Genomic DNA, 55,805 nt, shown 5'->3' with positions numbered 1-55,805 from the left:
CATCAGCTTCCTCGATAGGTCGTGTAGGAGAACGGGCTGAGCAGGAGGGCGACGTGGTGGTGCTCGCCGGCGGTGACGGTGAACGCGATGCTCACCTCGGGGAAGAAGGTCTCGCGGTCCTGCTCGGCGAACCAGGGTCCGGTCGTGAACGTCAGCGTGTGCGGCCCGGGTGGCACCTCGCCCTCGAACCGGACCCGGCCGTCGGCGTCGGTGGTCGCGGTGCGCGCGCTGTCGTCGGGGAGGATGAGGATCACGGCGAGCCCGGCGGCGGGCCGGCCGAGAGCGGCGTCGAGGACGTGCGTGGAGACGGTGGTCATGCGATCAAGCCTCGCAGCCGGAGCAACGCGATCTCGGCGAGCTGAGCCCTGGTCACCGCGATTTCGGTAGCCGCGTCGTTCTCCAGCCGCTCCTCGAGCAGCGCGAGCATCTCCTCGGCGCTCCGACCCGCGGCCCGGACCAGGTAGATCCGTCCGAACCGCTCCTCGTAGGCCGCGTTGCCCGCTCTCAGCCGGGCCTGCACCTCGACGTCGGCCGGGTCGACCCCGGCCTGCTCGCGAGCGGAGAACGCCGCGCTCTCGCCGTCGCCGGCGTGCCGCTCACCGATCCGGGGGTGGTCGGCCAGCGCCCCTTCGACCTCCTCGTCGGTCCAGGCCGCGGCCAGCCGTTCCGCGGTCGCGAGCAGGTCGCGGACGTCCGCGTACGGACGTCCCGCGGTCAGTCCGGTTGCCCACGAGGGGATCGCGACACACGGCGCGACCAACCTCTCCGCCTCGTCAGCGGGCAGGGCATGGAAGTCGGCGAGCGTCGTCACCAGGACAGCCTATGAAACAAGCGTTTCGGCGCCCGAAACGCAGGTTGCCTCCGTGTAACGCCCGGGCGGCTACTCGGCCAGCCGCTGGGCCAGCGCGAGAAGGTCGCGGTCGCGGCAGGGGGCCGCGACCAGGCAGAGACCGGCGGGCAGGTTCGTCGGGGTGCGCACCGGGATCGAGACGGCGGGGAGACCGGCGATACCGGCGATGCAGGTGAGCCGCAGGGTGTCGTCGCGGACGCCGGCGGCATCGGCCGCGGTCGGTGCAACCGTCGAGGCGCTGGGGTAGGCGAGGACCCGGTCGCCGACGACGTCGAGGATCTCGGCGCGGGCCTGGGAGAGGACGGCGCGCGCCTCGTCGGCCTGCTTCCGGGTCACCGTCCGGGCCATCTCGAAGCGCCCGCGCACCGCTTCGCCCAGCGTGTCCAGCCTGGTCTCGAGCCAGGCGCCGTGCGCCTGCCAGGCCTGGTAGGCCTGCCCGATGACGAACGCCTGGCGCCACTCGTCCAGCCTGGCGGGCTCCCAGGCCAGCGGCTTGGCCTCGGGCAGGGCCTCGCTCACCGCGGTGGCGACGTCCTCCGCGGCGAGCGCGACCAGCGACGGCACCAGGTGGATCTCGTCCACTGAGGTCGGCGTCGACGGCGGAGCCTCGGGCAGCAGTACGTCGCCCACCGCCTGCAGCAGGAACGCCGATCGCGTCATCCACCCGACGCTGTCGAAGGCCTTGGCGAGCGGGATCACGCCCTCGCGTGAGACGGCCCCGTGGGACGTACGGATGCCGTAGAGGCCCTGGTAGGCGGCCGGCACCCGGATCGAGCCGCCGGTGTCGGTCCCGAGTCCGATCGAGGCCTGGCCTAGCGCGACCGCGGTGGCCGATCCGGACGAGGAGCCGCCGGGGATCCGGTCGGGCGCCTTCGGGTTCGGCGGCGCTCCGTAGTGGGCGTTGAGCCCGGAGAGCGAGTAGGCGAACTCCTCGGTGCGCGCGATCCCGCGGATCGATGCCCCCGCGTCCAGCAGCGAGGCCACCGCGGCGGCATGGGACGAGGCGACGGGCGCCTGCTCCAGCCACGCCGGGCTTCCGGCGCCGACCGCGAAGCCGGCGACCGCGAAGAGGTCCTTGACCGCCACGGTCTCGCCCGAGAGCGCGCCGTCGGCGGTGTGCGAGGAGACCAGCGGGTCGCCGACGATGCGCCAGATCCGGCTGTCGAAGGCGGGCGCGGGCACGGAAACGTGGGCGGCGGTGACCTGCCAGCCGCCGTACTCGATCCGCACCGGATCCCGTGCCCACAGCTGCGTCTGCAGCCCGCGTCCGCCGCGGTCCAGCTCGGTCACCGCGACGATCAGCGCGTGGTCCTCGTCGATCACCTGCACGTGGGTCTGCACGATGCGCCGCTTCGGTGCGCCGCCACGCGACCCGCGGAAGGCCGCGATCTGCTCGTGGCCGACGAGGAGTCCGGCGGCGTCGGCGTGCAGCGTCGTGGGGGAGTCGGCGAAGAGTGCGTCCAGAGCGGCGACGTCGTCGGACATCAGCGCGCTCTCGTACGCTCGGAAGGCCTGCAGCAGCCCGTGCGGGACAGGCTTGAGCTCAGTCATAGGTGAAGTCTGCCCTGATCCGGTCAGAGCACCAGGGAGAACCCCAGCAACACTCCGATCACCAGCAGGGCCCCGGCGAGGATGAACCCCGCGGAGAACGCCGGCAGCGGTCGTCGCTCCCGCATCGCGCGCTCGACCCGTGCCCAACGGACCATCGCGAAGACCGTGCACAGGATCGCGGTGAGGACCAGCACGGCGATCACCCCGACGCGTACGCCCTCCGTGGTGGGCACCTGGAACGATTGCAGAGCGACCGCACCGGCCAGCAGGCCGAGCACGGTGCGGGCCCACGCCAGGAACGTACGCTCGTTGGCCAGCGTGAACCGGGGATCCGGCTCGGAGCCGTGGTCGTAGACCCAGTGCGGGTGTCGGGGGTCGGTCATGCCCCCATCGTCCACCACATCGGGTACCGATCTAGATTATTACCCATGGGTAATAGGGAACAGGCCGAGTTCGATCGCGACATCGCGGTCCGCAGGACCGACGACACGACGTACGCAGCCGAGCTCGCCCCCGGGTGGGTGGTCGGCGGCGGGGTCAACGGCGGCTACCTGCTCGCGGTCATCGCCAACGCGCTGCGGGCGCACCTGCCGAGCCATCCGGACCCGATCGTGCTGAGCGCGTTCTACGCCAGCGCGAGCACCCCGGGACCGGCCGAGGTCCGGATCGAGACCAAGCGCGACAAGGGCTCGCTGGCCATCGCGACCGCCGAGCTGTGGCAGGGCGAGGACCTGCGGATCACCACCACGGCGACGTACGCGGACCTCGACGGTCTCCACGCCAAGAGCAGCGGCTTCGAGCGGGTCACCGCGACCGAGCCGGAGCTGCCGCCGTTGGAGGAGTGCCTCTCCTCGACCACGGCGCCCGAGGAGGTCAAGGAGTTCGTGCCGATGCTGGACCGCTACGAGCTCTGCGTGCCGAAGGAGCAGTTCGTCTGGGGCGGTGCGGCGCCGACCGGCGAGGCCGTCTTCACGGGCTGGTTCCGGCACCACGACCGCGAGCCCGACCCGCTCTCGCTGCTGCAGGTGCTCGATGCGCTCCCGCCGGTGACCTTCGGGCTCGAGCTGCCGGGCTGGGCACCGACCCTGGAGCTCACCTGCCACATCCGGCACAAGCCTGCTCCGGGCTGGCTCAAGGTCACCCACTTCTCGCGCAACCTCTCCGGCGGCATGTTCGAGGAGGACTGCGAGATCTGGGACTCGGCGGGCAGGCTGGTCGCGCAGGCGCGTCAGCTGGCCCGGCTGCCGCGCGCCTGAGGTCTCAGCGCGGGGCGGTCACATCGGGGCGCAGCGGTCCTTGCCGCCGTACGCGTCCCAGTGCCACGCCTCGGCGGAGTACTGCTTCAGCCCGACGCTCAGCGCCGTCTTGTTGAGGAACCTCCACACCGCGCTGGACGGCTCGGAGGCCCGCGTCGCGCAGGTCTTGCCGCCGGTCACGCTCGGCTGCTCGAAGTCGATGGCGATGCCGAGCTGGTGGGAGGAGTAGCCGGGCTGTGCGGTCAGCGTGTAGTCGCCGGCCGGACAGCCGCCGGTGGCGTCCTCCTGGCACAGCGCCTTCTGCTTCTTCATCGTCCGGAACGAGCTGCTCGCCACGAGGTCGACGCCCTGCTTCGCGGCCTTCTTGACCAGCGCCGCCGCGGCGCCGGAGATGCGCGCGTTGACCACGGTCAAGCCGTCGGCGCCGTCGATGTAGTAGGCGTCGCCCTTGGTGCTCTCGGTGCCGGTGTTGGGCAGCCCCTCCACCGCGCACAGCCGCACCGGGATCAGCTTGCCCGCGTCGTAGCCCTCGCCCTCACCGAGATCCTTCGTGCCCGGCGCGCAGACGAGCCCGGTCGAGTCGGTGCGTACGTCGCCCACCGGCCTCGTCGGCGCCGCGACCTCGAGCAGCTTGCCCTCGGTGGCACCCGAGGCGCGCTGCTCGTGAGCCTTCACGGCCAGGTCGGCGAGATGGCCGGTGACGCCGCCCGCCTCGGTGTCGGTCTGGGGGGATCCCGGTGCCGACTTCGGGACGTCGTCGGGGCAGGTCGTGACCGACTCGCTGAGCGGCTTCTGGGTGCCGGCCGCCAGGGTGATGGTCGCGCACACGACGGTGGTGTGGTCGCGCTTGGCGTAGGTGTCCTGCCAGGTCCGGTAGCCCGCGACCGTGAACGTGTTGCCGGCAGGGTCGGCCTGCAGCGTACGCAGCCTCAGGCCCTCGCCGTAGGCGCCCGGCTGCTCGAGCCAGGTGCCGATGTCGTCCGCGGTCACCTCCCAGCCGACGCTGCGCAGCGACGCCACCGCCACCGAAAGGTCGCTGCCGACGCCGGCGAGGTCGTCGGTCGTGGTCTGCTCCCACTTCTGCAGTTGCTCGTAGAAGTCGTACGCCCCGTAGCCGCCGACCCCGACCAGCGCGAGCACCAGCAACCCGACGAGCACCTTCGGCCAGCGGCGCTTCTTCGGCGGTTCGGGCCCGAACCGGCCGGGTCCGAAGCCGCGGGGGTAGCCCGGCGGCTGCTGGCCCGCGTAGGGCTGCTCGGGATAGGGCTGCTCGGGATAGGGCTGCTCGGGATAGGGCTGCTCGGGATAGGGCTGCTCGGGATAGGGCTGCTCGGGGTAGGGGTTCTCTGGATAGTGCTGTTCCGGGTACGGCTGCTGGCCGTAGGGCTGCTGCTCCGGCGGATAGGGCCTCTGCTGGGCCGGCGGGAAGCGCCGCTCCTGCTCCGGGTAGGGCCGCTGCCCCGGAAAACGCTGCTCGCCCGGGTAGGGCTGCCCCGGACGAGGCTGGTGCTGCCCCGGATGAGGCCGCTGCTGACCGGGATGCGGCTGCTGGTGCGGCTGCTGGTGCTGACCGGGATGCGGCTGCTGCTGTCGTCCGGGCTGTGTCTGTGGCCGTTGGGGCTGCCGCGGACCCGGGTAGGGCTGCTGTCCCGGGGAGGGCGGGCGAGGCTCGCCGGGCCGGCGCGGCGGCCACTGCTGATCGCTCATGACGGGGCCCCGGACGGGGGCAGGCAGGCGATGAGCGGACGACGGCGGGGCACGGCGTTGCAGCGTACCCAAGAGAACCCACTTTCCGGGTGTCTAGGGAACAATCTCACACGTGAACAGCCCCAAGACCGTAGTGGCCGCGGCGATCCTCAGCGCCGACGGCAAGCAGGTGCTGGCCGCGAGGCGTACGTCTCCGCCCACGGCCGCCGGACGCTGGGAGCTCCCCGGCGGGAAGATCGAGGAGGGGGAGACCCCCGAGGCGGCCCTCGTCCGGGAGATCGGCGAGGAGCTCGGCTGTCTGATCGAGGTGCTCGACTGGATGCAGGGCGAAGCGCCCATCGGCGAGAGCCACCGGTTGATCGCCGCCACGGCCCGGGTGGTCGCGGGGGAGCCGCGACCGCGTGAGCACGACCAGGTCCTCTGGCTGGCGGCCGAGGACCTCGACTCGGTCGACTGGCTGGAGCCCGACCGCCCGTTCCTCGATGCGCTCCGCCACGTGCTCGGAGTGCCCGAGGAATCCACCCTGCGCGGCATCTTCTTCGAGGAGGAGGACGCCCGGACCGCCGCGGCGACCCTCGAGCGCGAGGGCTGGACGGCCCGGGTCGGCCGCGAGCGCTACCAGGGCGAGGACGACGACGAGGACCACCCGTGGTCGGTGGAGACCGATGCCCCGGAGATGGTCCTGGAGCTGCTGGTCGACGAGTACGACGGCTGGCTCGACATCCCCGAGGAGGCGCCGGACGACTCGATCGCCCCCGAACCCGTCGAGCTCCCTGACAACCCGAAGCGGATCAAGCGGCCCGACCTGGGGCTTTGAGCGGCCCGACCTAGGATCGGATGCGTGACTTCTGAGAAGAGCCTGCTGCTCGTCCACGCCCACCCCGACGACGAGACGATCGCGACGGGGGCGACGATGGCGAAGTATCTCGCCGAGGGTGCTCGCGTCACCCTGGTGACCTGCACCGCCGGTGAGATGGGCGAGATCCTGGTGCCCGACCTGGCACACCTCGCCGCCGACCGGGACGACGCCCTGGGCGAGCACCGCCGCGGTGAGATCGAGAACGCGATGGCGGCCCTCAGGGCGCCCGACGGCGGCGAGGTCGACCACCGCTGGCTGGGTGGCTTCGGCAACTACCGCGACTCGGGGATGACCTGGAGCGAGGACCGCACCCACGCGCTGCCCGATCCCGACGCCCGCGAGAACGCCTTCTGGTACGCCGACCTCACCGAGGCCGCCGACCACCTCGTCACGATCATCCGCGAGGTGCGTCCGCAGGTGCTGGTCACCTACGACGAGTTCGGCAACTACGGCCACCCCGACCACATCCAGGCCCACCGGGTCGCGACGTACGCCGCCCATCTCGCCGCCGTCCCGACCTACAAGAAGGAGCTCGGCGAGGCCCACGAGATCGACCGGATCTTCTGGACCGCGCTCGCGGAGAGCTGGCTGCGGGAGGGTCTGCGGGCGGCCCGGGCATCGGGGGACGCGGAAGCCCTCGGCGGGATGGATCCCGAGGGCCCGCTGCCGATGGCCACCCCCGACGTCGACATCGCCGCCGCGATCGACGGCACCGCCTACGCCGACCAGAAGGTCGCCGCGATGCGCGCCTACCCCACCCAGATGGACATGGAGCAGGGCATGTTCGCGATGACCAACAGCCTCGGCACGACCGCCTGGTCCCACGAGCACTTCCGGATCGCCAAGGGGCGGGTCGAAGGGGACAGCCTGACCGACCTCTTCGCCGGGTTGTGAGACTGCTCGGCGGCGGGCTGGCCGGACTGCTCCTCGGTGTCGTCATCGGGGTGGCGGCGGTCGCCGTCCATCCGTGGTGGTGGGGCCTGCTGCTCGCGGTGGCGGCGTCCTCGGCCGCCCTGCTGGCTCTCCCGCGCGGCGCCTGGCGGATCGCGTACGCAGCGGCCTGGGCGATCGTCGTCGCCCTGGCCGCTACCCCGAGGCCGGCGGGCGGGTACGCCGTCGCGGGCGACCTCGCGGGATACCTGATGATCCTCTGGGCCGTACTGATGATCGTGGTGGCGACCGCGACCGTCTCGACGGCCGCCTCACAGGCCGAACGGGCCCATCCCGGAAAGTGACGAACGTCCCAAGATGGGCTACGGGTTCGGCCTAGGGGGGTATAGGTCCTAGGCTCTCCCGCATGTCCCATGAGCCCGAGGCCTTCAAGGCCCCCGAGCCCGCGAAGCGAACTGACGCGGCCGGGTCCACCGCCAGCCAGACTGGCGCGGACGATGCTGCCATCGAGACGATCATGATCCCGCAGATCGAGATCGACGCCCGGGTTGCCGAGTCCACCGGTGCCAAGCCGGTGGCCAACGTGCCCGATGACGAGCCCGACGGCGCGACCAGGATCGTCGCCCCCGGGATGGACTTCGACGACGACGTCGCCGAGGAGACCCTGCTGCGGAGCACGATGCTGCGCTCGGAGCTGCCGAAGCGAGCGGAGCTGCCGAAGGAGGACAACTTCCTGTTCGTCTCGAAGAACCGGAAGTTCGCCCCCGAACCGGACGCCGCCGACGCCGCTCCCGACCTGGCTGACGATGCGGCCACCGAGGTCGCGTTCGACAGGCAGGACCGCGACGTCCCCGACTATGACGACGAGCCGCTCGAGGCGACCGTCATGGGCGTCGGGCCGTTCGTCGTGAACGAGCCGGCCCCCGCCGACCACTTCGAGCCCGCGTTCGAGCAGCCCGCCTTCGAGCAGCCCGCCTTCGAGCAGCCCGACTACGCCCAGCCGATCCCGGCCGAGGGCAAGCACCTCGGCACCGGTGCCAAGGTCGCCGTCGCGGTCGCGGGCGGCTTCGCCATCCTGGCCTTCGCCGGCTGGGCCGCTGCGTACGCCGTGGCCGGGGACAAGATCTCCGAGGGCACCACGGTCGCCGGTGTGGACATCGGTGGCATGACGGCAGCTGACGCGACGCCGCTGCTCAACGAGAAGTTCGCCGCGGCCCACAGCCAGCCGATCATGGTGACCGCGGGCGAGAGCACCACCGAGGTCAACCCGGCCGAGGCGGGCCTGAGCTTCGACGCCGAGGCGACGATCGAGAAGGCCAACGCCGGACACAGCTGGAGCCCGGTGAAGCTGTGGAAGCACTTCACCGGCGGCGGCGAGATCGAGCCCGTCATCAAGTCCGACGACAAGCTGATCGCCAAGGTCGCCGCGAAGGTGAACAAGCGCGCCGGCACCCCCTTCAAGGACGGCGACGTCGTCATCAAGAAGGGCAAGATCAAGACCACCCAGCCGGTGGCCGGCGAGGGCGTCGGCGACGACGCGCTCCGCACCGCGCTCGCCGGCCAGCTGCTGGTCGAGGGTGACCGCAAGGCCGACGTAGCTCTCGAGGAGCTCACCCCGGACGTCGACGAGGCCGACGTCCAGGAGGCGGTCGAGAAGGTCGCCACCCCGGCGGTCTCCGGGCCGATCACGCTGAAGTTCGAGAAGACCCCGGTGGAGCTGGCTCCGAAGGAGTTCGGCGACGCGATCCGGTTCGACCCGAAGGACGGCGAGCTGCAGGCGGCGGTCGCGCCGAGCAAGCTCAAGAAGGTGCTCAAGAAGGCCCTCGCCGACGACGCCGCGAAGCCGGTCGACGCGACCGTCGAGATGGTCAACGGCGCCCCGAAGGTCATCCCCGCCAAGCCGGGCGTCACCTTCAACCAGAAGGACCTGGAGGCGGTCTTCCTCGACGTCGTCACGGCGCCCGCTGGGGAGCGCACCGTCGAGGTGAAGTCGAAGGTCGCCAAGCCGAAGGTCACCACCGAGGAGGCCAAGTCCTGGGGCATCAAGGAGAAGGTCTCGACCTTCACCACCAACTTCCCCTACGCCGAATACCGCAACGTCAACATCGGCCGCGCCGCCGAGCTGGTCAACGGCACCGTGCTCGCGCCGGGGGACACCTTCTCGATGAACGGCATCGTCGGCGAGCGCACCGCCGCGAACGGGTTCACCAAGGGCTGGATGATCCAGAACGGCGTCTTCCGCGAGGACTACGGCGGCGGCGTCTCGCAGATGGCGACGACCACGTTCAACGCGATGTTCTTCGCCGGCCTCCAGGACGTCGAGCACAAGGCGCACTCGCTCTACATCGACCGCTACCCGATCGGCCGCGAGGCGACCGTCGCCTGGCCGACGCTCGACCTGAAGTTCAAGAACAACACCAAGTACGGCGTGCTCATCCGCTCCTGGGTCAACCCCGCGAGCGGCAGCAGCCAGGGCTCGGTGACCGTCGAGATGTGGTCCACCAAGATCTGGGACATCAAGGCCCGCACCGGTGAGCGCTACGACTTCAAGTCGCCCGGCAAGCAGAAGATCACCGACGGCAACTGCGAGAACACCGTCGGCGCCCCGGGCTTCTCGATCAACGTCTGGCGCGACTTCTACAACGCCGCATCCGGTGCGAAGGTCGACACCCAGACCTTCAAGACCACCTACATCCCGCAGGACGAGGTCGAGTGCACCGACGAGTCGGAGAAGCCGCCGCCCCCGGCCGACCCCAACTGACACACCCGCTGGTGGAGCCGCCGGAGCCGCTAGGCGGAGGCGTGTCGAGACCAACACGGTCGCTGACTGTGTTGGTCTCGACACGCTCGCTGGCGCGAGGGTCTGAACGAAGTGGCCCTCGACCGACGACTATGGGGTCAGGCGGTGCAGGTCCCTGGGGAACAGGGTGACCTCGCGGATGTTGGCGGCTTCGACGAGGCGTGCGACCCACCGCTCCAGGCCCAGCGCGAAGCCACCGTGGGGTGGCATCCCGTGCGCGAAGGCCTGCAGATACGAGGCGTACGCCGTCGGCTCCTCGCCGCGCCCCCGGATCGCGGCTTCGTAGTCGGTGAGCCGGTGCAGTCGCTGGCCACCGGTCACCAGTTCCAGGCCACGGAAGAGCAGGTCGAAGCTGTTGCTCCCGTCCCCTGTTGGTCGAGCCTGTCGAGACCACGGATGGGTGTAGAACGGCCGCTTCCGCATCGGGTAGCCCTCGACGGCCAAGAAGTCGGAGCCGTACGCCTCCTGAGCCCATGCCCCGAGCGCACGCTCGTGCTCGGGGGCGAGGTCGGGCTCGTCCCCGGGCGCCCCGACCAGCTTCAGCGCGTCGGCGAAGTGGATGACCGGTATCTCCTCGGGCACGACGGGCAGCTTCAGGTCGAGCCGCTCGACCGCCCCGGCCGCGTACGTCTCGATTTCCCTCCGCATCCCGGCGACCACATCCCGGAGAACGGCGAGCACATCCCGGTGGTCGCGGATGAAGCCGAGCTCGACGTCGAGGCTGACGTACTCGGCGAGGTGTCGCACCGTGTCGTGCGGCTCGGCGCGGAAGACCGGCCCGACCTCGTAGACCCGTTCGAAGACTCCGACCAGCTGCTGCTTGTAGAACTGCGGCGACTGGGCGAGGTAGGCCGGCCGCCCGAAGTAGTCGATCTCGAAGACGTTGGCGCCCGACTCGGTCACCGAGTCGACGATCTTGGGGGAGTGGACCTCGGTGAACCCGGCGGCGTCGAGGGTCTCGCGGAAGCCGCGCAGGGACGCTGCGGCCAGCTCCCATCGTGCACGGACCGCGGGGTGGCGCCATGCCACCGGTGCATGGTCGAGCAGCGTCGGCAGCGCGGCCGCGAGCTCGGGGCGCCACAGCTCGACCGGCGGGGTGAGAGCCGGTTCGGAGAGCGTCGTGACGGCCGGTGAGGTGACCTCGACACCTCCGGGAGCCTGTGGGTCGAGGGTGGCGATTCCGATCACCTCGACCGGCGTCTCCTCGGGTGGTGCCTGCTGCCCGTCGGCCGGTCTGATGACCACCTGCGCCAGGCCGCTGCGGTCACGCAGCACCAGGAACGTCACGGCGGCGAGCTCGCGACGACGGTGCACGTGACCACACAGCCGGACGGTGGTGCCGGGTGCGGCCGTGGCGAGGTGGGCGGCGAGCGTACGGTCTATCGGTTTCATCATTCCTCCAGGTGGCGAGGCCCTGGAGGTGTGGGCGGGGGCTAGGTCGCGGTGCCACCACACCTTCGCTGATGCGTCATCAGCCTCTCGTCGATACGCCGGACGCGCGGGCGCCGCCGTGCCACGTGGGCAGAGGGTCGTCACTCCTCGGCGGTGCCGCTGACGAGCGTAGATGTCACGCCTGGCCGCTCGCCAACGGGTTTCGGGTCGTGACGCCGATCACATCGGTTCGTTGAGTGGTTCATGCGTCCGTTTCTGCTGAGTCTCCTCGCCGCCGCCGCACTCGTTCTCGCCCCGGTCTCCGCCTCTGCCGCGGGATCCGGTCGGACCGCGATCCCGTTGCCGGGATCGCCCTACGGCGACCCCGCCGGGTCCAACGACTGGGCCTGCGCACCCTCGGCGCAGCGGCCGACGCCGGTGATCCTGGTGCACGGCACCTTCGGCGACCGCCGCTCGCTGCTGGACCCGATCTCGCTGTCCATGAAGCGGGCCGGGTTCTGCGTCTACTCGCTCGACTACGGCAACCGCGCCACCGGCGACATCCGGGACTCGGCTGCGTACCTGGGTGAGTTCATCGAGCGCGTACGCGCGGCCACCGACGCCGACAAGGTCTCCCTGGTCGGTCACTCGCAGGGCGGCATGATGCCGCGCTACTACATCAAGAACCTCGGTGGTGTCGCCTACGTCGAGGACCTCATCGGTCTCGCGCCGTCCAACCACGGCACCTCGATCCTCATGGACGGCGGCGCGACCGGCGCCACCGGACTCTGCGTCTCGTGCGCCCAGCAGACCGCCGGGTCTCCGTTCCTCGCTGACCTGAACGCCGGCGACGAGACCCCGGGCGACGTCTCCTACACCCAGATCGTCACCGCCACCGACGAGGTCGTCGTGCCCTACACCTCCGGCTTCCTGGCCGATGGTCCGAACACCACCAACGTACGCATCCAGGACGCCTGCGCCGCCGACCTCTCCGAGCACCTGCTCATCCCGATGAGCGTCTCCGCCATTGCGCTCACCCTCGACGCACTGACCCGCGAAGGCCCTGCCTCCCCGGCGCTGAAGACCTGCTGACCGCTGCGGTCACCAGATGGTGTGGATGGACTCGTACGCCTGCAACCTGCTGTCCTCGGTCACGAGGGGAAGGTTCTCGAGCATGCTCTGAGCGGCGAGCATGCGGTCGAAAGGGTCGCGGTGATCCCAGTCGAGCTCTCCGGCGAGGCGTGAGTGGTTGAAATCCATCGGCAGCCGCTCCAGGACGTGAAGTCGGGTACGGTCCTCGAAGGTGGCTGCCAGGGTGCCTCCGCCGGGAAGCTTGCTGAGCCGGGTCTTGCTGGAGATCTCCCAGAGGCTCGCTGCCGAGACGAACACCTCGGTGTCGATGTCAGGTTGGTCACCCCATGGCCCCGCTGAGGAGGACAGGATGCATCTGGACCTGGTCACGTTCGTCGTTCCCGACTACGACGAGGCGGTGGTGTTCTTCCGCGACGTACTCGGGTTCGAGGTCGCCGAGGACGCCCCGTCGACCACGAACGACGGCCGCCCGAAGCGCTGGGTGGTCGTACGTCCGCCCGGCGGCGGCACCGGTTTCCTGCTCGCCCGGGCCGACGGCCCGGAGCAGGCCGCGAGGGTCGGCGACCAGACCGGCGGCCGGGTGACGTTCTTCCTGCGGGTGGATGACTTCGGTGCTGCGTACGAGCGGCTGGTCGCCGCCGGGATCGAGCTCGTCGGGCCCGTCCGCGAGGAGCCCTACGGGACGCTCCAGGTCTTCAGGGATCCCTTCGGAAACCTCTGGGACCTGCTGTCAGGGTAGGCGTACGAGCGCCTGGACGGGAGTGTGGTCGCTGGGCCAGCGACCGTCCTTGGTCCAGGTGTTGATCGCGGACTCCTTCACGGTGATCCCAGGCGTCGTCAGGATCCAGTCGATCCGGTTGCCGGTCGGGGAGGGCGTGCCGTAGTTGGGGAAGGTGCCGACACGCGGGGTCAGCTGGGTGCCTGCGAGCCAGGTGTCGACGAGGCCACCGTCGGTCACCAGCGTCGTGTAGGACGCCGAGGCCTCGGCCGCGGCGTTGCAGTCGGCGGTGAAGACAGCCGGCAGGCCGGTGCCGGCGATGAGCGAGCGGACGACCTCCGCACTCCGGACGCGGGCGTTCTCGGACTGATGGTCGAAGTGCGAGTTGACGTGCAGGAACTCCGTGCCCGTCGCCAGGTCGCGGAACCGTACCCAGGTCACGATCCGGGTCACCGAGTTGCCCCAGGTCGCCGAGCCGATCAGATCGGGGGTGTCGGAGAGCCAGAACTGGTCCCACCACAGGGCCTCGAGCCGGGAGGCGTCGTAGAAGACCGAGGAGTACTCCCCGCCGGCGCCGCCGTCACGGCCGAAGCCGAGCATCCGGTACTTCGGCCCGAGCCCGGCCTCGAGCGCACCAAGCTGGCCGAACTCGGCCTCCTGGACGCCCAGGATCGTCGACTTCTCGAGTTCGACGAGCTCGGTGACCAGGGGTTTGCGCTCGGGCCAGTAGTCGGGCTGCCCCGGCTGCGTGCCTTCGCGGTCGTAGCGGATGTTGAAGCTCATCACGTGCAGGTCTGGAGCCTTGGCCTTGCCGATCAAGGCGTCACCCGAAGGCCTTTCGTACGCAGTGACGCCGGCTGCGGGCAGGGCGCCGCCCAACGTCGTACCGGCCGCTGCGGCCACGCCCAGTGCGCCCGCGGATGAGAGGATTCCTCGCCTGGTGATGCTGATGCCCGATTCCATCGTTGCTCCTTCGGTGGGGGGTTCCCACCACCTCAACAGGTGCAGATGAGCACTCGCGGAACTCCGGGTGAGCGGGCCCGGACGGCTTCGCTACGGCGTGGGCGAGGCGTAGTAGCGGCAGCGGTGGTGCTCGGTGAAGCCGAGGGACTCGTAGAGCGCGAGGCCGGGGTCGTTGGTGGTCTCCACGTGCAGCCAGGCGGCCCGGGCGCCGCGCTCGGCACCCCACTCGAGCAGGGTGGCGAGGGCCTTGGTGGCCAGTCCCTGGCGGCGGTGCGACTCGGCGACCTCGAGGTCGTGGATCGCCAGCCAGTCACGCTCCATCGTGCCCATGATCCGGGCGGTCTCGCCGAGGGTGATCAGCACCTGCGCGCCGTCGGTCCCGGCCACGGTCTCGACGCGGGCGTCCTCGACGGGGGGCGGCAGGATGCGGCGGGTGGCGGCGAGGCCGGCCAGCTGGAACTCCACGGTCACGTCCTCGACCCAGCCGCGCGCGACCAGAGCCTCCTCGGCCGTGGAGCCGACCTCGATCTTGGCGCGCGGTCGCTTGTGGCGACTCCGGTAGTAGCTCTCGATCCTGTCGATCGCCGCCTCCAGCTCGATGCCGGGGTCGCCGATCGCCAGCGCCGAGTTGGGCCGTCGTCGGACCGAGACCTCGTGGTCGAAGAGCACCCACTCGCCCAGCGGCTCGGAGGTGGTGCCGGGGAAGATCGCGGCGCTGAGCAGTTCGGCCTCGCGTACCCCGATCCGCAGTCGTACGTTGGGCCGCGGCGGCACCGGTTTGCCGGAGACGATCTCGGCGACCGGCACGCTCACCTGCTCCCCGGACTCGCGCTCGATGACGGCGGTGCCGTCGGCCCAGGACGTACAGACTCCGAGGATGTCGGTGAAGGCGGGGCCGCCGGTGGGGCCGGTCTCGCCCGGGACGAGGCGGCGGATGACGATCCGCTTGCCGACGACATGTGGTCCCAGGAGATGAGCAGGCACGTGGGGATACTAGGCTGTCCCCTGAAGGGCCAGTCGCGCCCCTCTGACTTTCGTGATACCCCGCTTGGAGGAGCCCCGAATGACGTACGTCATCGCCCAGCCCTGTGTTGACGTGAAGGACAAGGCTTGCGTCGACGAGTGTCCGGTGGACTGCATCTACGAGGGCAAGCGGATGCTCTACATCCACCCCGACGAGTGTGTCGACTGCGGCGCCTGCGAGCCGGTGTGCCCGCCCGAGGCGATCTTCTACGAGGACGACACCCCGGAGGAGTGGAAGGAGTACTACGACGCCAACGTCAAGTTCTTCGACGACCTCGGCTCGCCGGGCGGTGCCGCCCGCATGGGTGAGATCGACAAGGACCACCCGTTCGTCGCCGCTCTGCCCCCGCAGAACCAGGACTGATGATCCCGGTCTCACAGCGTCTGCCTGATTTCCCCTGGGACAAGCTCGTTCCCTTCAAGGAGAAGGCGTCGGCGCATGCCGGTGGGCTGGTCGACCTCTCGATCGGCACGCCGGTCGACCCGACGCCCGCGGTGATCCAGAAGGCCCTCGCCGAGGCGGCCGACTCACCGGGCTACCCGACCACGATCGGCACGCCCGCGGTGCGTCAGGCCGCGATCGACTGGCTCGCGCGCAACCACGGGGTCTCGGGTCTCGGGCTCGAGAACGTGCTCCCCGTGATCGGCTCCAAGGAGCTGATCGGCTCGCTGCCGCTGCACCTGGGGGTCGGCCAGGGTGACCTGGTCGCCTACCCGGAGCTGGCCTACCCGACCTACGAGGTCTCCGCGGCCCTGGTCGGCGCCGACACCGTCGCCACCGACTCGCTGGTCGCGCTGGGCCCGAAGGCGCCGCGCATCCTGTGGATCAACTCGCCGTCCAACCCGAGCGGCCGGGTGCTCCCGGTCGAGCACCTGCGCAAGACGGTCGAGTGGGCCCGCGAGCGCGGCACGCTGCTGATCTCCGACGAGTGCTACATCGAGTGCGCCTGGGAGGCCTCGCCGGTCTCCGTGCTGCACCCGGACGTGTGCGGTGGTTCGTTCGACGGTCTGCTTGCCGTCCACTCGCTCTCGAAGCGCTCCAATCTCGCGGGCTACCGGGAGGCCTTCGTCGCCGGTGACGCCTCGATTCTCGCCGAGCTCCTCGAGGTCCGTAAGAACCTCGGCCTGATGATGCCCGGTCCGCAGCAGGTCGCCATGGTGACCGCGCTCGCCGACGACCAGCACGCCAAGGAGCAGCACGCCCGCTACGCCGCCCGGCGCGCCAAGCTCAAGGCGGCGCTGGAGACGGCCGGCTTCCGCATCGACCACTCCGAGGCCTCGCTCTACCTGTGGTCGACCCGTGACGAGGACTGCTGGGACACCGTCGAATGGCTGGCCGAGCGCGGCATCCTCGCCGCTCCCGGCACCTTCTACGGTCGTGCCGGCAGCCAGCACGTACGCATCGCCTTCACCGCCACCGACGAGCGCGTCGACGCGGCCGTCGCCCGCCTGGCCGAGTGAGAGCTCGCGCCGGGCGGGGTTTGCCCCGTAGGTGAAGATTGGTGGCGTGAGCGCACAGCCGGGGACCCCGACGGGCCCGCCGACCATCCCGCCCGCGGGGCCGCGGCCTCCTGCTCCGGGCGCTTCCGGACCGAGGCTCCCGGAGCCGGCGCGCGAGGCGCTGCGGAAGTCGGCACGGGAGGCCCGCAAGCAGCTGCGTCCGGTGCGCAAGCACCTCATCGTGCTCGGCATCGTGATCGCCGTCGCCCTGGTCTTCGCCGGCCTGCGCCTTCTCGGCGTCGGAGTCAGCGGCATCCCGGTCCTCTCTCGTGAGGCCTGCACCGTCACCTCCGAGGGCGAGACCTACGACCTCTCCTCCGACCAGGCCGAACGCGCCTCAGCGATCGCCGCCGAGGCCGTACGCCGCGGGCTCCCCGCCCGTGCAGCCTCGGTCGTCCTGGCCGCCGAGCTCGCCGACCACTCGCTCGACCGGGACCCGGCCAAGGCGGCCGCCCTCTACGACCGGCTCTCCGGCGTCGCCGACTACCGCCAGCAGTCCGTGCCGGGCGTCGCCCAGCAGATCAGCGACGGCTCGCGCGACAGCTACCGCGACGCCGAGCCGGAGGCACGCGCCCTGGCCTCGGCGCTGACCGGCAACACCCCCGAGGCGTTCTCCTGCGTCGTCAAGGGCGGTGCCGACGAGGTCTCGGACCGGCTCAGCGGCGCCGGGCTCACCTCGCGTGCGGAGGCGCTGCGCGATGACGTACGCCAGGCCTACGGGCGCCTTCCCGAAGGCGGCTTCCAGCCCGGCGGAGTGACCACCGGCCACATGGCCGGCTCGGCCCACTACGAGGGCCGCGCGGTCGACTACTTCTTCCGGCCGATCAACGCGCGCAACAACATCAAGGGCTGGTCCCTGGCCCAGTACCTCGTCGCCAACGCCGACCGCCTCGACATCGAGACCGTCATCTACGACGACCGCATCTGGACCAAGTGGCGCTCCGCCGCCGGCTGGCGTGACTACGAGGTCCCACCCCGCGGCGGCGACCAGGCCATCCTCGAGCACCGCGACCACGTCCACGTCGACGTCGCCGACTGACCCCAGCCGAGTCGGTGGTTGTGGGCGCCGAAACCGTAGTTGTGGGTGACGAAAGTCGACTTTCGTCACCCACAACTCATGTCTCGCCCGCCACAACTACCGACTCGGCGGGGAGGGTCAGGCGAGGGTGACGACGATCTGGTCGCTGGTGACCTCGGGGGTCTCGGCCCACTCCTCGTCCTTGCCGGCGGACCAGGTGCGTCCGTCGTACGCAATTGAGGTGGCGCCGAACTCGCTGGCCCGGGCGAGTACGTAGTGGGCGGCCGTCCAGCCGCCACGCTCGCCGGTCTCGCCGGCGTCGACCGGGATCACCACGGTCGAGCCCTCCACCCGAGCCCGGCCGACCATGCCGCCGAGCAGCTGGTTGATCTCGGTCTTGGTGGCCTGGGGCTTTCCGGCGCCGGCCTCGGGCTCGTCGATCCGGCAGGTCAGCGCGGCGGGGGAGTAGCCGCTGATCGCGGAGGCGATCGCGCGGCCCTCACCCTCGTGGTCGGCGTACGCCTCGGGGTAGGCCGAGCGCTGCACCTCCTGCGCCGCCTCGGTGACGACCATGTCCTCGTAGCCCTCGATCTTCACGAGCGCGTCGTAGAACTTGTTGGTGGCGTAGACGGGGTCCTGGACCTGCTCCTCGGTGCCCCAGCCCATCGACGGGCGCTGCTGGAAGAGGCCGAGCGAGTCGCGATCGCCGTGGCTGATGTTGTAGAGCTTCGACTCCTGGATCGCGGTCGCGATCGCGATCGTCGCCGCCCGCGCGGGCAGGCCACGCTTGAGGCCGAGCGCCGTGATCACCGCCGCGTTGCCCATCTGCTCGGGGTCGAAGCGCGCCTCGTACTCGCCCGCGACCGCCGTGCAGTGCTGCAGGTCGGGCAGGATGGAGTCCAGCCTGTCCGTCGCGGCCTGGACCACCCAGTAGATGCCGCCTGCGATCACGCTGAGCACCACCAACGTGGTGAAAAACTTCTTCAACTCAGCACTCTGCTCTTCGGTGCCGGATCAGTTGGCGTGGAGGGCGGCGTTGAGCTCGATGCCCTCGCCCTTCCACGGAACGGCCTCGATGGCGCCGCTGACCGAGTTGCGGCGGAAGAGGATGTTGGAAGCGCCGGAGAGCTCGCCGGCCTTCTTGACGGTGCCGTCAGGGAGCGTGACCTTCGTTCCGTACGTCACGTAGCAACCGGCCTCGACCACGGCGTCGTCACCGAGGGAGATGCCGATGCCGGAGTTGGCACCGAGCAGGCAGCGCTGGCCGATGGAGATGACGGCCTTGCCGCCACCGGAGAGCGTGCCCATGATCGAGGCGCCGCCGCCGACGTCGGAGCCGTCGCCGACGACGACCCCGCCGGAGATCCGGCCCTCGACCATCGAGGCGCCGAGCGTGCCGGCGTTGAAGTTGACGAAGCCCTCGTGCATGACGGTGGTGCCGGCGGCCAGGTGGGCGCCGAGGCGGACGCGGTCGGCGTCGCCGATCCGGATGCCGCTGGGGACGACGTAGTCGACCATCCGCGGGAACTTGTCCACGCCGTAGACGGTCACGTGCTGGCCCGCGGCGCGCAGCCGGGCGCGGGTGAGCTCGAAGCCCTCGACGGCGCACGGACCGGCGCTGGTCCACACCACGTTGGTGAGCAGGCCGAAGATGCCGTCGAGGTTCTGCCCGTGCGGCTGCACGAGCCGGTGGGAGAGAAGGTGGAGACGCAGCCAGACGTCCTCGGTGGACTCCGGCGCGGTGTCGAGGTCCTTGACCTCCACGAGCGCGATGCGCTTGGTGACCTGACGCACCTCGTCGGCGCCCTCGAGCGCGGTGAGCTCGGCCGGCGCGGTCGCGTCGGCGGGCTTCTCACCCAGCTGCGGCGCGGGGAACCACGCGTCGAGCACTGAGTTGTCGGAGGCGTACGTCACGAGGCCGAAGCCCCAAGCTGCATTCGTCACGGGGCGCAGTCTAGTGGCCGAGCCTGAGCGACCCCTTATCGCCGGTCTCGACGTGCGAACATGGACGCGTGAGCAAGAAGAGCGCGCCGCCGACGCCGCAGCTGATCCAGGCCGAGGACGGCACCTGGACCCTGGACATCCCTGGTGTGGCGAGCAGCAAGGGCCACCCGGCGCCGGAGTGGGCGATGGCCAAGGGCGTGGAGGTCGTGCGCCGCGCCGCCTCCGACATCGTCCGCGGCTGGATCAACGGCAAGCCGGTCAGCGACGCCGAGAAGCAGGTGGTCCTGCTCGTCACCCGAGGTGACTCGCAGGTGTACGCCTGGCTCGACGCCGCCTTCGCCGACGACAACCCCCGCTAGGTCCGCTAGCAGCAGCGAGCCTGCGGGTTGTGCTCCTTCTCGTCGGCCCGGTGACGCTCGAACGCGCGTCGGGTCATCGGCTCGACGCCCTCACGCTCGCACCGGGCGACGTACTCGTCCCACTTCGCCTCCCCGGTCGCCTGGCGGAGCAGCCGCCAGGCGCCGGAGACACGCTCGGTCAGGACACTCACGAGACCGCCCCCGTAGCGCAAGCGCCAGGATACGGGCGCGGTCGCGTGTGACGCTGTCGGTTCGCTCGCTTGCGCTCGCTCACGAGACCGACGCCTTCTGGGAGGCCTCCCACTCGCGTACGGCTTCCTTCTCCTCCTTGGTGGCGAAGAAGTCGGAGGGCGCGACGATCTTCGACTCGACCTTCGGCACCTCGGTGGTGGGCAGCGAGCCGCCGGCGCGCAGCGTCTTGACCACGGTGACCGCAGCTCCCGCGACGATCACGATCACGAGCGCCGCGAAGGTGGCCTGCAGGATGCCGGACTGAGTCGAGTTGTAGATGATCTGGTCGACGTCCGCCGGCGTCTTGGCGACGCCGTAGAGCTCCCCGGACGCCTTCGCCTCGCGCGCGGCCGAGGCTTGCGCGAAGTAGCCGATCGTCGGGTCGTCGCTGAAGATCTTCTGCCACGACGCGGTCATCGTGACGATGAGGTCCCAGACCAGCGGGATGCCCGGTACCCAGGCCCACTTCAGCTTCCCGTGCTTGATCAGCAGCGTGGTGGCCAGCGTCAGCGCGATCGCGGCGAGGAGCTGGTTGGCGATGCCGAAGAGCGGGAAGAGCTGGTTGATCCCGCCGAGCGGGTCGCCCACGCCGATCCAGAGCATGTACGCCCAGGCCAGCACCACCAGCGCCGAGGCCGACCAGGTGGCCGGACGCCAGGAGACGTCGGCGTAGCGCGGCCAGATGTTGCCGATCGTGTCCTGGAGCATGAAGCGGCCGACCCGGGTGCCGGCGTCGACGGCGGTCAGGATGAAGAGCGCCTCGAACATGATCGCGAAGTGGTACCAGAACGCGGCCAGCCCGCCGCCGAAGGCGTCGGTGAAGATCAGCGAGATGCCGAACGCCAGGGTCGGCGCGCCGCCGGTGCGGGAGATGATCGTCTCCTCGACGCTGGCCGCGGCGGCCTCGAGGTCGGCCGGGGTGATCGTGAACCCGAGCCCGTTGACGAACGCGGCCGCCGTCTCCGGGGTGCCGCCGGTGGCGCCGGCAGCGGCGTTCATCGAGAAGTAGATGCCCTGGTCGATCACTGAAGCGGCGATGAGAGCGGAGATCGCGACGAACGACTCCATCAGCATGCCGCCGTAGCCGATCATGCGGACCTGGGACTCCTTGGCGACCATCTTCGGGGTCGTGCCGGAGGCGATCAGCGCGTGGAATCCGGAGAGCGCACCACAGGCGATCGTGATGAAGACGAACGGGAACAGCTTGCCCGTGAAGGCCGGCCCCTGGCCGTTGGTGGCGAACTCGGAGACCGCCGGGTTGGCGAGCACCGGTGCGGCCAGGATCATGCCGAAGGCCAGCAGGACGATGACGCCGATCTTCATGAAGGTCGAGAGGTAGTCACGCGGGGTGAGCAGCATCCACACCGGCAGGATCGAGGCGACGAAACCGTAGATCGCCAGCGCGATGACCAGCGTCTCCTTCTCCAGGGTCAGCAGGTTGGCCAGCCCCATCTCCTCGACCCAGGTGCCGCCGGCGATCGCCATCAGCAGGAGTACGACGCCGATGGCGGTGACCTCGAGGACCCGGCCGGGCCGCAGGTAGCGGAGGTAGAAGCCCATGAAGAGCGCGATCGGGATGGTGAGGCCGATCGAGAACACACCCCACGGCGACTCGGCCAGCGCGTTGACGACCACGAGCGCCAGGACGGCCAGGATGATGATCATGATCGCGAAGACCGCGATCAGCGCGGCGATGCCGGCGACGGTGCCGATCTCCTCGCGGACCATCTGGCCCAGCGACTTGCCGTCACGGCGCATCGAGAGGAACAGCACGACCATGTCCTGCACCGCACCGGCGAAGATGACGCCGACGATGATCCAGATCGTGCCGGGCAGGTAGCCCATCTGCGCGGCCAGGACCGGGCCGACCAGCGGCCCGGCGCCGGCGATGGCGGCGAAGTGGTGCCCGAAGAGCACCCGTCGGTCGGTGACGTCGAAGTCCCGGCCGTTCTGGAGCCGCTCGGCCGGGGTCGCCCGGCTGTCGTCGACCTCCAGGACCTTCTTGGCGATGAACTTGGAGTAGAACCGGTAGGCGATGGCGTAGGAGGCCAGCGCGGCGAACAGGATCCACAGCGCCGAAACCTCCTCACCCCGGGACAGGGCGAGCATGGCCCAGCAGACGGCGCCGACGACAGCGACGGCGGCCCAGATGACGATTGACTTCACGTTGGGCCCGGACCGTGGGCCCGAGCCGGTGGGGTTGGCGGTCGACGTTGACATGGTCTCCCTCGGGTTCAGCGGGGTAAGCGGTCGCTTGTGACCGCTGTCTCAGCCTAGTCTCAGGAAACCGTCGTCCGACGGCCGGTGGGGCTACTGCCCGGTACGCCCGTCGATGGTCTCGCGCAGCAGGTCGGCGTGGCCGGCGTGGCGGGCGTACTCCTCGATCATGTGGACCAGGATGTCGCGGATGCTGGCCTGCTCGTGGCCCGTGTCGCGCAGGTCGCCGAGCACGCTGTCGTCGATCGAGTCGAGCCACTCGTCGGCGAGGGCGACCTGCTCGCGCCAGCTCGCGAACGCCTCCGTGACCGACTCCTCGGTGGGCTCCACCTTGTGGAAGCCGCCGGTGGGGTCGTCGGCGTCGAGACGGGGGATGTCGAGGTTCTCCTTGAGCACCCGCTGGAACCAGCCGTGCTCGACCCGCGCCATGTGCCGGATCAGCCCGATCAGACTCAGGTCGCTCGGCGGCACGCTCTGCTTGGCCAGGTCCTCCGGTCCGAGGTCCTGGCACTTGAGCTCGAGGGTGAGCCGGTAGTGGCGCAGGTAGTCGCGATAGGTCGCCAGCTCGCCGACGGGCTGCTCCTTGTGGAGGCGTGGGTCCTCGCTCTCGGGAAGCCAGATGCCTTGGAACCCCACCTGCCGCTGATCGCTGCTCATGGGTTCTACCCTCGCGGAACCGGCGCCTTTCGGCCAATGATTTCAGCGCGTGAAGCTGGGCGGCCGCTTCTCGAGGAACGCGTTGATGCCCTCGCGCCCGGAGGCCGAGCCGCCGAGCGCGGAGATCGACTCCGCCTCACGCCGCAGGGCCGACTCGGGGTTGGGGTCGGCGACGTCGCGGATCAGGTGCTTGGTGCTGGCCAGCGCTTCCGGGGAGCCTGCGAGGAGGGTCGCGACCACCTCGTCGACCGTGGCGTCGAGCTCCTCGGCAGGTACGACTCGGGCGACCAGCCCCGCCTCGAGCGCCTCGGTCGCGGAGAGCATGTCGCCCAGCAGGGTCAGCCGGAGCACCCGGTGAAGCCCCAGGGTGTGCACGAGCAGGGAGCCGCCGCCGTCGACCGACAGCCCCACCTTCGCGTAGGCGAGGCTGAACTTCGCCCGGTCGCCGGCGACGACGATGTCCGCCGCCGCTGCCAGGGGAAAGCCGACACCCGCGGCGGTGCCCTGCACCGCGCTGACCACGATCGCGTCGCAGCGTACGAGCTCGGTGATGATCCGGTTGGCCCCCTCGGCCAGCTCGAGGATGAACGGCCCGAGATCGTCGGCCGCTGCGAACCCGGCCAGGTCGCCGCCGACCGAGAAGTACTTCCCCTCCGCGGCGAGCACGATCACCCGAGCCGAGTCCGCCTTGGCCCGCAGGATCGCCGCCAGCATCTGCGCCCCCGCCTCGGGCTCGAACACGTTGCCCCGTTCCGGGTTTGTCATCGTGATGCGCGCGCAACCGTCGGCGTACTCGTAGCGAATCAGGCTCATGCGCGCACATCCTGCCAGGTGCGCGGCTATGGTCGCGGCGTGATCACGGTGCGGAGGGTGGCGGTCGAGGAGACATATCCGTTGCGGGCGGAGGTGCTGCGCAACGGCGGGCCGCCGGAGGCGGCGAGGCTGGCGGGGGACGATGATCCCGAGGTCGCGACGTACGCGGCGCTGGATGCGGACGGGAGCCTGGTCGGGTGTGTCGGGCTGTTCCCGGAAGCATGCCCTGACCTGCCCGGACATCCCGGGAAGGGATGGCGGATCCGGGGGATGGCGACGGCCGACGGGTGGCGTGGGAAGGGTGTTGGTGCGCAGGTGCTGCAGGCGGCACTGGACCATGTCGTGACGCGGGGCGGCGGACTGGTCTGGTGCAACGCGCGTACGCCGGCGGCCAGGTTCTACGAACGGGCCGGGTTCCAGGTGATCGGTGAGCCGTGGGACGACCCCGAGATCGGACCGCACGTGCGGATGTGGCGCGCCGCCTGATTCGGGTTCGCGCGGCGGGCCGCAGGCGGCGTACTCTCTTCCTTACAGGCGTTCGAGCCGTCATCAGCGGCGAGCCCCGGGAAGAAAGCCTCCAGCAGGTCGGAGGCAAGTAGAACCCGGCGGGAGTGGCCCGTCACAGCCGTAACGAAGTGGCCCAGGCATGGGTAAGCAGGGTGGTACCGCGGTCGAAAGATCGTCCCTGTGGTGAAGACGAACCCACTACCACCCAGCAGGAGATGCCGCCGATGGCCTACCCGAAGGTCACCTCAGCCGACAAGAGTGCCGTCCCGGCCAGCCCACGCTTCCCGGAGATCGAGAAGCAGGTTCTCGACTACTGGAAGAAGGACGGGACCTTCCAGGCGAGCATCGACAACCGTGACGCCGGCCAGAACGGCGAGAACGAGTTCGTCTTCTACGACGGCCCGCCGTTCGCCAACGGCCTGCCGCACTACGGCCACCTGCTGACCGGCTACGTCAAGGACATCGTCCCGCGCTACCAGACGATGCGCGGCAAGCGCGTCGAGCGCCGCTTCGGGTGGGACACCCACGGCCTGCCCGCCGAGCTCGAGGCGATGCGCCAGCTCGGGCTGAAGACGACCGACGAGATCGTCGAGATGGGCATCGACAAGTTCAACGCGGCCAGCCGCGCCTCGGTGCTGAAGTACACCGGCGAGTGGCGCGACTACGTCACCCGCCAAGCGCGCTGGGTGGACTTCGACAACGACTACAAGACCCTCAACCCCGACTACATGGAGTCGGTGATCTGGGCGTTCAAGACGCTCTACGACAAGGGCCTGGTCTACGAGGGCTTCCGCGTCCTGCCCTACTGCTGGCAGGACGAGACCCCGCTGTCCAACCACGAGCTCCGGATGGACGACGACGTCTACAAGGACCGCCAGGACCCGGCGGTCACCGTGGGCTACGAGCTCGACGCCACCGGCGAGGACGAGGTCCTCGACGGCGCCCACATCCTGATCTGGACCACCACGCCGTGGACCCTGCCGTCCAACCTCGCCGTGATGGTGGGCTCCGACATCGACTACGTCGTCGTCGAGGGTCCGGTCCCTGGGACCGACAAGAAGGCGAAGTACGTCCTCGCGGAGGCTCGGGTCGCGGCGTACCAGAAGGAGCTCTTCCCCGATGCCGACGAGGCGACGGTCCTGGGGCGCTACAAGGGCTCCGAGCTGCTCGGTCGCACCTACACCCCGCCGTTCTCCTACTACGCCGGCCACACCAACGCCTTCCGCGTGGTTGCCGCCGACGACGCCGTCACGACCACGGACGGCACCGGGGTCGTCCACACCGCCGGTGCGTTCGGTGAGGTCGACAAGGAGGTCACCGACCGCGAGAACATCGAGGCGGTGATGCCGGTCGGCAAGGACGGCCGCTTCACCGCGCCGGTGGTGGACTACGCCGGCGTCCAGGTCTTCGACGCCAACCTGCAGATCATCGACCACCTCAAGGCCGCGACGAAGGGCGCGGGGGAGACCGGGTCGGTCACCGCGGGCACGATCCTGCTGCGCCGCGAGTCCTACAACCACTCCTACCCGCACTGCTGGCGCTGCCGTCAGCCGCTCATCTACAAGGGTGTGAGCAGCTGGTTCGTCGAGGTCACCAAGATCAAGGACCGGATGCTCGAGCTCAACCAGCAGATCCGCTGGGTGCCCGAGCACATCCAGGACGGCCAGTTCGGCAAGTGGCTGGAGAACGCCCGCGACTGGTCGATCACCCGCAACCGCTTCTGGGGCTCCCCGGTGCCGGTGTGGAAGTCGGACGACCCGGCCTACCCGCGCCTCGACGTCTACGGCTCGTTCGCCGAGCTGGAGCGCGACTTCGGCACGCTGCCGAAGGACGCCGACGGCAACCCCGACCTGCACCGTCCGTACGTCGACGACCTGGTCCGTCCCAACCCGGACGACCCGACCGGCAAGTCGATGATGCGCCGGGTCTCCGACGTACTCGACGTCTGGTTCGACTCGGGCTCGATGAGCTTCGCCCAGAACCACGTGCCGTTCGAGAACGAGGAGTGGTTCGCCCACCACTTCCCGGGCGACTTCATCGTGGAGTACATCGGCCAGACCCGCGGCTGGTTCTACACCCTGCACATCCTGGCGACCGCGCTCTTCGACCGCCCGGCGTTCCAGTCCTGCATCAGCCACGGCATCGTGCTGGGCTCGGACGGGCAGAAGATGTCCAAGAGCCTGCGCAACTACCCCGACGTCAACGAGGTCTTCGACCGGGACGGCGCCGACGCGATGCGCTGGTTCCTGATGTCCTCGCCCATCCTCCGCGGCGGCAACCTGGTCGTCACCGAGCAGGGCATCCGGGACTCCGTACGCCAGGTGATGATCCCTCTGTGGAACAGCTGGTACTTCTTCCAGCTCTACGCCAACGCGGCCAACCTGGAGACCACCGGCTCGACCTCGTCCAAGGACCCGCTGGACCGCTACGTCCTGGCCAAGCTGCGCGACTACGTCGCCGAGATGACCACGGCGATGGACGACTACTACGTCGCCGAGGCGTGCGAGGCGACCCAGCGGTTCATCGACGTGCTCACGAACTGGTACATCCGGCGTAGCCGCGAGCGGTTCTGGAACGAGGACAAGGCCGCCTTCGACACCCTCTACACGGTGCTGGAGACGGTGACCCGACTGGTCGCGCCGCTGCTGCCGCTGACCACCGAGGAGATCTGGCGCGGTCTGACCGGTGGCCGCTCGGTGCACCTGGCCGACTACCCGGTCGTCGAGTCCCTCCCGGCCGATGACGACCTGGTCGCCCGGATGGACGCGGTCCGTGCGGTCTGCTCCTCGACCTCCGCGCTGCGCAAGGCGCGCAAGCTCCGCAACCGGCTCCCGCTGGGCGGCCTGACCGTGGTCGGTGCCGACATCGCCGGCTTCGAGGAGATCGTCGCCGACGAGGTCAACGTCAAGTCCGTCCGGCTGCTCGGGGCCGACTCGGAGGAGGCCGGCACCTACGGGATCGAGCAGAAGCTCAGCGTCAACGCCCGCGCCGCCGGGCCGCGCCTGGGCAAGGACGTCCAGAAGGCCATCAAGGGCTCCAAGTCCGGCGACTGGTCGGTCTCCGAGTCCGGCGAGGTCGTCGCCGGTGGTCTGGCGCTGGTCGAGGGTGAGTACACCCTCGAGACCGTCGCCGGCTCCGCCTCCGACGACATCGCCGTCTCGATGCTCCCTGGCGGGTTCATCGTCCTGGACACGGTCGTCACCCCCGAGCTCGCCGCCGAGGGTCTGGCTCGCGACCTCGTCCGCGCGGTCCAGCAGGCCCGCAAGGACTCCGGCCTCAACGTCGAGGACCGGATCACCCTCGCGGTGACCGGCTCCGAGACCGTACGCCAGGCCGCCACCACCCACGCCGACCTGATCGCCCGCGAGACCCTCGCCACGACCTACGACGTCGTCGACTCGCTCGAGGGCAACCCGGTCGATCTCGGTGACGGCGAAAAGGCGACGGTGGCGCTGACCAAGGCGGAGTAAGGCCACGGCTTGATGCCAGGAGTGATCCATGGGTCACTCCTGGCATCAAGCGCGCTTGGGATGGCGTCAGCCGGTGGTCGCGGTACGCGCCCGCCGACGTTGGACCAGTCTCGCCACGGTGTACGCCACCGCGATGTAAAGGGTCCAGACCAGGAAGGCGTACGTCGCGTCCGCGCGGGTCGTGGGGAACGGACCGAAGATCGTGAACTTGCTCAGGATCAGCGCGCACCATCCGGCGACGATCGAGATGATGGCGGCCACGTCCAGCGCGGGGTGGTAGATGGACGGCGTGGCCGGCTCGGAACTCGCCCGCGGCGCGATTGCGGCCCCGCACAAGCTGCCACCGATGGCCGGGACGGTGATGGTGATCAGCACGGCGATCGACCACACGGGCAGCGACCATCCGGTATCCACGAGAGGTCCGATGAGGATCATCGGGAAGATGGAATTGGCGTTTCAAGTGGGCTCGTAGGGGGCAAGTAGAGCGGCCAGCGCGCCGATACCGATGGCCCAGAAGGAGCCCAGTGCCACGGCTCGCTGAGTGGGGGACATGCCCTCAGCGTTGCTCTTCGGCCTCGCGTCCGCATGAGTTCGCATACTCAGCTGGCCCGCCGACGCTACGGTCAGATCATGAACGGACCCACCCTGAGGGAGCTCGCCGTCCAGGCGCTGTCGTCGGTGGAGCGCGGCTACGACCTGCTGGCACCGAAGTTCGACGCGACCCCGTTCCGCACGCCGGACTGGATGCTGGCGGCCACGATCACCGCGCTGCGGGAGCACGGGCCGTTCGAGCGGGGTCTCGACGTGTGCACCGGCACCGGCGTCGGTCTGGAGCTGCTCGAGGAGGCGACCACGGAGCCACCGACCGGGGTCGACTTCAGCGCCGGGATGCTCGCACAGGCCAGAGCCGCCCACCCCGAGGCCGACCTGGTGCGGGCGGATGCTCGCGCGCTGCCGTTCGAGGCTGCGTACGACCTGGTGGTGAGCTTCGGCGCGCTGGGGCACTTCCTGCCGGAGGAGCGCGGGCCGCTCTTCGAGGGCATCTACCGGGCGCTGCGACCGGGCGGGGTGTTCGCGCTGCCGACTGCTCGGGCGCCGAAGCCGACGCACCCGGCCTACTGGCTGCTGACCGGGTTCGACCTGGCGATGCGGGTACGCAACGCGGTGTGGCGACCGACGTTCGTCATGTACTACCGGACCCATCCGCGGCCGGCGCTGCTCGCCGACCTCGCGGCCGCCGGGTTCACGGTCGAGACGTCGCCGATGCCCGGTGTCGGCGAGCTGATCATCGCTCGCCGGCCACCGGGCTGACGGTGTGCCAGGCCTCAGGCGCGGCGCGGGTTCCGCTCCGCCAGCCGGGCGGCGACGGTCGGGACGATCACCGCGGCGGCGACGAGGTGGGAGATCACCAGCATGATGTTGGTCGCGTAGGAGTCGGTGACGGCGACCAGGCTGGGTACCAGCGAGAGCGCGGTCAGGGTCCAGGCGGTGCGCTTCCAGGTCGAGCGCGGGCGCTTGGCCCAGCGGGTGAGGCAGACGGCGATGATGATGCCGATCAGGCCGAGCTCGGCGACGGCCCAGGCGAGCCCGGTCGCGGGGATTGCGGCGGGCTCGACCCCGGTACCGGGGAGCGCGACGTTGAACGGCACCCCGACCGCGCGGGCGGCGAACTCGTAGACACCGGTGATCACGGCGCCGGCGAGGACGGCGGCGGTGCTGACGAGCCAGACCGGCATCCGTCCGGCGAACTGGCGGGTGGTGGTCGTGGTCTCGGTGTAGGTGCTGGTGCTCATGATGGTGCCTCTCGTCTCGTGGTTCTCGTGGTTGCGTGTCGCGGTCCGTTCGGCCGCCTCTCACCCACTCCACGAACGCCTCGACGCCGATCCGACAGATCCCCGGAAAAAAAGTTCTGGGAACCGTTGTCAGCCGAGACGCCGGAAGGCGCGGCTGGACAGCGGGACGAAGATCGCCAGCAGGATCGCCGGCGATGCCAGTGCGAGCAGCACCGCGTGGTCGGCGAGCAGGCCGGAGGTGATCCCGGTCGGGTTGCCGAAGAGGTCGCGGCAGGCGGTGGCGGTCGCGGAGACCGGATTCCAGGCGGCCAGGAAGCCGAGCCAGCCGGGCATCGTCTCGGGTGAGACGAACAGGCTCGAGCAGAACCCCAGCGGCCACACCAGCACCTGCACCATCGTCAGCGCACCCTCCATCCGCAGCGTCAGACCGAGGAAGATGCCCAGCCACAGCATCGCCAGCCGCAGCCACAGGAGGAGTCCGACAGCAGCCGCCGCCTCCAGCAACGAGCCCTCGATCCGCCACCCGATCAGCAGCCCGCCGAGCATCAGGACGCCCAGCTGGACCGCCGAGTTGCCCAGGTCGGCGACCGCCCGTCCCAGCGGCACCGCGAGACCGCTCATCGGCAGCGACCGGAACCTGTTGGTGACCCCCCGCTTGGTGTCCTCGGTGACCACGGCCATGGTGCCGTCGATGCCGAACATCATCGTCAGCGCGAGCACGCCGGGAAGCAGATAGGGCAGGTACGCCCCGCCGCCCGGCATCTCGATCGCGCCGCCGAACAGGTAGCCGAAGATCAGCAGCATCATGATCGCGAACAGGATGCCGAACACCGGTCCCCACGGCTCGCGCTGCCAGTGCTTGAGGTCGCGCAGGGTGATCACCCAGGTCTGTGTCGCGGTCTGTCGCAGGGTGGTGGTGAGTGCAGTCATCGGGAGACTCCTTCGGGGGCGGTCAGATGGAGGAACACCTCGTCGAGGGTCGGCCGGCGCAGCAGCACGTCGTCGACGGTGACGCCGGCGGAGTCGAGGCTGCGTACGACCTCGACGACCGCGGCACCGCCGCCGGCCGCGCCGGCCTCGACGGTGACCTCGAGCCGGTCGGGATCGACACCGGCAGCGGAGCCGAGGACGCCGGCCATCCGGGCGAGGTGGTCCGGCCCGGTCGCGGTGATGATCACCCGGTCGCCGCCCAGGTCGCTCTTCAGCGCCGACGGCGTGCCCTCGGCGATCACCCGGCCGGCGCCGAGCACGGTGACCATGTCGGCCAGCTGGTCGGCCTCGTCGAGGTACTGCGTGGTCAGCAGCACCGTCGTCCCGTCGGCGACCACCTGCCGCACCATCTCCCAGACCTCGTGGCGGGCGCGCGGGTCCAGCCCGGTGGTCGGCTCGTCGAGGAAGAGGATCTGCGGGCGGGTGACCAGGCCGGCCGCGATGTCGAGGCGTCGCCGCATCCCGCCGGAGTAGCCCGAGACCTTCCGGTCGCCGGCCTCGGTGAGGCCGAAGGCGTCGAGGAGCTGGTCGGCGCGGCGTACGGCCGACGGCTTCGAGAGGCCGTGCAGCCGGCCGAACATGACCAGGTTCTCCCGGCCGTGGAGGGCCTCGTCCAGGGCGGCGCTCTGTCCGACCAGACCGATCGTGGAGCGGACCCGGGCTGGGTGGCGTACGGCGTCGTGGCCGCCGACGCGCACCTCGCCGGCGTCGGGCCGGGTGAGCGTCGCGAAGACGTTCACCGCGGTGGACTTGCCGGCACCGTTCGGCCCCAGCAGGGCGTGCACGGTGCCGGCGGTGACCTCCAGATCGAGGCCGTCGAGCGCCTGGGTGTCGCGGTAGCGCTTGCGCACCTTGCGCGCGGAGAGGGGAGTCGACGTCATCGGCCCACCTCGATCCGGAACACGCCACAGCGTCCGGCGACGGCCTCGAAGGCCTCCGGCGTCACCGCGGTGACCACCCCGGCGTCCAGCATGATCTTCGCTCCGTCCGTCATCCGCTCCGGCCACAGCCGGAGCACGGTCAATGCCTCGTCCCCCTCGACCTCGACAAGGCGCACGTCCTCGGTGCTCCTGCCGATCCGGAGGGTGCCGCGCCCGGACGCGGCCCGTACGTTGCGGGCCCAGTCGGCGCCCGGGAAGCCCTCGAGCAGGTAGCGGCGCCCGTCCAGGTCCAGCACCGAGAGCGGGGTGCTGCGGGGCTTGCCGCTGGTGCGGCCCGGCACGGTGAGCACGGGCAGCTCCTTCATCCCGAGCCCGGTCCTCGACAGGGTCATGAACACCTTGTTCATCGGCTTGAGCCAGCGCGGCGGCACCGGTTTCGCTTCGTTCGGCATGCAGGTTCCTCCAATTTCGTACGCTGTACGAAGATGACAACGGAGAGACTGTAGCATTTGTTCCGTACGGCGTACGAAATTTTTTCGGATGAGGTTACGATGAGCCACGTGCCGGAGCAGAAAGACCAGTCAGACCCGTCCCTACGGCTGCTCTGGCGCCATCGGACCGGGGCGCTCGAGGAGCCGAGGGCGAAGCGGGGGCCGAAGCAGAAGGTGAGCGTCGACGAGGTCGTCGACGCCGCGATCGAGCTGGCCGACGCCGAGGGTCTGGCCGCCGTGACGATGCGCGCGATCGCCCAGCGCTTCGGTCTGGGCGCGATGACCCTCTACTCCTACGTCCCGAACCGCGACGCGCTGCTGGTGCTCATGGCCGACCAGGTGACCGGCCGGACCGCGCTGCCGGAGCTGCCCGACGACCCGCGCAAGCGCCTCGAGCTGGTCGCCAACCTTGCGCACGACGAGCTGCGGGCCCACCCGTGGCTGCTCGAGGTGCAGGACGTACGCCCCTGGTTGGGGCCGAACATGAGCGACCGCTACGAGTGGCAGCTGCGCGCTGTCGACGGCCTGGGGCTGACCGATCTGGAGATGGACCAGACGGTCGCCGTGCTGATCGGGTTCGCCGGCAACATCGCCCGCAGCGAGCTGATGAAGCGCCGCGCCGAGCAGGTCACCGGGATGACCGAGTCGCAGTGGTGGGCCGCCAACTACGACACGTTGACCGAGGTCATGGCGGGCAGCCACTATCCGCTGGCCAACCGGGTCGGCACCGCTGCCGGTGAGGCCTACCAGGCCGCCACCGACCCCGCGCGTGAGCTCGACTACGGACTGGCCCGGATCATCGACGGGGTGCTCGCGCACGTCGGCGAACGGTCCCCTGATTGACTAGTGCCATGGCGACGCTCGACTTGACCACCGACGTGGTGACGCTGACCCGGCAGCTGATGGACATCAACTCGGTGAGTCTCGACGAGCTCGAGCTGGCCGACGCCGTGGAGCAGGCACTGGCCGCGTACGACCACCTCGTCGTCGAGCGGCGGGGCAACTCGATCGTGGCGCGCACCGACCTCGGTCTTCCCGAGCGTGTGGTCATCGCGGGCCACCTCGACACCGTGCCGGTCAACGGCAACTTCCCGAGCCGCCTCGACGAGGCCACCGGCATCCTGCACGGCCTCGGGGCCTGCGACATGAAGTCCGGTGACGCGGTCATCCTCAAGCTGGCCGCGACCCTGGACGCGCCCAACCGCGACGTGACGTACGTCTTCTACGACGCCGAGGAGATCGAGGCCGTCCACAACGGCCTCGGCAAGCTCGCAGCCAGCGAGCCCGACCTCCTCGCGGGTGACTTCGCGATCCTGATGGAGCCCTCCAACGCCGGTGTCGAGGCCGGCTGCCAGGGCACCCTTCGGGTCGAGGTGCGCACCACCGGCGAGCGCTCCCACAGCGCCCGCTCCTGGCGCGGTGTCAACGCGATCCACAAGGCCGGCGAGGTGCTGCGCCGATTGGAGGCGTACGTCCCGCGCAAGCCGGTCATCGACGGGCTCGAGTATCACGAAGGCCTCAACGCGGTCTTCGTCTCCGGGGGAGTGGCGGGCAACGTGATCCCCGACGAGTGCGTCGTCACGGTCAACTACCGCTTCGCCCCGGACCGCTCCGAGGAGGAGGCGCTCGCCTTCGTGCAGAGCTTCTTCGAGGGCTACGAGGTCACCCTGACCGACTCCGCGCCCGGGGCGCTCCCGGGTCTGGACCGGCCGGCGGCCAAGGCCTTCGTCGAGGCGGTCGGTGGCGAGGTGGGGCCGAAGTTCGGCTGGACCGATGTGGCGCGGTTCACGGTACTCGGCATACCGGCGGTCAACTATGGTCCAGGTGACCCGATGTTCGCCCACAAAGCCGACGAGCACGTGCGGATCTCCGAGATCACCACGTGCGAGCTGGCCCTTCGTGATTGGTTGACCGCATGACCCGACGCAGCGGCTCCGGCCCGCGCCCCACCAAGGGGCGTCCGGCCGGCAGCACCACCGACCAGCGACTGCTGGACAGCTCCGGCCACGGCGACTGGGTCCACACCGACCCCTGGCGGGTCATGAAGATCCAGGCCGAGTTCGTCGAGGGGTTCAACGACCTCTCCGAGATCGGCCCGGCCATCTCGGTCTTCGGGTCCGCGCGTACCCCAGCCGACCATCCGACCTACGCCCAGGCCGAGGCGGTCGGTCGCGGCCTGGCCGAGGCCGGCTTCGTGGTGATCACCGGCGGTGGCCCGGGCACGATGGAGGCGGCCAACAAGGGCGCCCTCGAGGCCGGTGGCGAGTCGATCGGGCTCGGCATCGAGCTGCCGTTCGAGGCCCGGCTCAACGACTACGTCAGCTTCGGACTCAACTTCCGCTACTTCTTCGTGCGGAAGATGATGTTCGTCAAGTACTCCCAGGGATACATCGTGATGCCCGGTGGCCTCGGCACCATGGACGAGCTCTTCGAGGCGATGACGCTCTCCCAGACCCAGAAGATCACCCAGTTCCCGATCGTGCTGATGGGTGTGAAGCACTGGGAGGGCCTGCTCGACTGGATGCGCGAGACGATGCTCTCCGACGGCCGGATCAAGCAGACCGACCTCGACATGATCACGCTCACCGACGACGTGGACGAGGCGGTCGAGCTGATGCTGAAGGCGCGTGACTGAGGCGATGGGCTGGATCTTCGCGGCACTCATCGTGCTGGTTCTCGGAGGGGTCGCCCTCGTTGCCGCCGGCTCAGGTGCGCCGATGGGGGAGGAGTACGGCGACCGGCCCGACGCGCTGGTGCCCCGCGACCGCCTCATGGAGGGTGCAGACCTGCGTCGCGTACGTTTCTCGGTGGCCTTCCGCGGCTACCGGATGGACGAGGTGGACGCTCTGATCGCCCGCCTTGCCGAGGAGGCAGAATGGCGTGAGTCGACCGCTGCCGGGGATGCCGGTGGGGGGATCGGAGTCGGGGGGCTCACATCACACACGCCCGAGCCCGATTCGGGCTCGCCCGACGTCTAGGACAGAATCGCTGCCGTGAGCTTCGCTGCCGTACTCGTCTACGCCGTGACCGCCCTGGTCGCGGTGATCGTCGCGCTCACCTATCTCAAGCCCCATCTTCTGCAGCCGCAACGGGCGGGACTGCCGTCCAGGATCCACCTGTACGCCGGTGTAGCCGGCCTGCTGGTCTGGGTCCTCTTTCTCGCCTCGCCGTCGTCGTTCTTCCTCGGCGGCGACGTCCCGGGCGTGATCGGGCTCTTCGGCATCTGGCTGGCCGCGATCGCTGGTCTCTACCTGCTCGCCCGGCGACTCAAGGAGCAGCGCGCCGGCGTCGCCGACGACGACTACGGCTATGACGACTACGACGAGGAGTACGCAGCCGAGGACGGTTACGGCTACGACGAGTCCGGCTATGCCGATGCCGGATACGACCGCTACGCCGACTACGACGACCGTTCCGGCTATGCCGACCCGCGGCGGTCTGCCCAGGCCTCTGCTCAGCAGCCCGTCCAGCAGCCGGTCCAGCAGCCGGTGGCCCGGCCCGGGGTCCCACCCGTTGCGCAGCCGATAGCGCAAGCGGCTGCCCAGCCCGGCACTCAGCCGGGACGCCCGGCCGAACGCCGGCCCGAGCCCCGGCGGGCGGCGTCCGGCGTCGACGAGACCGCCGTGATGGCTCCGATCGAGCGTGACGCTTCGCCCGCGCCGCCGCCTGCTCCGGCCCCCGCACCGGCTCCTTCCCCAGCTCCGGCTCCGGCACCCGCGCCGACGCGGGACGGGCAGATCGGCCGCCGCGTCGCAGGGCGCCAGGCGCCGCCCCCCGCGCCCCAGCCCGGGCCCCAGCAGCCGTCGACCCCTCAGCCCCCGCCCGCGCCGCAGCGGTCCGCCCCACATCGGTCCGCCCAGCGCCCGCCGGCACCTCAACCGCCCGCGCCGGAAGCGCCCGCGCGGTCCCGGCAGGAGCGGTCTCGACAGGAATGGCCCACGCCGCCTCGCCCCGCACAGGAGCGTCCGGCACCGGAGCGTCCCGCGCAGGAGCGCCCGGCACCCGAGCAGCCGGTGCGCGAGCGACCCGCCTCACCGCGCCCGGCGCCCCAGCGGTCAGCGCCCCAGCGACCGGCGCCCCAGCGCCCGACGCCTCAGCGCCCGACGCCTCAGCACCCGACGCCTCAGCACCCGACGCCTCAGCGCCCGACGCCCCAGCACCCGACGCCTCAGCACCAGGCACCCCAGCCGCCGCCACCCGAGCAGCAGCCCCAGCCGGGGCAGGGTGCGCCGGGTCGTGGCCAGGGCGGCCAGGATCCGTGGGGTCGCCGACAGGAGCCGCCGCAGCGACGCTCGCGTGGCTACGACAACCGCTACGACGACCGGCGCAACGACAGCCACGACGAGTTCGCTGACCGCCGATACCGGCGTGACAGCAGCTACTCGGGCTACCCGGGCCAGCCGCAGCCGGGTCAGGAACAGCCCGCCCCGCCTCGCGCGCCGCGGCCAGCGCCACGCCCGGCGCCACGCCCGGCCCCTCAGCCCGAATCCCAGCCCGAGCCGGCACCCGCACCGCCGTCGAGCCGTCGGTCGGGTCGACGAGTGGCGCAGGAGCCCGAGGCGTACGATCCCTACTCCTTCGACTCCTACGGTCCCCAGGACCGGGCCGAGTCCCAGGCTCCGCGTGCGCCTCAGGGACGCCAGCGTCGGCGGCAGAACCCGGACTACGACGACCCGGCCTACGCCGGATACGAGCAGGGCTACGACCAGGCTTACGACCAGGCTCATGACCGGGCCTACGCCCCGGGCTACGACTACGACGATGCGTACGACCGCGGCTATGACGAAGGCTACGACGATCGCTACGACGACGCCTACGACAGGTCGGTCGAAGGCGGCCGAGGAGACCGGGGCGGAGCGTTCCTCGAGGGCTCCGGGGCGGCGATCGTGGTGCACCTCACGCTGGTAATCCTCGCGATCTGGTTGACCTGGGCCTACGGAACCTCAGTCATCTGACAGGTTCGAAGGCAGGTCAACCCGCCGAAACTCCCACCTTGCCGTCAGGTCTGCTGACCTGATGAGGGATAATGGACGTGCAATGCGCGCTCCGAGGCCATCCGGCAGGTGAGCGCCGACACGCGAGACACGGAAGAAGGTGCCGCATGGCGGCGATGAAGCCGCGGACGGGAGACGGTCCGCTGGAGGTCACCAAGGAAGGTCGGGGCATCGTGATGCGCGTCCCGCTCGAGGGTGGTGGCCGGTTGGTCGTCGAACTGAACGCCGAAGAGGCCGCTGCGCTCGGCGAAGAGATCAAAGGTCTCGGGCTGAACGCGTAGATGACCACAACGCTGCCGTCACCGGCTCTGCCGTCGCAGGCTCTGCCGTCTCAGGTCAGGCCGCCCACCTTCACGCTCAGCCCGCTCGGTCCGGAGAGCCTCGATGCCGAGATCATCGCGCTTCCGGTCATCCCCGGCGAGGACGCGCTGGTCATCGGTCCTGGGGCCGCAGACCTGGGCGAGGATCACGACCTTCTGGGTCATCTCGAGTTCGAAGGTGCCACCGGCAGTGCCGGTGAGGTGACGACGTACGCCGTCACCGGCTCCGGTGCCCTGCGACGGATCCTCCTGATCGGTGTCGGCGCGCAACGTTGCGACGACTTCCGGCGGGCGGGCGCCGCGTTGGCTCGCGCCGTGCGTGACCGGTCAGAGGTCGTCACGACCATTCCGGCAGTCGATCCCGAGGTCGGGCTGGAGCCGTTCGTGGCCGGCGCGACGCTGGGTTCCTTCCTCTTCCACTGGCGCTCCGAGGGAGCGCCGTGGACGCCGGTGGAGACGATCACCCTGGCCGACCTCGGCGACGACCAGGCGGCAGCGTTGGACCGGGCTCAGGCGATCGCGCGCGCCGGCTGGCGCGCGCGATTCTTCGCCACGGTCCCGAGCAATCTCAAGAACCCTGGCTGGCTCGCCGAGCAGGCCACGGCCCTGGGTGCGGAGACCGGCCTGAAGGTCACCGTCTGGGGCGAGGAACAGCTCGCCGCGGAGGGCTTCGGGGGCATCGTCGCGGTCGGCCAGGGGTCGGCGACCCCGCCGAGGCTGATCCGGCTCGACTACGCGCCCCGCAAGGCCGGTCGGAGGACGCCGACGGTGGTGCTGGTCGGCAAGGGCATCACCTTCGACACCGGCGGGCTCAACATCAAGCCCGGTGACGGCATGATCAACATGAAGCGTGACATGACCGGCGGCGCCGTGGTGCTCGCAGTGATGTCGGCGCTCGCCGAGATCGGCTGCCCGGTCAAGGTCGTCGGGCTCATCGCCGCCGCGGAGAACGCCATCTCCGGCTCCGCGCTGCGCCCCGGCGACGTGGTCACCCACTACGGCGGCCGCACCTCCGAGGTCACCAACACCGACGCCGAGGGCCGTCTCGTGCTGGCTGACGCGATGGCGTACGCCGTGGACAAGATCAAACCTGCCGCGCTGGTCGACATCGCCACCCTGACCGGTGCGATGCGGGTGGCGCTCGGACAGACGATGGCCGGCTACTTCGCCGACGACGACGCGTTGTCGACCCAGCTGAAAGAGGCGTCGGAGCGCTCCGGCGAGACGCTGTGGCGGATGCCGCTGGCTGCGGACTACGAGGAGAAGCTCGCCTCGAAGGTCGCCGACGCCGACAACGCCCCTGGTGGCCCCGGCGCCATCACCGCCGCGCTCTTCCTGCACCACTTCACCGGCGGCATCCCGTGGGCCCACCTCGACGTGGCCTGCGGCGATGCCTATGCCGACGTCCACGAGCTCACCCCCGGACCCACCGGCTTCGGTGCCCGAGTGCTGCTCACCTGGCTCGCCGGCGCGGACCCGCTGGCCGGCGTAGGTTCCTGACGAGAAGTCACCCCCGTCGGCCGAGAGGTCACCTACGTCGGCCGAGATGGCACGTACGCGACCACTCGGCTGACGCGAGTGACGCCTCGGCCGGCGCGGCTAGATGTACTCGGCCATCACGTTGGTGACAGTCGGCTGATCGGTGGGAGTCCTGCGAGTGCGCTGTGGCGTCGAACAGTGTTGTAGCACTCGAGCCATGGGGAAAGCGCGGCGGCTCGGTCGGTGTTGGTGAGGTAGACCTGGCGGTAGGCCCACTCGGTCGCCAGGGTGCGGTTGTATCTTTCGACCTTGCCGTTCTGCCAGGGGCAATGGGGCTTGATGAACTTGTGCTTGGCTCCCAGCGTGGTGATCGCCTCAGCCACGTCGTTGGATCTGCGGTAGGAGAAGTGGTTGTCGGTGATGACCCGCTCGATGCGGGTGATGCCGTGGGCCGCGAAGTAGTCGGCGGCCCGGCGGATGAACCCTGCGCAGGTGGGGCCTTTCTCGTCGGGCAGGATTTCGGAGTAGGCCACTCGGGAGTGGTCATCGACCATCGAGTGCACGTAGTCGTAGCCGATCCGGGCCTGTTTCTTGGCCCAGGTTGACCCCATCTGACGGCCGTGGGCCTTCCAGCCGCCGCCGTCGGGGATCTTGCCGATCTTCTTGACGTCGACATGGACCAGCTCACCGGGCCGGTCGCGTTCGTAGCGCACCGTGGTGGTCTTCGAGGCCCGGATGACCTCCCCGGTCAACGGGTCACACTCACGCAGGTACGGGACGCGGTGGCGGCGTAGGACCCGGCCCACGGTCCGTGCTGGGACACCGAGTTCGGGCCCGAGCCAGTCCTGGCCGCGGCGCTCTTGGTGGCGCTTGACCACGATCGCTTCCTCGACTTCGGCCGGTGTCTGATTCGGGCAGTGGTGGGGACGCGAGGACCGGTCGTGTAGACCGGCTTCGCCTTCGGCACGGAACCGGGCGATCCAGCGGTGCGCGCACTGGCGCGAGACGCCTTGGGCCTTGGCTGCGTGCGCGACGGCCCAGTCGTCCTCGACGACTCGCTGGACCAAGAGTTGCCGGCCACGAAAGTTCAGCCGGGCATTACGGTGGGACACGAAGACCTCCGGACGGTGGATGACCTAGACAGCAACCACCGCACCCGGAGGTCTTCGCTACGTCAACAACCGACCCGGAGTGTCACCAACCTCATGGCCGAGTACAGCTAGATCTTGCGGGCGAGCAGGAGGCCGTCGCCGACCGGGAGCAGCAGCGGGATCAGGTCGTCGTTGTCGGCGACCTGCTGGTTGAGCTCGCGGATGGTGGCGGTCTCCTCGTCACGAACGGACGGGTCGGCCACACGGTCGTGCCACAGCGCGTTGTCGAAGGCGACCACGCCGCCGGGACGCAGGAGGCGCAGCGCCTCCTTGAGATAGGCCGAGTATTCCGTCTTGTCACCGTCGACGAAGACGATGTCGTAGTGGTCGTCGGTGAGGCGGGGGAGCACGTCGAGGGCGGCGCCGGCGATGCAGCGTGCCTGCCGCTGGCCGAAGCCGGCCTCGGTGAAGCTCTGGCGGGCCAGCCGCTGGTGCTCGGTCTCGATGTCGACGGTGGTCAGCACTCCGTCGGAGCGCATGCCGCGCAGCAGCCACAGCCCGGAGACGCCGGTGCCGGTGCCGACCTCGACGACGTTCTTGGCGTCCAGGACGGAGGCGAGGAAGCGGAGCGTGGCGCCACCGCCCGGCCCGATCGGTGCGACTCCGACCTCCTCGGCCCGGGAACGGGCGGCTGCGAGGAGGTCGTCCTCCGCGACGTACTCGTCGGCGTAGGTCCAACTTGCGGTCGAGACAGGGCTGGTCACACCGCAAAACCTAACGTGTTTCCCTCAACGGCGCGGGAACGCCTGATCCAACTTGTGCGTTGAACGGTGACAGGAAGAGGAAAAATAGGAGCCTCACAGGCAACTCTCAGCCCTTCCAGGTCCAGGAGATCTACCGTAGGAGATGTCAGCGATCAGCGAGACAGGCAGGAGCACCATGACCGCGCAGCCCACGACCGAGACCCCGACTCCAGAGCCGGGTGTGCCGTCGTGGGACGAGATCGTGGAGAAGCACTCCGACCGGGTCTACCGGCTCGCCTACCGTCTTACCGGCAACCGCCCCGACGCGGAGGACCTCACCCAAGAGGTCTTCGTACGCGTCTTCCGCTCTCTCGACACCTACAGCCCCGGCACCTTCGAGGGCTGGCTGCACCGGATCACCACCAACCTCTTCCTGGACCAGGCCCGCCGCAAGCAGCGGATCCGCTTCGATGCCCTCTCCGACGAGCGCGCCTCGCGCCTGACGAGCAACGGCCCGACGCCGGACCTGGCCTACACCGACCAGCGCTTCGACGACGACATCGAGCGCGCCTTGGCCACGCTGCCGCCCGACTTCCGGGCCGCGGTCGTGCTCTGTGACGTGGAGGGGCTCTCCTACGAGGAGATCTCGGAGATCCTCGGTGCCAAGCTCGGCACCGTCCGATCGCGGATCCACCGCGGCCGGGCGATGCTCCGTGACGCTCTCGCCCACCGCGCCCCGCGCGGCGGACGGTTGCGTCACTCCGGGCCCAAGGTGTTGTGGGGCGGGGCTTCATGAGTTTTCTGGGCAACCACCTCGGCGCGCGCACCAGCGCGCTGCTCGACGGCCAGCTCCCCGAAGCGGAGGAGGAGCGGGCCTGGGCCCACGTGCACGAGTGCTGCGCCTGCCGGCGCCTCGTCGAGCGTGAGGGCTGGCTCAAGCGGCGCCTGGCCGGGCTCAGCGTCGATCCCGGCGTCTCGGCCCCGGCCGACCTCAAGGGATCGCTCCGCGGTGGAGTCATGGCCGCCTCCATGTGGCCCACCGACGACCCTTCGACAAGCTCAGGACATCGCCTCGGCGAGACCTACTCCGACCCCCGGTCCGTGCGGCGTACGTTGGTGATGGTTGCCGCCGGTGGCGGTGCCGTGGGTGCCGCCGTGTTCGGCATGTTCGCCTTCGCGGCCGCGCCCGCCGACGCGCCGGTCCCGCGGAACCTGCCGGTCACCTCGGTCACCCAGGTCCCGGGTGCCCCGGTCGTCGCGCACGTGCGCCGCTGACCGACGACACAGCGACACCTCACGAGACCCCGGCTGCCCATTGTTGGGGCGAGTGGGAAGAATGGGTGTTGTGACGCAGGAACCACAAGACGACCAGTCGCGGCCGATCTCCCGTTGGGCACCGCCGACCAACGTACCGAACGTGCCCCCGGCCGGGCAGTCGTCCCCCGACAACGCCGAGAACGCCGTCGACGACGAGCGCGACACGGCTGAGGTGCCGCTTCCGGCCATGCCTGCGCCCCCCGTCGCGCCGGGCCCGGGTGCCGTCACCCCTCCGCCTCAGTCGCCGCCACCGCCGGGCCCCTCGCTCCCCGGGTTCGACGGCCCGCCGGTCCCGCCGCCTGCACCGGCGTTCAGGCCCGACTCGACACAGCGCCGTCGCGTTCCGGGCCCGATCTGGGCGCTCGCGGCCGCCGTCGCGTTCCTGCTCGGCGTGCTGGGTGGCTACGCGGGTGGCGTGCTCGAGGACCAGGACGACATGTCCAGCCTGGCCGGCGGTGGGCTCGACCCCGGCTCGATCGAGACCGACGCGCCCCTGACGGGCGACGACGCCAACATCGTGAAGGTGGCCGCGACGCTGCTGCCCTCGACGGTGCAGATCTTCGCCGAATACCAGGGTGTCGAGGATGCCGCGACCGGCTCCGGGTTCGTCTTCGACCGCAACGGCCACGTGGTGACCAACAACCACGTCGTCGCCGACGCGGCCAAGGCCAAGGGCAGCATCGAGGTGGTCGACCACAAGGGCCGCCGCTACAAGGCTGACGTGGTCGGGCGCAGCGCGGTCTACGACCTCGCGGTGCTCGACGTGCCGGAGGTCAAGGAGCTCGAGCCCGCGTCTCTGGGCAGCACCTCGAGGCTGAGGATCGGTGAGGGGGTCGTGGCCATCGGCTCGCCCCTGGGGCTCAGCTCGACGGTGACCTCGGGCATCGTGAGTGCGCTCCAGCGTCCGGTGAGCACCGGACAGACCGAGGACGACACCTCCTACATCAACGCCGTCCAGACCGACGCGGCGATCAACCCCGGCAACTCCGGTGGCCCGCTCGTCAACCTCGTCGGTCAGGTCATCGGGGTCAACTCGGCGATCGCGACCGCTGGCGGGGGAGAGGGTGGCGAGGGCGGCAGCATCGGTGTCGGCTTCGCGATCCCGATCGACCAGGTCAAGGTGACCGCCGCGCAGATCCTCAAGACCGGCAAGGCGACCTACCCGATCGTGGGAGCCTCCGTCGACGTCCAGGCCGTCGACCACGACGGAGCGTTGATCTCGGTGGTCGAGGCGGGTTCGCCGGCGGCCGCCGGCGGCCTCAAGGACGGTGACCGGGTCACCAAGGTGGGAGACGTCACCGTCACCGACGGGATCGGCATGATCGTCGCCATCCGCGCTCACCAGCCGGGCGAGACGATCGAGTTCACGGTGATGCGCAACGGCGCCCGCCACGAGCTCAAGATCAAGCTGGAGGCACAGACCGAGAACCTCGCCTGAGACGGGCGAAAAGACGCGAAGAGCTGCTGGGCGCGATGCCCGGCAGCTCTTCGCGTTGTTGTGGGGAAGGTTTAGTTGTGGGGGTTGAGGATGCTGTGACTCAAGAAGCGTCCGGCGTGGCGGCGGGCGCAGCGCCCTCGGCCTCGACGAACGGGTGGTCGGCCACGAAGGCCTTGGTCTGCGAGTACATGTCATCGATGAACTTCTCGAGGACACTGGCCTCGACACGCCACTGGCCGCGGCCGCCGATCTTGATGGCGGGGAGCTCACCACGGCGGACAAGGGCATAGACCTGTGCGCTCGAGGTGTTGAGCACCTCGGCCACGTCGGCAAGAGTCAGGAAGCGGGGGGTACCAGACATAAGGATCAGTCTCCCAGACTTGGCAAGCGGCCGTAAACCATCGCGCAAACCTGTTAGCCCGCTTTAGGTAGTGTTGCGCTGCTTTGTGGATGCGTGGTGGGTGAACCGTGAAGCAGAGTCGCGCTAGGCAGCGAACAAGAGATACAACCCGCCAACAGTGAAGCCGACCATCGTCACCAGAAGCGGCACCTGCCCAGTCACCAGATGCTGCTTGGGAAGCACCTGGAGCGCCCGGATATGGGCCGACCAGACGCCGAGCACGTGACCGATGATCACCGCGGCCACCTTGATGACGGCCAGCAGCGTGGCGTGGAAGGCGAAGAAGTAGGAGACCGGGAGGTCGGCCGTTCCGAACCAGTCGCCTCCGTTTCCCAGCGGATCCGATGCGTTGCGCAGCGTTGCCAGCCCGCTCTCCCAGAAGTAGCTGAGATAGTGCGCCACGACGTAGCCGACGATGATCGGCACGATCGAGGGAGCCAGCTCGGCGGGCAGGGCTCGGCGCGGCACGTCACCGACGCCGGTCAGCATCGTCCCGGCGCAGTAGAACCCGGCCACGATCAGCGGGAACGAGATCAGCGCGAGGTTGCTGATCAGGTAGGCGGTGCCACCTGAGATCTCCGGGCTCTGCACGATCTGGAGCCAGGGCGGCGACTCCCGGTAGGAGTCGTAGACGATGGTGCCGAACAGCACGGAGACGACCGCGACCAGGCCCGGCGCCGGACGCAGGGTGTCGAGGTTGCCGAGCGGGGTGCGCAGGACCAGGTTGCCGGCCTGCGTACGCCCCCACACCGACAGCTTCGCGGTCAGCGACGAGTAGACCTCGAACGGGTCGCAGCGCTCCAGGAACTCCTCGCCGAAGAGCACGCCGCCGAGGATCATCACGGCCAGGTAGACGGCCAGCCAGAGGCGTACGGGGCCGAGGTAGTTGTTCTCCGGATAGACCAGCTCGAGCCAGGCGAAGGCGAGCAGCGTGAACGCCGCCGGCCAGTAGCCGAGGCGCTCGGGCAGCCGGAGCGGGGGATCGCCCTCCCCACGCAGCCAGGTCAGTCCGGCCACGAACGTGCGGGCCGGGCTGATCGCTTTCCAGACCGGTCCGAACAGGAGCGAGAACGGGACGAGCCCGACCCAGATCCAGACGTACGTCATCCCGAAGATGGGGTTGAGGGCGTTGTCGGAGCCGGCGAAGGCGACGAGCACGAAGTAGGCGAAGATCAGCAGTCCGACGATGCGCCACAGTGCGGTCCAGGCGGGGGAGTCGACGACACGCCCGAGCCGCGGCAACGGCCAACCTCGGGGGTTGCGACTCTGTGGATCCTGCGGGGCGACGCCCTCGGCGGCGTGCTTGGTGGTCAGCACCAGCAGCCCGAAGGAGACGACCAGGGCGAGGACCGCGCCCGCGATGACGTACTCGAGCGGCAGTGGGAGGTCCTGGCGACCGCCCACGCCGTGGGTGAGGATCACCTGACTTCGAGGGTGACGATGGTCTTGCCGAGCGTGTGCGACTCGACCACGAACTGACCCGGGATGTCGAAGGCGCCCAGGCTGATCCGGGTGGTGCCGACGCCGTAGGCGGCGGACTGCGCCGGGTCGGTGTGCACGTGGATCTCGCCCGCGGCGTCGGCGGTCACGTCCAGCTCGACGCTGTGGCCGAGCGGGATGTCGATCTGGGTCCCGTGCGGGTCGACCGAGTCATCGGAGAAGTTGATCTCGACGACCACCGGGTCGCTGTCGGTGCGGGGCTCGGTGGCGACGTCGTTTCCGCAGGCGGTCGCGATGGACGCGATCCCGCAGATTGCTGCCACGACCGCGATGATCCGGGCCGTGAGGCGCATTACTCCCTCGTTTCGTGGGCTAAGTTCGAGCTGGCTTCTGCCACAATCGCACATGAACCAAAGAGGGGGCTGAGAGGGTATGAGCGAGCGTCAGCGAGCGACCACAGGCCTCAGGCCGCCACGTCCGTACGATGGCGCCTGCGCTACGGAGGTGGCGGCATGAGCGAGCGTCAGCGAGCGAATCATGGGATCAACACGCTGCCGCGTCCGTACCCTGGCGCCTGCGCTACGGAGGTGGCAGCGTGAGCGACCGACTCAGGCCACGTGAGGTGGCCTACCTGGACGGCGAGACGCTGGCGGTGCCGCACCAGGTGGCGAGCATCGAGCTGATCCAACCTCGGTCCGAGGGCTTCGACTACGGTGCGTTTCTCGAGCACGTCGAGGACCGGCTCGCCTTCGTGCCCCGCTACCGCCAGCGGGTCCGGGTGGTGCCCGGTCGCATCGCCTACCCGGTCTGGGCGGACGACGACCGGTTCGACCTCACCTACCACGTACGCCGCTCCGCGCTGCCCCGCCCGGGCTCGATGGACCAGCTCCTCGACCTGGCCGGCCGGATCGTCTCCCGGCCCCTGGACCGCTCCCGGCCGTTGTGGGAGCTCTATGTCATCGAGGGTCTGGCCGGCGACCGGGTCGCGCTGATCACCAAGACCCACCAGGCGCTGGTGGACGGCGCCGAGACGGTCGACCTGGTCCAGCTGCTGCTCGACGACAAGCCCGAGGTCGGGCCGATCGTGCCCGACCTGTGGGAGCCGCCGGTGCCGCAGTCGAGTGCCCGCCTGGTCGCGGGAGCGGTCTTCGACGCGGTCACCTCGGTCAGTGGACTGACCGGCACGGCCCGCAGCCTGGGCGGTGTCGCCCTGGGGCGGGTCACCAGCGTCGCCAAGGACCTCCAGAGCGCGGGCAACGAGATCGCCCGAGTCCTCACCCGCCGGGCTCCGGAGCGGCCGACGCCGCTCAGTGGTTCGCTCTCCCAGCAGCGGCTGGTGGTCACGCTGCAGGCCGACCTGGCCGACTTCCGCCGCATCCGTGACACCCACGGCGGCACCGTCAACGACGTGATCCTCGCGGCGGTCACCGGCGGTCTGCGTGCCTGGCTGATGACCCGGCAGCAGTCGCTGGCCGGCGTACGCCAGGTGCCGGCGCTGGTGCCGGTCTCGGTGATCGACGAGGAGCTCGACCCGACCCAGCTCGGTTCGGCGGTGGCGCCCCACTTCGTGGTGCTCCCGGTCGCGGAGCCGTCGCCGGTGGTCCGGCTCCACCAGGTGTCCTACTCCTTCGAGCAGCACAAGGCGAACGCCCGCACGGTCAGCGCACAGCGGCTGGCCGGGATCAGCGGCTTCGCCCCGGCGACCTTCCACGTGGTCGGCTCCCGGGTGGCCGCGGAGAGCGAGCACGACTACCTGCTCTCGGTGTGCAACGTGCCCGGTCCGCAGGAGCCCCGCTACGCGGCCGGCTCGCGGCTGGTGGCCTCCTATCCGATCCACCCGCTGACCGAAGGCCACACCCTTGCGATCGGGGTGACCTCCTACGACGGCCAGGTCTTCTTCGCGATCACCGCCGACCGCGACCTGGTGCCCGACGCGTCGCTGGTCGGACAGTGCATCACCGAGGCCCTCGACGAGCTGCTCGACACCGCCTCCGGCCGCCGCTTCCGCGCTCCTCGGGGTCTGCGCGTGGTCAAGAACTCCGGCGAGTGAGGCAGAATTCGGTCCGTGACCCGCATCTACGTACCCGCCACGCTCGCGCTGCTCGCTGACTGGTACGCCAAGGGCGAGCTGCCCGGCACCGCCGACGGCTACGCAGCCCCCGACGACAGCGAAGAGGCCGAGTACGCAGCCCTGATGAGCGCCGCCGACGACTCGGCGGCGCTCCTGGCCGGTCCCGGGCGCCGGGTCGTGGTCGTCGTGGACGCGCCGGCCGCCCTGGGCGATCAGGTGGTGCCGTTGAAGCTCGTCGCCGCCGTCCACGCCGACCTGGCCGACCGGCCCGCCGACGCCGACCCCGATGAGGACCTGGGCTGGTTCGCGACCCAGGAGATCCCGCAGCTCATCGGTTAGATCGGCGCCGGCCGACTCAGGCGGGGATCAGTCCTCGTTCCACCAGGTCTCGGTGTCGATGCCCTGGTAGGGCGGGACCTTCACGGTGCGGGCGCCGGCCTTGCCGCCGATGGTGATGGTGCGGTAGCTGACGTTGTTCGACCGCGTCCGCTCGTAGAGGTTGCCGTCGGGGTTGACGGTGACCTTGATCCGGTACGTACCGTTCTTGACCTTGCTCAGGTCGAAGGCCTGGGTCTGGGACTGGTTGTAGGTGTCACCCCAGCCCGCAGGCATGCTTTCCCGGAGCCAGAGCGCGGACTTCTCGCCACAGGCCGACTCCAGGCCGGTCTGGCCCGGCCGCAGCGTCGCTCCGGGCACGGTCAGATCGACCGGGTCGGTGGGCACCAGGCACCACGACTGCTTGCCGCTGGTCGTGACGACCTTGTCCTTGGCGTCGACCAGCTCGTACTTCGCGAAGTCGAGGAAGTGCCAGTGGTTGTGCTCGGGGGCCTCGTGGAACTCCATCGTGCCGGTTCGCTTCACCCCGACCTGCTTACCGTCGCGGTAGAACATCTGGTAGGCGTCCATCACCGGTGACGTGCCGCGGCGGAAGCCCTCGACGATCATCGGCGCCGGTCCGGCGTTCCACTCGTTGGCGGCGAAGTTGAGGCGGTCGATGCCCTGCTCGTCGACCTCGGTCGAGATCTGCCAGGCGGGCACGGAGACGAGGTCGGGCAGGGTGTCCTTCGTGGGCTTGCCCGGTTTGATGGAGCCGAGAGCGCCACCCAGCGGGAGGCGGCCGCGGCCGTTCTCGCCGCCCTCCAGCAGCTCTCGCGGCACCACGGTGCGTGCGCCCTGGTCGTCGTCGGCGCCGTGGGCCGCCATGATGCCCATGCCGCCCTCGCCCTCACCTTCGCCCTCGCAGCCACCCTCGGGGCATCCGTCGACGATGACCAGGTTCTGCTTGGCGGTGCGGCTGGCCTTCGGCAGCCCGAGGAAGTCGGCGACGGCCTTGCTGACGCTCATCGTCATGGTGAGCCGGGTCTCGCCCTTGGTCTCGAACTCGAGGTCGGAGACGGTCGGGACCGCCATGCCCCGCTCGATCCCGTAGAGGACACCCTTGGTGAACCAGTTGCCGCCGCAGAACTCGGGGTAGACCGGACCGGTGGCGCCGTCGGTCTGCACCCGCTGCCGGTCGTAGCCACCGGGGCACAGCGGCCGCGTGTCGTCGAGGATCACCTTGCCGGACTTGTTCTTGAGCGTGACCCGGAGACCGTCCTTGAAGCCCTTCATCCCGTCGACGATCGAACCGGGCGCGGTCGTGGTGGTGCGCTTCTTGCCGCGGATGACCGTCTTGGTCAGCTTGACCGGCTCGTCGTAGGCGGCGTGGCTCGCGCGGAACTCGAAGGCGGCGTCATAGGCGGCCAGCCAGACCGACGGCTGGAAGTACGCCGTCCCTTCCCAGGCCTCCACCTCGACGGTGTCGGCGGCGGCGACGAGCTTCAGCGTTCCCTTGCCGGTAGCACCGCTCGCGGGTCCGGAGTTCGCCGTCACCGTCGTGGTGACGACGAGTGCGGCGGCCACCAGCCCGATGCCGGCCGAGACCAGCTGCCGCGTGCGAGTACGAGGTTTAACCATCGAGATCCCCTCCTGAATGGCCCGAATCCCTCCGATCCGGGGCCTGACAGCGGGCAATTTATTGCCCGCCGCATATGGGGACGGTTAGCTTTTCAGTTCGGTTGCACGGAATCGGGGAGATTCTCAACGAGAGAGGTACGCCGCGCCGACCGCCTGCTCGAGATCGAAGGCCTTGAGCATGAGCTCCTCGACGTACGCCTCGAGCTTGGCCCCGACCAGCGGCACGGGCACCTTGATGTTCAGCCGCACGCTCTCGGTGGTGCGACCGTCGGACTCCGACAGCGAGATGTTGCCGCGCAGGGTGGCCAGGCCTCCGGGGACGGTGATGTCGACGACTGCCACGGTGTCGGAGGACCAGACCTCGTTCTGGCGGACGGTCAGGTCGCCGGTGACGATGCGCTTCGCGAACGAAGGTACGCCGACGGTGGACTGCACGCGGTCGATGCGCACCTCTCGCGGCGCGCCGCCGATGGTCACCCGTCGACGGAGCGCGCCCTGGGCGTCGGCGACCTGCTCACGGAAGCCCGGGTCGGCGAGCATCGCGGACACCTCGCCCATGCGGGCGTCGTAGACGAGCTCGTGCTGGAGGGTCGTCGTCATTGCCGAATCCTTTGAGGCTCTTCTGCGGGTTGGACGGGGATGAGGTGGCTCAGCCGGCGAGCCAGCGGGTGCCCACCTCGTGCTCCTTCTCGAGTGCCTTCTTGAAGATCGAGAGGATGAGATCCTCCAGCTTTCCGCTGACCAGGGGCACATTCACGGTAGCGGTCAAGGTAACGGTCTCGATGGTCCCTGTGCCGTTCTCGGCCAGGCGGGCGGTGCCGGCCAGCGAGCCGGGCTTGCCCGGCAGCGTGAGCTTGAGATCGCCGGAGGCGAAGTCGGAGGACCAGATCTCGTCCTGGTGCACCTCGATGGTCTCGCCCACGAACTTCTTCGCGAACCCGGGCACCCCGCTGACCGCCTGCTCGTAGCGGATGCTCACCGTCGATCCCGTGATCGCCACGCTCTTGGACAGTGCGTGCTGGGCGTCGCAGACCTGCTCGCGGAACGTCGCGTCGGCGAGCATCCCGGAGACGGCTGCGATCGGGGCGTCATAGGAGAGGTCGACCGACAGCTTTTTGCTCATGAAAAGACATCATGACGCCTAGGAGGGCCAGAGTCACCAGTGATGCCGCCGAGAGAACCGCCACATTCTTTGAGTATGCTCTTTACCGAGGGGCCACGGGCCGGCCATCCGCCTATGACTCACATCGGCGATTCCTTTGGACGCGGCGGCCTATCCGGAGCCGTGCCGGGATACCGTGACAGGTGTGTCAACGGAGACGCATATCAAACCTGTCCAAGCTCCGCAGAACGTCCAGCAGTTCCGCCTGCCGAGCGCCACCTACTTCCGCCACGTAGCCCCCGAGGAGCTCACCGGTCGCAGCGAGGCCGACCTCGCCGGCGCGGTGGGATCGCATCTGGCCCTGGCAGCCAGACGCCCGCAAGGCACCGCCGCCGTGCGCATCCTCACCCCGACCACCGCCGCAGACGGTTGGTCCGCCGGAGGCCGCAGCGTCGTCGAGATCGTCGTCGACGACATGCCCTACCTCGTGGACTCGGTCAAGACCGAGCTCTACCGTCGTGGCCTCGACGTCCATCTCGTCGTCCACCCCGTCATCGACGTCGCCCGTGACGTGACCGGTGCGCTCGAGGGGGTGAACGAAGGCGACATCCGCGAGTCCTGGATGCACATCGAGATCGACCGTCTCGCTTCCGACGCGGCGAAGGAGATCGTCGCGGGTCTGGAGGGCATCCTCGAGGACGTACGCGAGGTCGTCGAGGACGAGCCGCGGCTGCACCGCCGGCTGGCGGAGATCGCGGCCGGCCTGCGCTACACCCCGCCCAACAGCGTCCCGCGCGAGGAGGCCGCCGAGGCCGCCGAGCTGCTGGCCTGGCTGGCCGAGGACCACTTCCTGCTGACCGGCTACCGCGAGTACCGTCTCGACGGCGACTACCTGCGCGGCCGCTCCGGCACCGGCCTGGGCATCCTGCGCGCCGACCCGCCGCAGGCCCCCGACCACGGCAAGATGCCGCCGAAGGTCGCCGCCCACGCCCGCGACAAGGTCATGCTCGTCCTGGCCAAGGCCAACTCCCGCTCGACCGTCGGGGAGCCCGCCTACCTCGACCATGTCGGCATCAAGATCTTCAACGGCGCCGGCGAGGTGGTCGGCGAGCACCGTTTCCTCGGCCTGTTCACCACCAAGGCGGCCCGGGAGTCGGTGACCCGGATACCGGTCGTCCGCGGCAAGGTCGCCGCGGTCCTCGACCACACCGGCTACGACCGCCGCAGCCACACCGGCAAGGCCATGCTCGACGCGATGGAGTCCTACCCGCGCGAGGAGCTCTTCCACGCCTCCACCGAGGAGCTGATGGACCTCGCCGAGGCAGCGCTGGGAGCGATCGAGCGTCGCATCCTGCGGGTGGCCGTCCGCCCCGACACGTACGGCCGCTACGTCTCGGTCCTCGTCTCGCTGCCGCGTGACCGCTACAACACGACGGTTCGCGAGCGGTTCTCGAAGGTGCTCCTCGAAGCTCTCGACGGCACCGACCTGGAGTTCACCGTACGCATCAGCGAGTCGACCACGGCCCGGGTGCACTTCGTGGTGCACGGCACCACCGAGTCGCTGGGCGAGGCCCTGGACACCCCGGGGCTGATCGACAGCCTGGAGTCGCGGCTGCGCAAGGCCGCCCGGAGCTGGCGCGACGACCTCGTCAGCGCGGTCATCGCCCATGCCGGTGAGGATGGCGCGGCGCGGCTCTCGCACGTGCTCGACGCGTTCCCGGAGGCCTACAAGGAGGACTTCGACGCCGACACCGGCGCCGCCGACCTGACCCGTCTGGAGCTGCTCTCCCACCAGGGCGAGGCGGTCGACTTCTCCTTCTACAAGGACCCGGAGAGCGCCGGCGGATTCCGGATCAAGATCTACCGCACCGGCGGCCCGCTCTCGCTGTCGCTGATGCTGCCGATCCTGTCCTCGTTCGGTTTCGAGGTCACCGACGAGCGGCCCTACGACCTGGAGGGCGTCGGCACGTCCGGCTCGGAGGAGTGGTTCATCTACGACTTCGGCCTCGCCTACGCCGGCACCCCGGTCGGCACGCCCACCCAGCTGGTCGCAGCGCTGCACCAGGCCTGGTCCGGGCGCAGCGAGATCGACGGGCTGAACGCGCTCGTCCTGGCGGGCCTCGACCACGGCCAGGTCACGATGCTGCGTGCGTACGGCCGCTACCTGCGCCAGGCCGGCACTCCGAGTTCGTTCTTCTCGATCGGCAACGCGCTGTGCACCAACCCGGGCATCGCCCGGCAGATCGTGGAGCTGTTCGAGACCCGCTTCGACCCCTCGCTCACGGCGCGTGACGAGACCAAGCGGGCCGAGGCGATCATCGAGGCTCTCGACGACGTCGCGAGCCTCGACCAGGACCGGATCCTGCGCAGCTACGTCACCGCGATCCTGGCGACGACGCGGACCAACTACTACCGCGGACGTGACTACCTCTCGTTCAAGTTCGACCCGCAGCAGCTGCCCGACCTGCCGCTGCCGCGGCCGGCGTACGAGATCTTCGTCTACTCGCCCGACGTCGAGGGCGTGCACCTGCGCTTCGACGCGGTGGCCCGCGGTGGCCTGCGGTGGAGCGACCGGCGCGACGACTTCCGCACCGAGGTGCTGGGGCTGGCGAAGGCGCAGCAGGTCAAGAACACCGTGATCGTGCCGGGTGGCGCGAAGGGTGGCTTCGTCCCCAAGGGCGTGGCCGGTCCGGACGCCTACGTCACGTTCCTGCGTGGCCTGCTCGACGTCACCGACAACCGGGTGGACGGCGAGATCGTGCCGCCGGCCGACGTGGTGCGCCACGACGCCGACGACTCCTACCTGGTCGTCGCGGCCGACAAGGGCACCGCGACCTTCTCCGACCTGGCCAACTCGGTCGCGGCGGAGTACGACTTCTGGCTCGGCGACGCGTTCGCCTCCGGCGGTTCGGCGGGCTACGACCACAAGGCGATGGGCATCACCTCGCGGGGCGCCTGGGTCTCGGTGCAGCACCACTTCAAGCGGCTCGGCATCGATCCGCAGGTGGACGAGATCACCGCGGTCGGGGTCGGGGACATGTCCGGCGACGTCTTCGGCAACGGCATGCTGCGCTCGGACCGCATCCGACTGGTGGCCGCCTTCGACCACCGGCACATCTTCATCGACCCGACACCCGACGCGGCGACGGGCTTCCAGGAGCGGACGCGGCTCTTCGAGACGCCCCGGTCGACCTGGGAGTCCTACGACACCTCGCTGATCTCGGCGGGTGGCGGCGTGTGGTCGCGGCAGCTGAAGTGGGTGCCGATCAGCCCCGAGGTGCGTTCGGCGCTCGGCCTGGCGGCCGACGTCAAGCGGCTCACACCGCAGGAGCTGATCAGCGCGATCCTGCGGGCGCCGGTCGACCTGCTGTGGAACGGCGGGATCGGGACGTACGTCAAGGCGTCCACCGAGACCGACGCCGATGCCGGTGACCACGCCAACGACGGTGTCCGGGTGGACGCCGCCGAGCTTCGGGTGCGGGTCGTCGGTGAGGGCGGCAACCTGGGCATCACCCAGGCCGGCCGGGTCGAGTTCGCTCGCAAGGGCGGCCTGATCAACACCGACGCGATCGACAACTCCGCCGGTGTCGACACCTCCGACCACGAGGTCAATCTCAAGATCCTGCTGGACCGAGAGGTACGCGCGGGCTCACTCACGCTGGCTGCGCGAGACGAGCTCCTCGAGGAGATGACCGACGAGGTCGCCGCGCTGGTCCTGGCCGACAACGAGGCCCACAACGTGACCCTGACCCGTGCGGTCGCCTCGGCGCCGCAGCTCCTGGAGGCTCACGAGCGCCAGATCGCGGAGTGGGTCACTGCCGGCGTACTCGACCGGGACGTGGAGGGCCTGCCGTCCTCGACCGAGGTCGCACGCCGTCTGGAGGTGGGGGAGGGGCTCACCGCCCCCGAGCTCGCCGTCGTGCTCGCCTGGACCAAGATCGAGCGCCGGCGCGAGCTGGTCGCGGAGGGTCTTCCCGACCCCGCCGAGGACCCGGAGAGGACCCAGCGCCTGGTGGCCTACTTCCCGACTCCGATCCGCGAGCGGTTCCCCGAGGCCATCGTGGACCACCCGCTGCGGCGGGAGATCTGGGCGACCTCGGCGGTCAACGAAGAGGTCAACCTTGCCTTCGGGCGTGTCGACGAGCCGTCACGGTGAGCACGGTGCCGGCGAGCAGGAGCGAAACGCCGAGCGCGGCGAAGATCCACGACGGGCCGCCGGTCTCGGGCAACGAGCTCTGAGGTGAGGTCTCCGTCGGCGGTCCCGGGTTCGGGGCCGTCGGCGGATTCTCATTTCCGCCCGGGGTCGGGACGTCGGTGGGCGCCGGGGTCGGGTCCGGGGTCGGCGTCGGGTCCGGTGTCGGGTCGGGCGTGGGAGTCGGGTCCGGCGTCGGCGTCGGGTCCGGTGTCGGGTCCGGGGTCGGGGTCGGGTCCGGGGTCGGGCTCGGCGAGGCGATCTTGTCGACCCGGAAGTCCTGTCCGCCGTGGATCTCGCCGGCCGAGGTGATCGTGACCGTACGCGAGGCCTCACCTACCACGCGCGTCCCGTCGGGCGCGGTGACGGTGATCGTGTAGTCGCCCGGCGGGAGGTCCTCGAGGATATAGGCGCCCGCGTCGTCGGTGGTGACCGTGACCGGGCCGTCGGGACCGTCGACGGTGAGCGTGACACCGCCGACCGGGTCGCCGGTGGAGGCGTCGGTGACGCGTCCGGCGATCGATCCGGGTCGGGTGAGGTCGAAGTCGACCCCGGTCACGTCGCTCGTGGCCACGGTGACCGGCCGCGTGGTCGGACCCGAGTAGCCCTCGGGAGCGTCGATCTCGGCGGTGTAGTCGCCGGGCGGCACCCCGTCGAGCGCGTAGTTGCCGTCACCGTCGGTGACGGTCGTGAGCGGCTCGCCGCCGCCGGCCGGGACCAGGCGCACCTGGACGCCGCCGAGACCGTTACCGCCGCCGGTGACCGTGCCCGAGACGCCGGCGAGCTGGTTGACCACGAAGTCCTGGTCGGTGATCGGGGCGTCGTCGACGGTGATGTCGGAGCGGGTCGTCCCGTCGGGGCCCGCGGTGTAGCCGGCGGGCACGGTGAGGGTCACCGAGTAGCCCATGCCGGCTTCGTTGTCGTCGAAGAGGTAGCTGCCGTCGGTGCCGGTGGTCGTGGTCGCGGTGGTGCCGTCGGGACGGGTGAGGGTCACGGTCGCACCCGGGACCGGGGCGCCGGCGTCGTCGCGTACGGTGCCGCTGATGGGCTGCGGGATCACCTGCCGTACGTCGAAGTCGGCTCGCGAGGCCGGGTCGCCGTCGTTGCCGCGGTTGCTGACGGTCGCCTCGGTCTGCCCGACCGTCGCGCACCCGTCGGGCTGGCTGAGCCGGACGGTGTAGCCGTCCTGGGTGGCGAACTCGCCGAAGGAGTAGGTGCCGTCCGGGGCGGGGCTCGTGGTCGCCAGCGTCTCGCCGTAGGGCGAGACCAGGGTGAGGACCGAGTCCTCGACCGGGCACGAGCCGGAGGTC

General features: G+C 70.0%; 57 protein-coding genes (2 of these 57 only partly in view). 27 read left to right on the top strand and 30 right to left on the bottom strand.

Annotation, left to right across the window (positions count from 1 at the left end):
• The 5 genes from pucL to OG984_RS13230 all read right to left on the bottom strand — a co-directional run.
• Positions 1-3, bottom strand: partial view of a factor-independent urate hydroxylase gene (gene pucL, locus OG984_RS13250; RefSeq protein ID WP_328532019.1) — the beginning only. The gene continues 873 nt to the left of window position 1, outside the view; 3 of the gene's 876 nt are visible here — the first part of the coding sequence; it begins with the start codon at positions 1-3; its stop codon lies beyond the left edge, outside the window.
• Complete coding sequence (gene uraH, locus OG984_RS13245) at positions 3-317, bottom strand: hydroxyisourate hydrolase (RefSeq protein ID WP_328532018.1); 315 nt, start codon at positions 315-317, stop codon at positions 3-5. Before uraH ends, pucL begins: the two co-directional genes overlap by 1 nt.
• Positions 314-811, bottom strand: a complete 498-nt coding sequence (uraD, locus tag OG984_RS13240; protein WP_328532017.1) for a 2-oxo-4-hydroxy-4-carboxy-5-ureidoimidazoline decarboxylase — start codon at positions 809-811, stop codon at positions 314-316. The genes uraH and uraD overlap by 4 nt, the downstream gene beginning before the upstream one ends.
• A gap of 69 nt (positions 812-880) precedes the next feature.
• Positions 881-2,401 carry an AtzH-like domain-containing protein gene (locus OG984_RS13235; RefSeq protein WP_328532016.1) on the bottom strand — a complete coding sequence of 507 codons (1,521 nt, stop codon included), beginning with the start codon at positions 2,399-2,401 and terminating at the stop codon, positions 881-883.
• Positions 2,402-2,424: 23 nt separating this feature from the next.
• Positions 2,425-2,784, bottom strand: coding sequence for a YidH family protein (locus OG984_RS13230; RefSeq protein ID WP_328532015.1), 360 nt, complete (start codon positions 2,782-2,784; stop codon positions 2,425-2,427).
• Between the two features lie 45 nt (positions 2,785-2,829).
• Here OG984_RS13230 and OG984_RS13225 point away from each other — a divergent pair, with 45 nt between their 5' ends.
• On the top strand, positions 2,830-3,657 hold the full coding sequence (locus OG984_RS13225) for a thioesterase family protein (RefSeq protein ID WP_328532014.1): 828 nt from the start codon (positions 2,830-2,832) through the stop codon (positions 3,655-3,657).
• A gap of 18 nt (positions 3,658-3,675) precedes the next feature.
• On the opposite strand, the gene OG984_RS13220 is transcribed toward OG984_RS13225, so the two are convergent.
• Complete coding sequence (locus OG984_RS13220; RefSeq protein WP_328532013.1) at positions 3,676-5,364, bottom strand: D-alanyl-D-alanine carboxypeptidase family protein; 1,689 nt, start codon at positions 5,362-5,364, stop codon at positions 3,676-3,678.
• Between the two features lie 112 nt (positions 5,365-5,476).
• Here OG984_RS13220 and OG984_RS13215 point away from each other — a divergent pair, with 112 nt between their 5' ends.
• The 4 genes from OG984_RS13215 to OG984_RS13200 all read left to right on the top strand — a co-directional run bounded on the left by OG984_RS13215 (position 5,477) and on the right by OG984_RS13200 (position 9,875).
• Positions 5,477-6,181 (top strand): (deoxy)nucleoside triphosphate pyrophosphohydrolase, encoded by a 705-nt coding sequence (locus tag OG984_RS13215; protein ID WP_328532012.1) that lies wholly within the window; start codon positions 5,477-5,479, stop codon positions 6,179-6,181.
• Between the two features lie 24 nt (positions 6,182-6,205).
• Entirely contained in the window at positions 6,206-7,117 is a 912-nt protein-coding gene (gene mshB, locus OG984_RS13210; protein WP_328532011.1) for an N-acetyl-1-D-myo-inositol-2-amino-2-deoxy-alpha-D-glucopyranoside deacetylase, read from the top strand.
• Positions 7,114-7,458, top strand: a complete 345-nt coding sequence (locus OG984_RS13205) for a hypothetical protein (protein WP_328532010.1) — start codon at positions 7,114-7,116, stop codon at positions 7,456-7,458. The genes mshB and OG984_RS13205 overlap by 4 nt, the downstream gene beginning before the upstream one ends.
• Before the next feature lie 62 nt (positions 7,459-7,520).
• Complete coding sequence (locus OG984_RS13200) at positions 7,521-9,875, top strand: VanW family protein (protein ID WP_328532009.1); 2,355 nt, start codon at positions 7,521-7,523, stop codon at positions 9,873-9,875.
• A gap of 129 nt (positions 9,876-10,004) precedes the next feature.
• On the opposite strand, the gene aspS is transcribed toward OG984_RS13200, so the two are convergent.
• On the bottom strand, positions 10,005-11,306 hold the full coding sequence (aspS, locus tag OG984_RS13195; protein ID WP_328532008.1) for an aspartate--tRNA(Asn) ligase: 1,302 nt from the start codon (positions 11,304-11,306) through the stop codon (positions 10,005-10,007).
• 243 nt (positions 11,307-11,549) lie between these two features.
• Here aspS and OG984_RS13190 point away from each other — a divergent pair, with 243 nt between their 5' ends.
• Positions 11,550-12,377: an esterase/lipase family protein gene (locus OG984_RS13190; RefSeq protein ID WP_328532007.1), complete on the top strand. Its 828-nt coding sequence runs from the start codon at positions 11,550-11,552 to the stop codon at positions 12,375-12,377.
• 9 nt (positions 12,378-12,386) lie between these two features.
• On the opposite strand, the gene OG984_RS13185 is transcribed toward OG984_RS13190, so the two are convergent.
• Positions 12,387-12,746 carry a type II toxin-antitoxin system VapC family toxin gene (locus tag OG984_RS13185; RefSeq protein WP_328532006.1) on the bottom strand — a complete coding sequence of 120 codons (360 nt, stop codon included), beginning with the start codon at positions 12,744-12,746 and terminating at the stop codon, positions 12,387-12,389.
• Between OG984_RS13185 and OG984_RS13180 the strand changes: the two genes are divergently transcribed.
• Complete coding sequence (locus tag OG984_RS13180; RefSeq protein WP_328532005.1) at positions 12,727-13,116, top strand: VOC family protein; 390 nt, start codon at positions 12,727-12,729, stop codon at positions 13,114-13,116. The two genes, OG984_RS13185 and OG984_RS13180, sit on opposite strands and share 20 nt — an antisense overlap.
• Here the strand turns inward: OG984_RS13180 and OG984_RS13175 are convergent.
• Both OG984_RS13175 and OG984_RS13170 read right to left on the bottom strand, forming a co-directional pair.
• Entirely contained in the window at positions 13,108-14,058 is a 951-nt protein-coding gene (locus tag OG984_RS13175; protein ID WP_328532004.1) for an endonuclease/exonuclease/phosphatase family protein, read from the bottom strand. The two genes, OG984_RS13180 and OG984_RS13175, sit on opposite strands and share 9 nt — an antisense overlap.
• Positions 14,059-14,148: 90 nt before the next feature.
• The gene (locus tag OG984_RS13170) at positions 14,149-15,042 is read right to left on the bottom strand and encodes a GNAT family N-acetyltransferase (protein WP_328532003.1); all 894 of its coding nucleotides are present in this window, start codon (positions 15,040-15,042) and stop codon (positions 14,149-14,151) included.
• A gap of 79 nt (positions 15,043-15,121) precedes the next feature.
• Here OG984_RS13170 and fdxA point away from each other — a divergent pair, with 79 nt between their 5' ends.
• From fdxA to OG984_RS13155, 3 genes are read left to right on the top strand one after another with little or no spacing between them, the layout of a single operon-like run.
• Positions 15,122-15,445 carry a ferredoxin gene (gene fdxA, locus OG984_RS13165; RefSeq protein ID WP_008358813.1) on the top strand — a complete coding sequence of 108 codons (324 nt, stop codon included), beginning with the start codon at positions 15,122-15,124 and terminating at the stop codon, positions 15,443-15,445.
• A complete protein-coding gene (gene dapC / locus OG984_RS13160) occupies positions 15,445-16,542 on the top strand; it encodes a succinyldiaminopimelate transaminase (RefSeq protein WP_328532002.1) in 1,098 nt (365 codons plus the stop codon). The genes fdxA and dapC overlap by 1 nt, the downstream gene beginning before the upstream one ends.
• 46 nt (positions 16,543-16,588) lie before the next feature.
• Entirely contained in the window at positions 16,589-17,620 is a 1,032-nt protein-coding gene (locus OG984_RS13155; RefSeq protein ID WP_328532001.1) for a hypothetical protein, read from the top strand.
• 117 nt (positions 17,621-17,737) lie between these two features.
• On the opposite strand, the gene OG984_RS13150 is transcribed toward OG984_RS13155, so the two are convergent.
• A complete protein-coding gene (locus OG984_RS13150) occupies positions 17,738-18,586 on the bottom strand; it encodes a hypothetical protein (protein ID WP_328532000.1) in 849 nt (282 codons plus the stop codon).
• Between the two features lie 27 nt (positions 18,587-18,613).
• A complete protein-coding gene (dapD, locus tag OG984_RS13145) occupies positions 18,614-19,543 on the bottom strand; it encodes a 2,3,4,5-tetrahydropyridine-2,6-dicarboxylate N-succinyltransferase (protein WP_328531999.1) in 930 nt (309 codons plus the stop codon).
• A gap of 68 nt (positions 19,544-19,611) precedes the next feature.
• On the opposite strand from dapD, the gene OG984_RS13140 reads away from it, so the two are divergent.
• Positions 19,612-19,902, top strand: a complete 291-nt coding sequence (locus tag OG984_RS13140; RefSeq protein ID WP_328531998.1) for a hypothetical protein — start codon at positions 19,612-19,614, stop codon at positions 19,900-19,902.
• Positions 19,903-19,907: 5 nt separating this feature from the next.
• Here OG984_RS13140 and OG984_RS13135 read toward each other — a convergent pair whose 3' ends face one another.
• The 4 genes from OG984_RS13135 to OG984_RS13120 all read right to left on the bottom strand — a co-directional run bounded on the left by OG984_RS13135 (position 19,908) and on the right by OG984_RS13120 (position 23,820).
• Complete coding sequence (locus tag OG984_RS13135) at positions 19,908-20,093, bottom strand: YbdD/YjiX family protein (protein WP_328531997.1); 186 nt, start codon at positions 20,091-20,093, stop codon at positions 19,908-19,910.
• Positions 20,094-20,172: 79 nt separating this feature from the next.
• Positions 20,173-22,353, bottom strand: a complete 2,181-nt coding sequence (locus tag OG984_RS13130) for a carbon starvation CstA family protein (protein WP_328531996.1) — start codon at positions 22,351-22,353, stop codon at positions 20,173-20,175.
• Between the two features lie 90 nt (positions 22,354-22,443).
• The gene (locus OG984_RS13125) at positions 22,444-23,007 is read right to left on the bottom strand and encodes a DinB family protein (protein ID WP_328531995.1); all 564 of its coding nucleotides are present in this window, start codon (positions 23,005-23,007) and stop codon (positions 22,444-22,446) included.
• A gap of 42 nt (positions 23,008-23,049) precedes the next feature.
• Positions 23,050-23,820 carry an enoyl-CoA hydratase/isomerase family protein gene (locus OG984_RS13120; protein WP_328531994.1) on the bottom strand — a complete coding sequence of 257 codons (771 nt, stop codon included), beginning with the start codon at positions 23,818-23,820 and terminating at the stop codon, positions 23,050-23,052.
• Between the two features lie 39 nt (positions 23,821-23,859).
• Here OG984_RS13120 and OG984_RS13115 point away from each other — a divergent pair, with 39 nt between their 5' ends.
• Entirely contained in the window at positions 23,860-24,306 is a 447-nt protein-coding gene (locus OG984_RS13115) for a GNAT family N-acetyltransferase (RefSeq protein WP_328531993.1), read from the top strand.
• Between the two features lie 245 nt (positions 24,307-24,551).
• Positions 24,552-27,797 (top strand): isoleucine--tRNA ligase, encoded by a 3,246-nt coding sequence (ileS, locus tag OG984_RS13110; RefSeq protein WP_328531992.1) that lies wholly within the window; start codon positions 24,552-24,554, stop codon positions 27,795-27,797.
• Between the two features lie 66 nt (positions 27,798-27,863).
• Here the strand turns inward: ileS and OG984_RS13105 are convergent, their stop codons facing one another.
• The gene (locus OG984_RS13105; RefSeq protein WP_328531991.1) at positions 27,864-28,232 is read right to left on the bottom strand and encodes a hypothetical protein; all 369 of its coding nucleotides are present in this window, start codon (positions 28,230-28,232) and stop codon (positions 27,864-27,866) included.
• A gap of 195 nt (positions 28,233-28,427) precedes the next feature.
• Here OG984_RS13105 and OG984_RS13100 point away from each other — a divergent pair, with 195 nt between their 5' ends.
• Positions 28,428-29,108: a class I SAM-dependent methyltransferase gene (locus OG984_RS13100; RefSeq protein ID WP_328531990.1), complete on the top strand. Its 681-nt coding sequence runs from the start codon at positions 28,428-28,430 to the stop codon at positions 29,106-29,108.
• Positions 29,109-29,122: 14 nt separating this feature from the next.
• Here the strand turns inward: OG984_RS13100 and OG984_RS13095 are convergent, their stop codons facing one another.
• From OG984_RS13095 to OG984_RS13080, 4 genes are all read right to left on the bottom strand, one after another.
• Positions 29,123-29,590 (bottom strand): DUF6069 family protein, encoded by a 468-nt coding sequence (locus tag OG984_RS13095; protein WP_328531989.1) that lies wholly within the window; start codon positions 29,588-29,590, stop codon positions 29,123-29,125.
• 129 nt (positions 29,591-29,719) lie between these two features.
• Positions 29,720-30,520 carry an ABC transporter permease gene (locus OG984_RS13090; protein WP_328531988.1) on the bottom strand — a complete coding sequence of 267 codons (801 nt, stop codon included), beginning with the start codon at positions 30,518-30,520 and terminating at the stop codon, positions 29,720-29,722.
• Positions 30,517-31,461 (bottom strand): ATP-binding cassette domain-containing protein, encoded by a 945-nt coding sequence (locus OG984_RS13085; protein WP_328531987.1) that lies wholly within the window; start codon positions 31,459-31,461, stop codon positions 30,517-30,519. The genes OG984_RS13090 and OG984_RS13085 overlap by 4 nt, the downstream gene beginning before the upstream one ends.
• A complete protein-coding gene (locus OG984_RS13080) occupies positions 31,458-31,913 on the bottom strand; it encodes a nitroreductase/quinone reductase family protein (RefSeq protein WP_328531986.1) in 456 nt (151 codons plus the stop codon). Before OG984_RS13080 ends, OG984_RS13085 begins: the two co-directional genes overlap by 4 nt.
• Before the next feature lie 99 nt (positions 31,914-32,012).
• On the opposite strand from OG984_RS13080, the gene OG984_RS13075 reads away from it, so the two are divergent.
• The 7 genes from OG984_RS13075 (at position 32,013) to OG984_RS13045 (ending at position 38,766) form a co-directional block, all read left to right on the top strand.
• Entirely contained in the window at positions 32,013-32,795 is a 783-nt protein-coding gene (locus OG984_RS13075) for a TetR/AcrR family transcriptional regulator (RefSeq protein WP_328531985.1), read from the top strand.
• 8 nt (positions 32,796-32,803) lie between these two features.
• Positions 32,804-33,871 (top strand): succinyl-diaminopimelate desuccinylase, encoded by a 1,068-nt coding sequence (dapE, locus tag OG984_RS13070; RefSeq protein WP_328531984.1) that lies wholly within the window; start codon positions 32,804-32,806, stop codon positions 33,869-33,871.
• Positions 33,868-34,587, top strand: a complete 720-nt coding sequence (locus tag OG984_RS13065; protein WP_328531983.1) for a TIGR00730 family Rossman fold protein — start codon at positions 33,868-33,870, stop codon at positions 34,585-34,587. Before dapE ends, OG984_RS13065 begins: the two co-directional genes overlap by 4 nt.
• Positions 34,580-34,930: a DivIVA domain-containing protein gene (locus OG984_RS13060; protein WP_328531982.1), complete on the top strand. Its 351-nt coding sequence runs from the start codon at positions 34,580-34,582 to the stop codon at positions 34,928-34,930. Before OG984_RS13065 ends, OG984_RS13060 begins: the two co-directional genes overlap by 8 nt.
• 15 nt (positions 34,931-34,945) lie before the next feature.
• Entirely contained in the window at positions 34,946-36,907 is a 1,962-nt protein-coding gene (locus tag OG984_RS13055; RefSeq protein ID WP_328531981.1) for a hypothetical protein, read from the top strand.
• 146 nt (positions 36,908-37,053) lie between these two features.
• Complete coding sequence (locus tag OG984_RS13050) at positions 37,054-37,227, top strand: DUF3117 domain-containing protein (RefSeq protein WP_008358749.1); 174 nt, start codon at positions 37,054-37,056, stop codon at positions 37,225-37,227.
• Entirely contained in the window at positions 37,228-38,766 is a 1,539-nt protein-coding gene (locus tag OG984_RS13045) for a leucyl aminopeptidase family protein (protein ID WP_328531980.1), read from the top strand.
• Between the two features lie 116 nt (positions 38,767-38,882).
• On the opposite strand, the gene OG984_RS13040 is transcribed toward OG984_RS13045, so the two are convergent.
• Both OG984_RS13040 and OG984_RS13035 read right to left on the bottom strand, forming a co-directional pair.
• Positions 38,883-39,857 carry an IS481 family transposase gene (locus tag OG984_RS13040; protein WP_328528435.1) on the bottom strand — a complete coding sequence of 325 codons (975 nt, stop codon included), beginning with the start codon at positions 39,855-39,857 and terminating at the stop codon, positions 38,883-38,885.
• Positions 39,858-39,964: 107 nt separating this feature from the next.
• A complete protein-coding gene (locus OG984_RS13035; protein ID WP_328531979.1) occupies positions 39,965-40,600 on the bottom strand; it encodes an O-methyltransferase in 636 nt (211 codons plus the stop codon).
• Between the two features lie 175 nt (positions 40,601-40,775).
• Between OG984_RS13035 and sigE the strand changes: the two genes are divergently transcribed.
• The 3 genes from sigE (at position 40,776) to OG984_RS13020 (ending at position 43,334) form a co-directional block, all read left to right on the top strand.
• The gene (gene sigE, locus OG984_RS13030; RefSeq protein WP_328531978.1) at positions 40,776-41,375 is read left to right on the top strand and encodes an RNA polymerase sigma factor SigE; all 600 of its coding nucleotides are present in this window, start codon (positions 40,776-40,778) and stop codon (positions 41,373-41,375) included.
• Positions 41,372-41,854 carry a hypothetical protein gene (locus tag OG984_RS13025; RefSeq protein ID WP_328531977.1) on the top strand — a complete coding sequence of 161 codons (483 nt, stop codon included), beginning with the start codon at positions 41,372-41,374 and terminating at the stop codon, positions 41,852-41,854. The genes sigE and OG984_RS13025 overlap by 4 nt, the downstream gene beginning before the upstream one ends.
• 70 nt (positions 41,855-41,924) lie before the next feature.
• A complete protein-coding gene (locus OG984_RS13020) occupies positions 41,925-43,334 on the top strand; it encodes a S1C family serine protease (protein ID WP_328531976.1) in 1,410 nt (469 codons plus the stop codon).
• Between the two features lie 100 nt (positions 43,335-43,434).
• Here the strand turns inward: OG984_RS13020 and OG984_RS13015 are convergent, their stop codons facing one another.
• The 3 genes from OG984_RS13015 to OG984_RS13005 form a co-directional block, all read right to left on the bottom strand.
• On the bottom strand, positions 43,435-43,695 hold the full coding sequence (locus tag OG984_RS13015) for a helix-turn-helix domain-containing protein (protein WP_008358738.1): 261 nt from the start codon (positions 43,693-43,695) through the stop codon (positions 43,435-43,437).
• A 123-nt stretch (positions 43,696-43,818) separates the two neighbouring features.
• Entirely contained in the window at positions 43,819-45,156 is a 1,338-nt protein-coding gene (locus OG984_RS13010) for a hypothetical protein (protein WP_328531975.1), read from the bottom strand.
• On the bottom strand, positions 45,153-45,527 hold the full coding sequence (locus OG984_RS13005; protein ID WP_328531974.1) for a hypothetical protein: 375 nt from the start codon (positions 45,525-45,527) through the stop codon (positions 45,153-45,155). The genes OG984_RS13010 and OG984_RS13005 overlap by 4 nt, the downstream gene beginning before the upstream one ends.
• A 242-nt stretch (positions 45,528-45,769) precedes the next feature.
• On the opposite strand from OG984_RS13005, the gene OG984_RS13000 reads away from it, so the two are divergent.
• Both OG984_RS13000 and OG984_RS12995 read left to right on the top strand, forming a co-directional pair.
• Complete coding sequence (locus OG984_RS13000) at positions 45,770-47,224, top strand: wax ester/triacylglycerol synthase family O-acyltransferase (protein ID WP_328531973.1); 1,455 nt, start codon at positions 45,770-45,772, stop codon at positions 47,222-47,224.
• Positions 47,225-47,239: 15 nt separating this feature from the next.
• Positions 47,240-47,584, top strand: coding sequence for a DUF6912 family protein (locus OG984_RS12995; protein WP_008358732.1), 345 nt, complete (start codon positions 47,240-47,242; stop codon positions 47,582-47,584).
• Between the two features lie 27 nt (positions 47,585-47,611).
• Here the strand turns inward: OG984_RS12995 and OG984_RS12990 are convergent, their stop codons facing one another.
• The 3 genes from OG984_RS12990 to OG984_RS12980 all read right to left on the bottom strand — a co-directional run bounded on the left by OG984_RS12990 (position 47,612) and on the right by OG984_RS12980 (position 50,324).
• Positions 47,612-49,201 carry a lysyl oxidase family protein gene (locus tag OG984_RS12990; RefSeq protein ID WP_328531972.1) on the bottom strand — a complete coding sequence of 530 codons (1,590 nt, stop codon included), beginning with the start codon at positions 49,199-49,201 and terminating at the stop codon, positions 47,612-47,614.
• Positions 49,202-49,324: 123 nt separating this feature from the next.
• Positions 49,325-49,801, bottom strand: coding sequence for a DUF2505 domain-containing protein (locus tag OG984_RS12985; RefSeq protein WP_328531971.1), 477 nt, complete (start codon positions 49,799-49,801; stop codon positions 49,325-49,327).
• A 49-nt stretch (positions 49,802-49,850) separates the two neighbouring features.
• Positions 49,851-50,324 (bottom strand): DUF2505 domain-containing protein, encoded by a 474-nt coding sequence (locus OG984_RS12980; protein ID WP_328531970.1) that lies wholly within the window; start codon positions 50,322-50,324, stop codon positions 49,851-49,853.
• Between the two features lie 184 nt (positions 50,325-50,508).
• Here OG984_RS12980 and OG984_RS12975 point away from each other — a divergent pair, with 184 nt between their 5' ends.
• A complete protein-coding gene (locus tag OG984_RS12975) occupies positions 50,509-54,459 on the top strand; it encodes an NAD-glutamate dehydrogenase (protein ID WP_328531969.1) in 3,951 nt (1,316 codons plus the stop codon).
• On the opposite strand, the gene OG984_RS12970 is transcribed toward OG984_RS12975, so the two are convergent.
• Positions 54,419-55,805, bottom strand: partial view of an MSCRAMM family protein gene (locus OG984_RS12970; RefSeq protein ID WP_328531968.1) — the 3' portion only. The gene runs 713 nt beyond the window's last position; only the last 1,387 of its 2,100 coding nucleotides appear in the window; its start codon lies off the right edge, out of view — the gene reads right to left on this strand; its stop codon occupies positions 54,419-54,421. The genes OG984_RS12975 and OG984_RS12970 overlap by 41 nt on opposite strands.

This window comes from Nocardioides sp. NBC_00368, assembly GCF_036090055.1.
In the GTDB taxonomy this organism is placed as follows: Bacteria; Actinomycetota; Actinomycetes; order Propionibacteriales; family Nocardioidaceae; genus Nocardioides.
Note: the sequence above shows the minus strand (reverse complement) of the source record. Positions and strands in the feature narration are given on the sequence as shown.

Coding starts and splice junctions, on each gene's coding strand:
- uraH (WP_328532018.1), bottom strand. CDS start 317: ATGACCACCGTCTCCACGCACGTCCTCGACGCCGCTCTCGGCCGGCCC.
- OG984_RS13235 (WP_328532016.1), bottom strand. CDS start 2,401: ATGACTGAGCTCAAGCCTGTCCCGCACGGGCTGCTGCAGGCCTTCCGA.
- OG984_RS13230 (WP_328532015.1), bottom strand. CDS start 2,784: ATGACCGACCCCCGACACCCGCACTGGGTCTACGACCACGGCTCCGAG.
- OG984_RS13225 (WP_328532014.1), top strand. CDS start 2,830: ATGGGTAATAGGGAACAGGCCGAGTTCGATCGCGACATCGCGGTCCGC.
- OG984_RS13220 (WP_328532013.1), bottom strand. CDS start 5,364: ATGAGCGATCAGCAGTGGCCGCCGCGCCGGCCCGGCGAGCCTCGCCCG.
- OG984_RS13200 (WP_328532009.1), top strand. CDS start 7,521: ATGTCCCATGAGCCCGAGGCCTTCAAGGCCCCCGAGCCCGCGAAGCGA.
- aspS (WP_328532008.1), bottom strand. CDS start 11,306: ATGAAACCGATAGACCGTACGCTCGCCGCCCACCTCGCCACGGCCGCA.
- OG984_RS13190 (WP_328532007.1), top strand. CDS start 11,550: ATGCGTCCGTTTCTGCTGAGTCTCCTCGCCGCCGCCGCACTCGTTCTC.
- OG984_RS13180 (WP_328532005.1), top strand. CDS start 12,727: ATGCATCTGGACCTGGTCACGTTCGTCGTTCCCGACTACGACGAGGCG.
- OG984_RS13175 (WP_328532004.1), bottom strand. CDS start 14,058: ATGGAATCGGGCATCAGCATCACCAGGCGAGGAATCCTCTCATCCGCG.
- fdxA (WP_008358813.1), top strand. CDS start 15,122: ATGACGTACGTCATCGCCCAGCCCTGTGTTGACGTGAAGGACAAGGCT.
- dapC (WP_328532002.1), top strand. CDS start 15,445: ATGATCCCGGTCTCACAGCGTCTGCCTGATTTCCCCTGGGACAAGCTC.
- OG984_RS13130 (WP_328531996.1), bottom strand. CDS start 22,353: ATGTCAACGTCGACCGCCAACCCCACCGGCTCGGGCCCACGGTCCGGG.
- OG984_RS13125 (WP_328531995.1), bottom strand. CDS start 23,007: ATGAGCAGCGATCAGCGGCAGGTGGGGTTCCAAGGCATCTGGCTTCCC.
- OG984_RS13120 (WP_328531994.1), bottom strand. CDS start 23,820: ATGAGCCTGATTCGCTACGAGTACGCCGACGGTTGCGCGCGCATCACG.
- ileS (WP_328531992.1), top strand. CDS start 24,552: ATGGCCTACCCGAAGGTCACCTCAGCCGACAAGAGTGCCGTCCCGGCC.
- OG984_RS13105 (WP_328531991.1), bottom strand. CDS start 28,232: ATGATCCTCATCGGACCTCTCGTGGATACCGGATGGTCGCTGCCCGTG.
- OG984_RS13100 (WP_328531990.1), top strand. CDS start 28,428: ATGAACGGACCCACCCTGAGGGAGCTCGCCGTCCAGGCGCTGTCGTCG.
- OG984_RS13095 (WP_328531989.1), bottom strand. CDS start 29,590: ATGAGCACCAGCACCTACACCGAGACCACGACCACCACCCGCCAGTTC.
- OG984_RS13090 (WP_328531988.1), bottom strand. CDS start 30,520: ATGACTGCACTCACCACCACCCTGCGACAGACCGCGACACAGACCTGG.
- OG984_RS13085 (WP_328531987.1), bottom strand. CDS start 31,461: ATGACGTCGACTCCCCTCTCCGCGCGCAAGGTGCGCAAGCGCTACCGC.
- OG984_RS13080 (WP_328531986.1), bottom strand. CDS start 31,913: ATGCCGAACGAAGCGAAACCGGTGCCGCCGCGCTGGCTCAAGCCGATG.
- OG984_RS13075 (WP_328531985.1), top strand. CDS start 32,013: ATGAGCCACGTGCCGGAGCAGAAAGACCAGTCAGACCCGTCCCTACGG.
- dapE (WP_328531984.1), top strand. CDS start 32,804: ATGGCGACGCTCGACTTGACCACCGACGTGGTGACGCTGACCCGGCAG.
- OG984_RS13065 (WP_328531983.1), top strand. CDS start 33,868: ATGACCCGACGCAGCGGCTCCGGCCCGCGCCCCACCAAGGGGCGTCCG.
- OG984_RS13050 (WP_008358749.1), top strand. CDS start 37,054: ATGGCGGCGATGAAGCCGCGGACGGGAGACGGTCCGCTGGAGGTCACC.
- OG984_RS13045 (WP_328531980.1), top strand. CDS start 37,228: ATGACCACAACGCTGCCGTCACCGGCTCTGCCGTCGCAGGCTCTGCCG.
- sigE (WP_328531978.1), top strand. CDS start 40,776: ATGACCGCGCAGCCCACGACCGAGACCCCGACTCCAGAGCCGGGTGTG.
- OG984_RS13025 (WP_328531977.1), top strand. CDS start 41,372: ATGAGTTTTCTGGGCAACCACCTCGGCGCGCGCACCAGCGCGCTGCTC.
- OG984_RS13015 (WP_008358738.1), bottom strand. CDS start 43,695: ATGTCTGGTACCCCCCGCTTCCTGACTCTTGCCGACGTGGCCGAGGTG.
- OG984_RS13005 (WP_328531974.1), bottom strand. CDS start 45,527: ATGCGCCTCACGGCCCGGATCATCGCGGTCGTGGCAGCAATCTGCGGG.
- OG984_RS12990 (WP_328531972.1), bottom strand. CDS start 49,201: ATGGTTAAACCTCGTACTCGCACGCGGCAGCTGGTCTCGGCCGGCATC.
- OG984_RS12985 (WP_328531971.1), bottom strand. CDS start 49,801: ATGACGACGACCCTCCAGCACGAGCTCGTCTACGACGCCCGCATGGGC.
- OG984_RS12980 (WP_328531970.1), bottom strand. CDS start 50,324: ATGAGCAAAAAGCTGTCGGTCGACCTCTCCTATGACGCCCCGATCGCA.